This window comes from Streptomyces sp. NBC_01476 (assembly GCF_036227265.1).
GTDB lineage: Bacteria > Actinomycetota > Actinomycetes > Streptomycetales > Streptomycetaceae > Actinacidiphila.
This window is the reverse complement of sequence record NZ_CP109446.1, coordinates 2,203,374-2,260,559: the sequence shown is the minus strand read 5'-3', so window position 1 is coordinate 2,260,559 and position 57,186 is coordinate 2,203,374. Positions and strand designations below refer to the sequence as shown.

The following is a 57,186-nucleotide window of genomic DNA, read 5'->3' as shown; positions in this document are numbered from 1 at the left end:
GGGGCGGCCAGGCGGTGCAACGCCCGTTGCACTCTGTGCAACGGGGGCGGGGAGGCGGGTGGGTGCCGGGGCCGCCGACCGGGTGCCGCGTCGGGCGCTCGGCGGGCTAGTGGATGTCCTGGACCAGGACGTCGAGCCGTCCGCCGGGGGCCTCTTCCACGGTGAAGCCGAGGTCGCGGAGCACTTCGGCCAGGGCGACGGTCGACCGGGGCCGGGCTCCCGAGGTGAGCAGCGCCCGTACCAGCCGCCCCTTCGTCGCCTTGTTGAAGTGGCTCACCACGGCGCGCCGCTCCACGCCCTCCACCACCGTGACCTGGAGCACCCGGACCGTGGCCGTACGCCCGGCGACCTCCCCGCGCGGCTTCCAGGCCGCGCCGTACGCCGACGAGCGCAGGTCGAGGACGAGCCCGCCGTCCGCCACCTCCGGCAGCACCCGTTCCATGTGCGGCTTCCAGTACGCGGCGAGCCCGCCGAGCCCCGGCATGCGTACCGCCATCGAGCAGCGGTACGCCGGAATGCGGTCGGTGAGCCGCACCGCTCCCCACAGCCCGGAGAAGACCAGCACCGACTGCCGTGCCCGCCGCCGGGCCGCCGCGTCCAGGGTGGAGAGCCCAAGGGCGTCGTAGAGCACCCCCGTGTACAGCTCGCCCGCGGGCAGTGTGGCCGCTTCCCGCAGTCCGGCGTTCTTGGCGACCTCGCCCCGCAGGCCCGCACTGAGCCCCAGCACCGCCGCGGCCTTCTCCTCGTCGGCGCGGCACAACTCCACCAGCTCGTCCAGTACGGCCGACCGGGCGTCGTTCAGCCCGGGCAGCGACAAGGTGTCCAGCGCGACGGGGCGGCCCCGTACCGCGGTAGCTTTGCCCTCGGACGGCGGCAACAGGACGAGCACGGCATCTCCCTCACAGCTCACTGCCGCGGCGGCCCCCGACCCGCGGCGGACCTTCGACGGCCCCGTCGCAGCCTACGGCCCGCCGCGGCCAGGCCGTACGCGCCTCCGGCCGCGGGTCGGTGCCCCCGGGGCGGACCGTAGGCTGCGACGAGGAGTCTCCGGGGAGGCCGCTGTTCGCGCCCGCCCGAGACGGCCGTCTAAGATGGGCGGCACGGCAGACGAGCCGGGCGGACGGCCGCGTCGGGACCTTCTGGGTCCTGCCGAGGAACGTCCGGGCTCCACAGGGCATGGTGGTGGGTAACGCCCACCCGGGGTGACCCGCGGGACAGTGCCACAGAAAACAGACCGCCGGCGGCCTCGGCCGCCGGTAAGGGTGAAACGGTGGTGTAAGAGACCACCAGTGCCCAGGGTGACCTGGGCAGCTCGGTAAACCCCACCTGGAGCAAGGTCAAGAGGGGCCGTAGGAATACGACCCCGCGCGGACGCTTGAGGGCTGCCCGCCCGAGTCCGCGGGTAGACCGCACGAGGCTGTCGGCAACGGCAGCCCTAGATGGATGGCCGTCGCCCCGACGACCGCGAGGTCCCGGGGCACAGAACCCGGCGTACAGCCCGACTCGTCTGCCGCTCCCTGCGGCTTTGCCTCAGAAAGGGCCTCTGACCTGCGTCGGAGGCCCTTTCTGATCTTTCAGCCGCTTGCCGTCTTAGGCGGCGAAAAGTCCCTTGGAAGTCCCTCGGACAGCGCTGAAAGTCCCTGAAAAGTCCCAGGCGCCGAGAGGCCAGAGGAACCGCCACACCGCTCCAAGAGACCGCGCGCGTTACTCACGGCACGAAGAACCAGCCCCTCATCCTGGAAGCCCTCCGGACGAGCGCCGACCGAGCCCCGCATCGCCTCGGAGCCCACCCCCAAGCTCCGCGCGGCCCGCACCTGACTCAGCCCGACGCCGAGCGGTGTCGAAGCCTGTCTCCACTTCCTCGAGGGCCCGGCGCCGCTGCTGCTCCGCCGGGTGCGCGTCCGGCTCCCGGCCGCGCCGTCGCTCGTGTCTCCGCCCCGCTTGGCACGGCCGGCGCCGCGCGCGCCCACGAGGGGGAAGTCGGCGGCATCAGGCGAGACGTACAGCTGTGGGTCAACGTGCCTCCGGCGGGGGCGCTCGGGCTCCGAGATGGACCAGGCCCGGTCGGCGACCGCGGGTCCATTGTCGGCGCGGATGCCAGACTCCCACCCCGGATTGCCATCAACCCGGGTAGGGCGAGCAGTCGTGGCCCAGGGCGTCAAGGTCCTTTGTACAGTGGCGTGCTCCACCTTGACGCCCTGAATCACGCAAGCTCCACACGAGTGCGGGCCGACGGCAGACGGGACATCAAGCAGAGTGGTAGAAGTGCCCTCGACAGTCGCACCTTAGTTAGGGGGCAAGCACGTGAAAGAAGCCTTGATCGGCCTTGCTGGCGTCGTACTCGGGCTAGCCGCAAGCGCCTGGACTACGGTCTGGACCGATAGGCAGCGGCGACGGGACATCGAATATGACCGTCTCAACGCACGACAAGAGGAAGCCAGCAAGGAAATTAGGAAAGCCCTGATTTCTATTCATCACCTCAAGCACACTCTGGAAGAAGAGAGGGGCCACAGCGGCCCCGAGGCACTCCTGCAACTAGTGCACACTATCGATACGTACACGCTCGTACTGGCTTCAGAAGAACTGAGAGGCAGACTGACGGGAGCTACTCAAATAATGTGGTACTGGCATACTCTCAGTACTCGGCAGGGCCACCCTGTTTGGGTAGCCGTGGACGATGCCACGGAGTGTATTGGAACGTACCTCCGGGCTGAGCCCCTTCCGGAAGAGCCTTCGGCCGTGACTGCCTTGCGTCTAGAGGCCGAGCAGCGTGACTACATCACAGGGTTCGAACGCGGAGAAATCCTGTAAGTGGCCGAACCAGATTCGGAGTCGCCAATATCGCACAGTTGGTTCGATGATACTCATTCGTCCCTGATTGGGAAAATCAATTTCCGGACCTCGGGCGACCTTAGGTAGTTCTTGAGACCGTGGAACGCAAATTTCCCAATATTTGTCTCGTGATCTATCCGGATGCCCGCATAACTCTCTGAAAGAAACCGAGGAACTGCCACAATGTCGCCACAGTCGGCAACATTAAGCCATTCGTTCACTCCGATTGGCCTTTTTCCGAGGCCGTTCACAGGGTTAGGGATAACTCGGTCGAAGATGCCCCCCTTCAGAGCTAGCGGAGAGCCGACCGTAATCAATTTTTCGACTGGGCAGCCAGAACTCCAAAGTGTTTCGTAAGCGATCACCGATCCCAGAGAGTGCGCCAGGATCAAGTCCGGCTTCTGAGACCGGATCTCGCTCTCAATTAGAGCCTGCACCCGACTCCGATTCACTTCCGAAGTGAAATATGAGTTCACTTCCCGGATGAAGCGCAAGATCAGTGATGTCACGGCCTCGGTGCTGGCACCGCCCCGGTTCGCCACCCAACTTGCGATTTGCCGGATCGGCTTGGTAAGAATTCCTTGGGCCTGATCGCTAGGGATTCCATACGCCGCAGCCCACGACAGAAATAGTTGAGATTCTTCAAGGCTCAGACGCTGATCCGAGACGGGTCCTTGAGCCTCGCTGTCTCGCAAGACATGCGCGTAGTATGCGACTGAAATCCCAACTTTTTTCTCACCGGCCATCGACCCCGCCCCAATCAAGTCCTTTAACCACGAATCCTGCAACAGCTTCGCAGCATCTTCGGGGGTAATCGAGGGTCGATAGTTTCCTATCCCGTGGATAATGAGAATCTTCACCATTCTTCATCCAGTTCTATAAAGGCGATCTGCCGAGAGAAGCAAACTGCCATAAGGCCACTGTGGGTGATATCAACAGCGTTGACGCCGAAAGGGAAGGTGATTGGATCGGTGACGGCGACGCCCGAAGCAGGGTCAAGGAAATCGAGCTTTCCATCCTCGTACCCAACGACCAGCACACTTACCCGCTTCGTGAAAAACGAGGCCACGCACGTGGGTCGAGCTCCTGTTAGTTGAAATCTTCCCGTCGGCTTCATGGCGCGCGCGTCCCACACCCGCACGGCACCATCTTCGGAGATAGAAGCAACATGCATGCTTTCGGGATCGCCAACATTCACAATATCGATGATTCGATCTTTATGGGCACGAACCTTCGTTCCTAGGGCCTCCTCTCTGTTTATATCCCAGAACCTAATAGAGCCGCCTTGATGGCCAGTTATGCACATGATGGTCTGCCCGAATTCAGCAACCGCCACAGCGGCAACCGAATTGTCGAATCGGTTGAAAGTATGGATAGGTTCCGCAGGATCAGCACCGTCCCAGACCGCAAGGGAATCATGGCCGGCAACGATGCGAACCTGCTCGCCCAGTGTGCTCACTGCGAAAGCTCTAACTCGGCCAAGAGGACTTTCGGCACGGCCTAGTTCGGTAATCGGTGCCCCTGTAGCTAGATCGCATATCGCTATGAATCCATTAGCGCTACCACTGATCAGAATGTCGCCAGACAGATGTTCAACAGCTTTGATTTGCACAATCTGCTCACTATGCCCGTAAACCACTACATCCGATTCGGACGATTTACCGATTATCCACCGAGAGATTGTGCCAGCATTATCACCCGTGTAAACAATAGGATTGCCATCAATAAAGCCGATGGTGACGGTGTAGAACACCCCCTCTCTTTCATCGTCGAACATCCATGCATCATCGTCTTTATCCACCTGCCTGACCCAGGGATCTCCCAGGTCCTCATCAGAGCTCAAGTTCAGGCTTAGGACCCTGCCGTCTTTAGCCCCAATCAGAGCAATCGGCTTTCCGTCAATGGATGACGTCGACAGTGCGTAAGGATGGAATCCCCTGAATGCGAACGGGAAGGGGAACGGCGTAGCCTGCCTAGTCCACATAGTAAGAACGCCATCGGATGCACAGGAGACGGCCATCGCCTCACCGTTGACGACGACTGGATCCAAGGCCCGGATCGAATTGGCAGACGACACCGAGGATCTAGTCTTTTCCTCAAGACCAGATAGATCCCAAATACTAATACGGCCTGCTTCGCTCGCGAGCAAAGCCTCTCTGTGACCTTCCGAGATTGCAATCGCTCGGATCCAGTCATCAGAAAAGGGAGCGAAGCGCCGCAGGATATTTCGCGTTGACAGGTCCCACACTATGACCTCGCCGTCGCGCGACGAAGAAACCAGGATGCTATTACCCCCGATGCGCGCGATCGCAAGCCCATAAACGCAATCTCTGTGGCCCTGCAGTGGATCACCGATCATCTCGCAAGCCGCGAGGTCCCAAACTCGGATTTCACGGTCATCGCCGCCTGAAACCACGATCGCCCTTCCGTCCATTTCGTGGACGGCCAGAACTCGAACCCAGTCAGCATGCTGACCGACGGTAAAATTGTTTTCTTCGGCTGATGAGAAATCCCAGCCAACTACGGTGCAATCAACGCCCGCCGAGACAACGATAGAAGCTCCGTCGACGTCGATAGCCTTGAGTGAAAGAATCCAGTCCGTGTGAGATGTCTGCTTATGAGCCAAAGTCCAGCCGGCTCGAGCATCATAAACTCGCAGAGACCCGTCTTCACTGGCGCTTACGATAGCCATATTGCCACGGAAAGACGCACTCGTGAGATCGGTAACCGCCGCGGTGTGGCCATCAAACTCATGGTCGAGTGTGTCGCGAAGTTGGCCTCCTGTCGTCCATAGGAATCGAATGGCCAAGCCAGTATTTATCTCTTCCGTGAGCTGGAGTGATCTCAAGAGGTCGCGTGCGCCATACCGGCTTGCGTCGAGCGCCAGAATTCGACGACGGACGCCAGAGCCAGCTGTGATGTGCCTCATTGCTGAAGTCCGGTAGACTGCAGCCGCTATACGAGCCTGAACCCCTCTGGCGTATCCCGACAGCGGCAGAAGAGTATTCGGGTCAGCGTGGACCAAAAATTCGGTGTCGGTGAGCAGGCGATCGACTTCGCCGCCATCTAGCGCATGCTGTATCACATGCCGCAATAGGTAAGTCGGCGCGGACTTCCAGAAGTCGCGCGAAAACGCCTGTACCGACCTAACTCTAGGATTTTCGACCAACGTCTTCATCGAATTCAAGAGACCCCGAGCATCGGCTGCCTTGTCCTGTGATCGACGATTGGGATCTAGCGGGTGGCTGAGTAGGTGGTCAGCCAACGCTTGGTGGAAGAATCTGTATAGGGTGCGGCCATCCGAATCCACGGAATATCGCAGATAGAATGAAGTAGCAGTCAAAACCTCCGCTACCTCATCGTCGGTTGGGCCGAGTGTTGACGAATCCGCCGGGTGTGGTTGGGCGACGAACGCGGAGGATGCGGCCTGAAGGACCACCGCCGGAATGCCCTCACCCTTCGCGTGTGCTAGCGCTGCCATTATAGGACGCATCCAGCGATTGTTGGTGCCGCCAAGCTGCGCAAGGTGTAGTTCCAGCATCTGAGGCAAGGAACGCGGAACGAGCTCGCTGATCTTTTCGGTTGCGCTGAGGTCGATTCCGATGCCGATTTGGTGTACGAAAAGACCGGAAATCAGAAACGCGCCCACCACCTCTTTGCGAGAAAGAACGTCAGCAATGGACTTCGCGATCAGTAGCGCCGTCGGCTTTTGGTCTGGCGCACGAAAACGCGGCTGACTCCTCAAGAGCTCCAGAGCGTACTGCTCTAGATCTTTCTTGACCGTATCGGCTGCGACATTGTCAAGGTTGATGAGTCCTCCACCTCGCGCAGCAGCTTTCAGCAGCACGGAGAACTGGCTCCAAGGGCGAGTACCGACGAGAACGCGGCATGCCGGCTCGCCTCGTGTATTCCTTGCGATGCTCAGTGGCATGAGAAGGTTGGACATCACATCGACCGGGTGAACTGCCTCGTCCAGGGCGTCCACAATCACGATCGGGATTTCGGAACTGTTCAGGATTGCTTCGATAAGATGCGCGGGCGTCAAGTTCCCATCATTCGGTTCCTGAATGTGCAACTGCCGCGCGAGCGAGCTCAGTATCTGGTGTATATCTCGAGATCTTGCGTGGACTGCAGCAACGCTCTCGTTGTAGGAAGGCTGGAGGTGTGAGGGGATCTTACTAGCAACTGAGGGTGTTGCTTCGTGCAAATCAGGGTGTGAAAGACAGACAAGTACCCCGAGGAGTGCAGATTTTCCTGCGCCCGGACTACCCGTCACCACTCGAAGTGAACTGCCACGTCCTGTATCCATCCACTCGGAAAGATCCTGCAACTGCTCCTCCCGACCAGCGAAGAAGCAACGGCCCGTTATCCTTGTTTGGTGTGGGACGCCAGTCGCTCTTGTCGCGAAGTGAAATGCATCGATCCCTTCGTCTAGCTGCTCTGCAAATTCTCGGACCTCGGCCTCGGCCCTCATGAGGAGCCGAGCTTGCGGGGTTATCCCATAGTTGGGGTTCTTGAAGAAGGGTGGAGAACCCTCGTTAAGGTCGGTCCTTGGGGTAACTGTTAGCGATTGCGGCAGAGCAGAGTGGTCATCGGTGCAGATCCTGGTGAGCGACATGTCAATCTCTGATGCGATCGTTTCGACAGGTACGTACTCAAGAGATGGGTGGATGTCGAGCCATCCGTCTTCGAGTCGCTTAAGCGTCTGCACTACGGCATCGGAGAATCGGCCCTTGAATGCACTCTCATCACGGGTTGATGCGCCGATCACCCATGCTCTTCTGCGGCTGGAGCGCAGCAAATTAAGGGCCTGGAACCGGGTCGCCTCTCCTGCATTGCAAACATCGAGAAGCAATAGAACCTGCGGGCCAACCTGGTTGGCCTCGACCGAATTAATAAGTGCGCCCAGATCAATGCTCGTTTCTCCGAGTAGCGCGAGGTCAGTATCCCTCGCAGGGAGATGCAGCGTTCCGAGGTCGCTATCGGCGATCCCATGGCCGATGTAATGTATAACGACGCCATCGCAGTTTCGATCGATACGGGCTTCGCGTAGGACCGCTCGCAAGTCTTCATGGCGCGGATCGAGGATCGGACTGCCGTTGGTGGGAACTAATCCGAGGGCAGTAAGAGCAGTGGCGACTTGAGTTGCCTTGATGCTCGCAAAGCGAAGTGGCGCAATTTCGTTTATTGCTAGAGTGTCTTCTCCGTCGAGGGCCCCCTCGTCTCCCCCGTCGAATCTTCCAACGCCGATGGCAAGAAATTTGTGCATTGCGACCCCACGCCTCCAACCGAACCTTGGCCCAGTATGGGGCTCTCGGCGGCAGTTGTCTGCCGGTCCGTTTGCTTGCCCTCGTGGGGATCACGGCGCCCCGAAACCTCGGCTGCACCAGGAAGCCACCCTCCCCCGAGAACGCGTGGCACTTCACCGCGCTGCATCTCCCCAAGCGGTGCAGGAAGTTTTGCCAGTACGTGCGTGCGATCTATCGCCTGGGCCGTGGTTAGCGGGATGGGCCTGAAGGAGCCTGTGCTTGAGAGGAGGTGCTGGCATCCCTACAGATGATCTTTGGGTGATGTCGCGCGCTGGCACGCCACGAGCGGAGGTCAGTGACCTGCTATCGGCGACATCACGCACGGAACCTCAGTAACTCCCTGGAGCACGTTCGACGGAGCGTGGTTCCCAGGGGGTCGTTGATGATCACCATCAGCGCTCTACAGCGGGGCGCGGAGGAGAGCGAGGATGGTTCATCGGCGAGGTGCGCGCACATCCGGTGCCGCGGGCTGGTTGATCGTGAAGAGACGACGTTCGGCGAACTGCCAGGGGGTTCTCATGGCGGTGGTGAATGCCATGGGTCCCTCCGTGAGTCGGGTGAGGACGCCGAGGAGGAGGGTGTGGGCGACGGCCAAGAGGGGGCCGTTGCGCCCAGCATTGTGGTGGAGGAAGGCGGCGCAGTGGCGGGCTCGGGTGTGGAGGTCGGTGAGGCTCTCGCCGTCTTCGCAGCGTAGGGAGGGGTTGGCGAGACGGTGGGCTCGCCAGGCGCGGTAGGCCGGCGGGTAGGTCTCGGCGGTGCGGCCGATGATGATGCTCGGTGCACGCCACTCGGCGAGGAGGCCGGAGGTCGCGACGATGGGCAGGCCCGTGAGGTGCGAGATCAGGGTTGCGGTCTGGCGGGCGCGGGGGATCGGGCTGGTGACGATGGCGGTGACGCCCTCGGGGAGGGGCAGGGAGCGTCGAACCTGGTCGTGGCCTTCCACGGTGAGGGCGGCCTCGTGCGGGGCGTGATAGCCGGGGCGGTGGCCTTCGTAGGCGCCGTGGCGCATGAGCCAGATGTCAGCCAAGGATCCAGCCCCCGTCGACGCGCAGGGTCTGCCCAGTGATGAAGCCGGCGTCGTCGGTGGCGAGGAAGGCGACGGCTGCGGCGATGTCGTCCGGGCGGCCCCGGCGTTGGACGCACTGGCGGCCGAGCTGCCGGGCGGCCATGGCCTCCGGGTCGTCGACGACCGTGTCCTCGGCGGGGACGCGGATGGAACCAGCCGCGACGCAGTTGGCGGTGATGCCGGCGGGGCCGAGTTCGCGGGCGAGGGCGCGGGTGAGTCCTTCGAGGCCGGCTTTCGCGCTGATGTAGCCAACGAGGTCGTGGCGGCCCGCCGTGGCGAGGACGGAGCCGATCGTGATGATCCGGCCCCAACCGGCAGCCGACATAGCAGGGGTGAGCTCGTGCGCGAGGAGGTAGTGGCTCGTCAGGTTGGTGGCCAGGGCGTCTTCCCAATGGGCGGGCGTTGTTTCCGTCCACGCTCGGCGCGGGTAGGCGCCGGCGTTGCTGACCAGGATGTCGAGTGGGCCGAGTCGGTCGTGGGCTTGGTGGCAGAGGGTGCGCACGGCGTCGGCTTCGCGGAGGTCGGCCGTCAGCGGGATGGCGGTGCCGTCGCTGCGGGTGACCTGGGTGGCGAGTTCCGCTGCGGCATGGTCGTCGTCGAGGTGAGCGAGGGCGACGGTGGCGCCGTCGGTGGCGAGGCGGCGAGCGATGGCCGAACCGATGCCGCCGGTGGCTCCGGTGACCAGGGCGGTGCGGCCGTTCAGGGGGCCGGGCATGGTGACTCCACTGGGAAGAAGTAGGTGTTGGGGTCGAAGGTGGGGCTCATGGCTTCGGCGAGCCGGGCGAGCAGCAGGAGCCGGTCCTCGGGGGCAAGGTCGGCCAGGTTGTAGACGCCGAGGATGCGCATGGCGAGGTAAGGACGAAGCAGGTTTGCCAGGTCCTCGCCGGGCCAGAGGCGGTCGGCGATCGGCTGTACGAGCCGGTTCCAGTACGTGGTCACAGCGATTCGCCTGGGCGCCGACAAGCGGGGCGCGTAGTCGATGGTGATGGTGCCCGTGACGTGGTCGACGTCTGCTCGCCGGAGGGCGGGGGTGTTCGCCGGGAGATGGGCGAAGGTAGCGGGGTGGTCGGCGAAGGCGGTCGGGTTGTACGTGGGGACGAGCCAGCCGCCGAGGGTGGAGGCGTACCAGAGGAAGTTCGCGAACTCGCCGGGGATGCTGTTCATCCCGCCGGTGTCGTAGTCGAACCAGGCGAGCGGGTGGGCGAGGTTGACGTCGGTGGGGTCTCCCTGGGTGAGGGCCGCCCAGACCGGTTCGTCTGTGGCGAAGTGGGCACGGAGCCGGCGGAGGGTTGCGGCCCAGTCCAGGCGGTGCTGACGGCCGTTGATGCTCAGGGTGTATGTGCCGAGGCTGGAGATTGGGAGGTCGATGAGGCCGTCGGCGACCAGGAAATCTTTCCCGGCGTAGTACGTGTCGAGCCGCCCGCCGGGCGCCGCGCGGTCCCAGTACAGCTTGCGGACGACGAGGGCCGGATCGGCGAGCCATGCCGTCGTGAGGATGGCCTCCCGGTACGCGGTCGTGAGTTGGTCCATGTAGGCGCGGAGCTCACCGCTCGGCTCGTCCGCGTTGAGGAGGTCGAGCAGGAGACCCTGATCGGTACCGCCGAAGAGGCGTTCGTAGGCGAGGAGGTGCCCGCCTGGCACGCGTAGGTGGGTGTGCAGGGCGGGTACGCGGTAGTGCCGGGCCAGGCGGGCGTGGCCGCGGATCTCCTCGCGGGCTTCGGCTGGGTCGCGGGTGTACTTCAGCAGCAGTGGGCGGCCGAGGATGTCGACGGGGCAGAGCAGGTTGCGGGTGAAGCGGCGTACCGGACCGAGCCGAAGGGGACTTCGAATGGTCATGGCCTCACCCCGTTGAGCAGTTCGAGGCAGACCTGGGCTAGTGCGGCTGGTGGGAAGGCATCCATGTGGATGTCCGTGTCCGTGGCGATGGCGTCGCGGACGGGGCAGAGGTCGCCCTGGTGCATGCGGTCGGACAGGTCGGTGGCGACGGCGTGGTGGTGCGGCAGGCCGGTGCGCCACTTGCTGTGGCTGTGGCGCGCGTACAGGCCGACGACCGGCGGGCTGCTGCCGTTCCGGCCGCGCGCCATAGCGGCGAGGTGTGTGAGGCCGGTGTCGTTGCCGACGATGAGGTGGTAGTGCGGGAAGAGGTCGGTGAGGTGGTCGGCCGGCATCCCGTCGAGGCGGAGGACCTGCACGTGGCGCCGGGGAGCCTCTGCGGTGATGCGGAGCCCGTCGGTCGGGTTGCCGCCGATGAGCAGCAGGCGGGCCTGCGTCTGTTGTGCCTCGGCGATGTGCTCGGCAAGGGCGATGTAGCGCTGGGCGGTGTAGTCCTTACGCTCCGGCCAACTGGTGGCGGTGATGGCGGCGAGGTTCAGGTTGCCCAGCCAGCCCGTCGAACGCAGTTCCTCCACGAGGTGGTTCGGCCTGGTGGCGAGAGTGGGAGCGAAGGGAGTCGTGTCGGGGAGGCGGATGCCGAGGCGGCGCTCCAGGGCCAGGTAGTGGCGGGCGGGCAAGTCCGGGTGGGCGCGGCCGTCGCTCGACCAGCAGGGCGGGGCCGCCGGGTCGAGCACCAGGCTTACCGCAGCCTCGGCGCCGTGTGCCTCGATGCCGGGACGGTCGCCGATCACGGCGCGCCAGCCGTTGGGCGTGGTGGCCTGGGGCTGCGTGATCAGCTCGGTGCGGGCGATCAGCTCGGCGTACGGACCCACCGCCTGGACGGTCACGCGCACCGAGCGCAGTCGTAGCCAGTCGAGGACCGCGCGGATGCCCGAGAGCGCGAGGAGGGTGTCGCCGAGCTTCCCCTCGAAGGCCACCTGGATCTCGCCGCACCTGCTCAAGCGGCGGACGAGCTCCGCCGCAGCGGCAACCGGGAGCGGCGCGCCGACGGGAACGCTGTCACGGGCGTACCCGAGCGGAGTGGTGTGGACGGCCCCGGCGGGGACGACCAGGGAACCGTGGTGGAACCGGATCCCTGCCGGGGCGACCGCTGTCATGCCGCGCCTTCGATCGTGGTGAGCGAGACCAGGGGCAGCCCGAGGCCGGTGAGCAGGTCGCGGGCCCCGCGGGTGGTGTCCTCCACCAGGCAGGCCGCCGCCAGTGGCACGGCGCCGGCCTCGCGGAGACGTCGGGTGAGGTCGGCCAGGGTCCGTCCGGTGGTGATCTCGTCATCCACGATGACGATGCGCTGTCCGGGGGTGATGCCGTACGCGAAGACGTCGGTGCGCATCGCGTGGGGCTCGCTGAAGCGGACCGCGCCGTCGAGCGGGAGGTGCAGCTTCCAGGCGATCTTGTAGGGCAGGCGGGCGGCGCCGGCGAGGGAGACGGTCGGCAGGATGCCGCCGGCGTCCAGACCGAGGAGGAAGTCCACGGGGGCGAGTCCGTCCGGCACCTGTTCCTGGAGCAGGTGCCACAGGTGGGCCCCGGTGTTGGCGAGGGTGTCGGGCCGGACCGGTTCCTCCAGGCCGTCCAGGGAGTGGATGACGCGCTCGCGGCGGCTCGTGGCTCCGACGCTGAGGCGTTCGACGATCCTTGCGGAGAAGGGCGGCACGAGGACGGTTTCGGGCATGGCGGAGCTCCTGTCGGCTGCGGAAGGGGGAAGGCGAGGGAGGTTGTTCAGGCGGCGAGCTGGTGGGCGTACCAGGTGAGGAGCTGGTCGACAGCCGCGGCGACGGGCGTGAGGACGGGCTCGGTGTCGCCGTCGCGCCAGGCGTCGGCGATCTCGGCCAGGGAGGGCACCGAGAGGGTGGGCAGGCCCGGCATGCGGGAGGCCGCGGCGAGGATCCGGTCGGGGCCGGACTCCCACTGGTTGTGCTCGCGGAGAAGGAGGCGGCAGGCGAGCACGAGGTGCTTGTAGAGCTGCCGCAGTGTCGTCGGCCCCGCCTCAGCGCGCAGGCGGCGGATGGTCAGGATGACCTGGGGGAGTTCGCGGACGGCAGCGAGCGCGAGCTCGTCTCGGTTGATCGCCGGCAGTTCGAGGTCGGGTGCAGCGTGCAGGACGGGGCCGCCCTGCTGGATCTGGTGGAGGACGAACGCCAGGCGTGGGGTGAGGCGCCGGGCGGTTAGTTCGCCGGCGGTGACGACGGTGGGACTGAGGGAGGCTGCACCGTCGAGGGCGGTCCGGTACTGCTCCAGGGCCTCGTGGACCCGGCCGGTGGTCTCGTGTTCGGCGATCACGAGGAGGTCCAGATCGGACCAGCCGGCGATCCAGGTGCCCTCGCTGGGGCTGCCGGTCAGGGCAGCGAGCCGTATGCCGGGGCCGTATGCCCTTATCGCGTCGGTGAAGTCGGCCGTCGCCGAGGCGATGGCGGCAGGCAGGCCGAGTCCGTACGGGGTGGCCACGCGCAGCGCCGTGGCGGAGGGCGGGGCGGCTATGCGCCGGAGCCGCGCGCGAAGAGCGGCGACGCTGCCGCTGTTGTCGATCACGTGGTCGGCGAGCGCGGCGACCTGGTGGGCGCCACGGCTCATCTTGATCTCGTCCTTTGCGGCGACAGCCTGGGCCGGAGTACCGGAGCGGTCGACGCGTACGGCGAAGGAGGCGTCCAGGTAGACGATCTGGAGGGTGTCGCCCATGAGCTGCTTGAGCTCGGCGATCGAGGCGTCGTCGTGGACGGACTCGATGGTGAACAGCGAGGTGTCGACGTGGGCGTCCGCGAAGCGGTTCAGCTCGGCGAGCAGTAGCTCGGCCTGTCGGCGGGCCGAAAGCGCGTAGGGGTCCGCGAGGCCATTGCGGTGGGCGGCCTGCCGGAGAAGGAAGCCGATCTTGAGGCGCTGGGCGCCGCATGTGCGCTGGACGAACTCAGCGCTGGTGCTTTTGCCGCACTCGCTCAGCCCACCAAGGGCGAGGACCCGGCGGAGGTGCCGACTGGGCTTGATCTCTGCGGGTGCGGTGTCGTCCCGCCCGTACAGCTTGAAGCGGGCGGGTAACGGCAGTCGGCGTCGGCCGGCGACGACATCGGAGACCAGTGCGTCGAGGGCGGCGCACAGTTCTTCGCGTTGGCCGTGGAGTGCGGGGACGCGTCGGCGGGCCAGTGAGTCCCGGGCTGCCGCTCGCTCGCTGTGCCAGATTCGCAGGGTCAGCACCGACAGACGGTCGACGACTGAGGCGAGGGTCTCGGTGTGCAGCGGCGCATCGGCGCGGCCCGCGTCCGCCAGCGAGCCGAGGACCTCGTCGGCCCGCTCGGCGAGCGCGTTGCGCTCGGCGTTGAGCTGGTCGATCTCCCGCTTGCAGTCGGTGACCTGGGCGGCGGAGAGTAAGGCGCTACGGACCCTGTCCTCGGTGTCCCACAGGAGTCCGTTGACGGTGTGGAGCCGTGTGACGGTGTCGTCGAGGCGGTGCCGATCCTTGTTCTGGAGGGTCTCGATGGCGCGAGCCAGGCCCGGTGGCATGGCCAAGGGCGGGGAGTTCTGGGTCATTGGGGACTCCCGTTGGTGAGTGGGTCGAGGCCAAGGTGATCGAGTACGTCGCTCTGTACCGCGTCCAGGGACCGTTCCTCGCAGTCCACGACCGCGGTGTACGAGCCGTGATCCGCCTGCTGGAGCAGTACCGCGTGCAGCGTTTTCTGATACGCCGGGTAGATCCCGGTCCACGGACGGCCCTCGCGGACGCTCGTGATGGCGTAGCTGCGTTCGGCGTCGAGGGACGGGAGCAGGAGGATCGAGGTCTCCGGCGAGGCGGCTCGCGAACCGGCGATACCCGATACGGTCTTGAACGCCTCGCTGACCGTCAGCCCGTCCTTGACGACGCAGGTGGCGGTGGCCACCGCAAGCAGCATGGGCAGGCCCCGGTCGAGCAGCCCCGTACGTCCCGTCTCGCGGGAGGCGGCCCGCTTGGCGTGGCCGGCGAGCAGCATCTCGGTCAGCTCGACGGTCGTGGACGTCTCGAACCACCACCGGGCGTAGTCGCCGGCCGCCACCCGCGCCCACGGCTCAGGGTCGTGCTCGTGGACGGCACCCAGCGGCTGGAAGCTGTTCCACCGCTCGGCCAGCCGCCCCAGATGGGTCGTCTTAGTTGCTGTTGTCGTTCCGGCCTTGGGGAGTGGGCTTCGAACCGGGGTTCCCGTTTGGGTGGTGACGGCATGGTCGGTGCATAAGGGTGGGGCCTTCTGAACAGTTCGATGGTGTCGAATCAACGAACAACGTCAGGAGGCCCCGGTGTTGGAGTGTTCCGTGTCGATGGCTGGGCCGTCCAGTTCGGTCACTCCGGGGTGTGACTGCCTGGCACACCGGTTCGGAAACGCCGCCGACAACGGGGCCCGGCAGCCGCGTTATCCGTCGGACATGACGGACGAGGAGTGGAAGGTGGTCCGGCCGTTGCTGCCGGTGCCGGGCTGGATGCGGGGCCGCGGCGGGCAGCCGGAGGCGTATTGCCACCGGGCCATACTGGACGCGGTCCGGTATCTGGTCGACAACGGAATCAAGTGGCGCGCGATGCCGGCCGATTTCCCGCCGTGGGACCGGGTCTACGCGTTCTTCCGCCGCTGGCGCGACCGCGGCCTGATCGGGGAGTTCCACGACCGGCTGCGCGACCGGGTCCGCACCCGTGCCGGGCGGGACATCGAGCCGACGGCCGCCGTGATCGACTCCCAGTCGGTCAAGGCCGACGCCGTGGTGGGCTCGGACAGCCGCGGCTTCGACGGCGGGAAGCTGATCAACGGCCGCAAAAGGCACCTGGTGGTCGACAGTCTCGGGCTGCTGCTGGGCGTGATGGTCACCGCTGCGGACGTCGGAGACCGCACCGCCGCGAAGGTCCTGCTCCAGCGGGTGGCCGAGGCGCATCACCGTCTGGTCCTGGTCTGGGCAGACGGCGGATACACCGGCAGCCTCGTCGAGCACTGCCTGGCCGTCCTCGCGCTGGTCCTGCAGGTCGTCAAACGCAGCGACGACCAGAAGGGTTTCGTGGTCCTGCCCAAGCGGTGGATCGTTGAGCGCACCAACGCCTGGCTGATGCGCACCCGCCGGCTGGCACGCGACTACGAACGCCGCACCACCAGCGCGGAGGCGATCGTCTACTGGTCGATGACCCTGCTCATGACCCGCCGACTGGCCCGGCCACACCCTTCGCCAGCGTGAACTGGCCCGGTGAGGGCTCGGTCAGCCATCCCCGCGCGACCAGGCGTTTCGCCTTCGCCCGCAAGGCCTCCACCCGCGCCGGCACCACGTCCATCCCGAACACCGCGGCCATCTCCTGGCAAGTCAAGGGCCCTTGATGAAGCCGGGACCGGTCGGCGAGTGCCTGCACGATCCGCTGGTAGTCCACCGACAGGACCGAACAGGCAAGCCCTTCGCGCCACACAGGCACCTGTGACCTCGATTGCACCGCATCCCGCGAGCTTTGGGAGGCTTCCGCCTGGTCATCGCCGCCGGAAGCCAGCACCGCGTCGACTCGCCTGCGGGCGACCGACCACTCCTGCCATTCCTGCTCGGCCTCGGCCAGCTCGGCCTGGATCCGATCAGCCTCCTCCCGCAGCCCGTCGACCCGACGACGAGCAGCAACCTCGTGCTGTTCCAGCAGTCCGACAACCGACGGCATCCCGGCCTCCCCAGCGAGCGACAACCCGACAGGCCACACCTCCCACCGAACTACCCAACCCATGCCTGACCAGTGAAAACGCCGCCCTCAAATTCGGAACGACAACAGCGACTTACCGACGTTGTCGGGCCCGTTGAGGCTGACGAAGTCCAGGACCGGTGCCATGTTCACGCCTCGCGGATCGGCGCGTCGAGGACGGAGACGATCGCGTCCTTGTTCGCGACGACGAACTCGGCCAGCTCCGGAGGCATCAGGTTCAGCATTCGGACGGCCTCGGCGGTGAACGGCACCCGGACCACCTCGTATCCGCCCCGCTCCGGCTTGGCGAACTCCGTACCCGTACGAGCGTCCAGGTCCATCGACTCCAGGCGCGCGGCGAAGATGTGCTGGACACTGACGCCGCCCTCCAGTTCGTCGGTGATCAGGTGGACGAGCTCAGCGCGCTCCAGCTTGCCGCCGAGCTCCTCGAACACTTCGCGGTGCAGGGCCGCCTCGATGCTTGCGTCGTCCTCCTCGACCCCTCCGCCGACGGAAACCCAGTACGGCTCCCTGCCCGACTTGGTGCGCTTGATGAGGACGAGCTCGTCGCCGTCGAGGAGGATGGCGCGGGCGTTGCGCTTGACGATGTCGGTCATGCCGTTTGCTCCTTCTGATCGCGGTACAAGGCAGAACGGACGGAGGGCCTCCTGGCGGCGGGCCCCTCCGAGGCCCTGCGGACACAGCATGGTGCAGTCCGATGGCTGGGAGTGACGTACAGGTGCTGCAGCAATGCCGCAGCGCTGCCGAACTGGGCTGGCTACGCTGGGCGTTTCGGCGTTCCACACCGGGTGACGGACAGGGGTACGACGGTGGTCACGGTGCAGCGATGGTCCGGCCGGGAGGCCCGGCTCTTACGCGACGCTCTGCGCATGAGCCTGCGGGACTTCGCCGCGTACTTGGGTGTCAGCGACCGGACCGTGTCGAACTGGGAGGGCGGTGGGGCGGGTTACCAGCCCCGCGCCGAGTCTCAGGCCGTCCTCGACACCGCGCTCGGCCGCGCTTCGGAGGACGTAAAGGATCGGTTCGCGGCAGCGCTCGGGAAGAGCAGCGCCGTTCAGCCCGTTGCCGGCCGAATCGGAGTCGACTCGCACAAGTTCCTGCCGGTCTTCATCGGCGTCGAGCGGGCCCGACAGCTCCGCGCGCACATGACGCTGAGCGTGGACGACAAGTGGCTCGACTCCTCCTCGGCCCGAGTGGACCACCCCGAAGCTCGGGACTGCGTCCTGCACGTCTTCGCATGCGGGGTAGCTGTCTTCCACCTCGTTCAGCCCCACGAGCCCGCCGCGCTCACCGAACTCGCTGTATGGCGCTACCGCTCGTACGCCGCCGACCTGCCCTGGGCACGGGACAAGCTCCGCGACCTCCTGGACGAGGAGCACATCCGCGTCCCCAACCCCGAGTACGTCCTTTCGGCCTACTGGGTCACCTCCAGTCCCTGGAGCGGAGATTCCTACGACACTGCCCTGCGCTTGCTGTCCACGCCGTCGGTCCTGGTCGACCGCGGCGCCCCGGGCGGGCCCGCTCCCCTTGACGGCTCGGTGGAGCAATCGCTCCTCGCCACCGGATTCGAGCATCCGGACATCGTCTCCTTCGGCGTACGAGGAGTCTCCACCGGCTACGCCGGCTGGTCCGGCGTCGCCTACGCCTCCCACTCCCGCGAGCGCGGCCTCACCATTGACGAGCTGGTCACCTGCGAACTGACCGTCCAGGCCCTGTGGTGCTTCACCCGCCAGATCCAGCAGCTGATCGAGGACGGCCAGGACCCCTCCATGCCTGAGGAGTACGGCTGGCGCTTCCTACGCGCCGCCTCCTCCCGGCTCACCACGGCCCGCGCCCAGGAGACCGCGCAGCACGTCCTGATGCGGGAGGCCATCATTAAGACCAGCGGGCTGGTCGAACGGCTGCGTTCCGCTCAGGACGCTCTTCGCGAGGGCGTCAGCTGAGAACATGGGGCAGGAGTGACATCGGATGGACATCGGCAGCGCGGTGCTGGTCGTGATCGACATGCAGAACGGCTTTGTGAACCGTCACAGCCGCCACGTCGTCCCTGCGGTTGCCGACCTGGTTGCCCAGTGGTCCGCCGCCGGACGACCTCTCGTATTCACCCGTTACTTCAACTATCCCAACAGTCCCTACGAGCGCTTCTTCCAGTGGCACCGGCTTCAGGAGCCGCCTGAGACCGACCTGGTTCCCGAACTCGCCGAAGCAGCCGCAGAATCTCACGCCGTCGTCGACAAGACCGGCTACACACTGCTCACCCCAGATGCTGCTGAACTGATCCGCCAGGCGGGCTGGACCGATCTCGTCTTCTGCGGGATCGCCACAGAAAGCTGCGTTCTCAAGTCAGCCGCGGACGCCTTCGAACACGGCTACGCGCCGTGGATCGTCACCGACGCCTGCGCCAGCGACGCCGGCCCGGACGTCCACGATGCTGGCCTCCTCGTCGCCCGTCGCCTGATCGGGAACCGTCAACTCGTCACCAGCGAATACGTGATGGGACAACTCACTGCGCACGCCGGAGCCCCGATGCTGGAATAGCCCCATGGCCGACACACCGCCCTGCAATCTTTCGCCCGCCGCCCACGACGCCGACCTGATCATCGTCGGCGGCGGCCCCGCGGGATGCGCCGCAGCACGTATGGCTGCCAGCGTCGGTATGCGCTCGATCCTGATCGAGCCGGACACGCTATGCCGCAGTCTCTATCGCATCCCGGTCCTGAACAACGTCTTGGGCGGTTACACCAGCGGCCCGGAGCTGGCCGACTCCATCACCACGGAACTGAAGAGCACGGAGCTGTGCCGCATCGAACTCGGCAGACGGGTCACCGAGCTCCGCGCCGACGACGTCACATTGACCGTTACGGTCGACACCGGCGCTCGTCTTACCGCCCCGTTCGCCGTCGTCGCCACTGGTGTCGGCCCCCTCCAACTCCGCGACGTTGCCTGGATCACCGCCCCTGACGGACCGGCTCTGCCCCCGCTCTGGCAGGCCGAGGCGGACGAGGTCCGGGGCCGTACCCTCCTCGTCCTTGGCGGCGACCGTCCGATCGGCACCTTCCTGCGCGCCAACCCGGCCACCGACACCCGATTGCTCGTGGCCTACCCAACGGCCGACGAGTACAAGATCGAGGAGATCCGCGAGGACCCCCGAGTCACACTCTTCCCGGTCGAGCACCTGACGCTGGCTCCCGCAGAGGGCACAGCGGTGTCAGCGCTAGCGGTGGGCCGGGACGGCGAACGACGGACGGTCGCAGCGGACGCTGCCTATCTCAGCCTCGGGAACGCGCCGACTGCACCGTCCGGCGACCTGACCAGAGGCCATGACGGATACTGCCCGCCTACCGACCAACACCCCCGCGTCATCGTCGCCGGAGACCTCCGCTCCGCCCGCTACCAGCGGATCATGACCGCCTTGGGCTCCGGCGGCGAGGCCGCGCTGCACGCCTACTACGCGGCCAGGGAAGTTCTCACCACGGGCTGAGATGCGTCTGCGCGATGCGGTGACGATTGCTCACTTCAACCGGTGAGCTTCGCGTGAAGACGTCCGTTCTCCTCTTCCAGTGCCTTAACACGTCGTTCGAGCTCGGCTCGTGAGGGCTACGCAGCACGGGAGTTGATGGCCGAAGACCTGGTTTCCAGCTCCGCCAACGAACCGCAGGTCGAACTCTGTCCGGACCTGATCCACGCCTGCGGCTTCGACACGGGCCACCTCCCCCCAGACTATGCTGCCGCGCTCGCCGCTGGCCTGGGCCCAAGCGAGGCGGCGATCGGGCGGTAGTTGACAGTAACCACATCGTAGGTAGCTTCAACCGCCAGGCCCTCGGCCAGCACGCGGACGCCCGTCTCCTCCTCCAGTTCGCGTGCGGCTGCGGCGACTGGCGCCTCGCCCCTCTCATTCGCGAATGGAGTGGACGTCACCGCGGTGCGGGCGTTTCCGATCGCCCGCCATCGGACCGCACCAGGGAGGGGTCGCCGCCGCACCCCCTCTTACCTGCGGAAACGCCCTGGACACCGGAAGCCCGTTTCGCCTACGGTACTGATCGTCCGGGTTCGGACGCCCCTGGACGATCTCCACGAAAGCAGTCCGTGCCATGAAGTGCGCCAACTGCGGAACTCCGACGCCGTGGTCATCCACCGGACGGTGTGCGGGATGCTCCTGGTACACGCCCTACGCGATCACCGACAAGCGGCCGGAGTACCGCGACCCGGGCCGCCTCGCGACATTCGCGGTGGCGATGCTCGCCGTGGCCCTGCTTGCCGATGCTTTTTACGTGGTCGCCTCGGCACGGATGGTCTCCATGGCGGGCGACCTGCTCGTCGGCTCCCCCGATGTCACCAACACCCGCATCGAGTCCGTGTTCAACATGCGGACACTGGCCCTCCGGGTGCACTACGGCTCGTTGATCGCCGCCGCGGTGCCGTTCGTCGTCTGGTTCCGCCGGGCACGGCTCAATGCGGAGGTGTTCGCTCCCACTGCGATGCGCACCAACTCCGGCATGGCGATCGGCGCCTGGATCATCCCGATAGCGAACCTGTGGATGGGCCGGAAGATCGCGAACGACATCGACCGAGCCGTCCTCGTGCCCGTGCCGGAGGGCCCACAGGTGGGCCGACGCGCTGCCGGACGCACTGGCCCCGCACGTGCGCTGCTGAACATCTGGTGGGCGCTGTGGATCGGCTCGATCTGGGGCGGGTTGGGCTACTCGCTCGTCGGCGAGCCCATCGCCATCATGACCGCCGACGACGCGGACAGCTTTTCCCTGGACCAGCTCCATGGGGAGGCGCTCGGCGACGTCGTCAGCAACAGCATCGGCGTGTTGGCGGCCGTGGCCGCAATACTCGTCGTCCGCCGTATCACCGCCCTCCAGCGCGCACGCGCAACGACTTTCCTCGTCTTTCCGGCCCGCGAAGGGCAGCCAGTGGTATAGCCGTCGACGAGGTCGACGAGCAGTCGGAGGTATGGCGCCGGTCACAAGGGGAACGGCATCCACAACGGGATCAACCGAGGTCTTCAGGTAAGGCGCCCGCTACCGGGTCGGATGCGTCCCCGCATCCGACGGCACACCCGTCGCTGGCTCCGCGATCTGCTGGCTGCCCAGCGAGACTGACTTGGGCCGAAGGTGCCACCAGCCGACCTGCACTGTGCGTCCGTGCGGGTGTCCTGTTGGAGGGCACCCGCACGGTGTATGTCTCGTTACCGGGAGCTCGACAAAGTTACGCCCCCGTCGAGCTGTTGATCGTGATGTTAGGGCGCGCCCGGACCCTCATCCTTCCCGCTGGCACTTATGAGCTGCGTGATGAGGAGTTCGACGAGTACGCGGGCCTTGTTGTTCAGGCTGGTGAGGACGTCGCGGGTGTAGGTGCTGTCGGGGCGGTGTGCGAGGTCGTGGAGGACGTCCCAGGCTTGGGCGAGGGGTTCCAGAGCCTGGTGGGCGTGGTGGAGTTTGTCCTTTCGTGTGGCGGTGTAGTGGTCGGCTTGGTCGTGGGCTTGCTGCCAGGTGATGGTTCCGCTGTCGGCGAGGCTGGTGATCGGGGGTTCGGTGAGGCCGTCGGCGCGGCGGAGGGCGTCCACGTTCTGGACGTGCTGGCGGAGGTGTTCTTGCGCCTGCTGGCGGTCGAGTTCGGCGAGGGCTTCGGGCAGGGTGGTTTCCCCGAGGGTGACTTTCTCGGCGAGGTCGGGGGCGTGTTCGCGAAGCAGTTGGAAGCTGGCGTCGCGTGCTTTGTTGTCGGCCTTGGCTTTGCGGACGGTGTCGTAGGCGGCGTCGAGGCCGGGGGCGCCGATGCGGACTTGCTCGGCGAGGTGGGGGGCGTGCTGGACGACGCTGGTGGCGACGGACAGGCGGGTGATGCTGATGCCGTAGGTCGCGGCGTCGGCGCGAAGCGAGCGTTCCGAAAGTGAACGCGCCAGGGCGACGATGATCGCCTGCTGGCCACGGCTGACGTGCCGGCGGCGGAAGTTGTAGCTCAGGATCACGCCGACCGGGTCGTCGCCGTTGTAGGTGGTGAAGCGGGGCTCGATTCCGGCTAGTTTGCAGGCGGCGAGGCGGTTGCGGCCGTCGAGGAGGACGCCGTCGCGGTCGAGCACGATGGGGTGGATCTGACCGCGGGCGGCGATACCGTCGGCGAGGTCGCGCAGTTCCTCGTTGGTGAGCATCGGGAACATCTCGGCGATGGGGTGGACCTTCAGAAGGGCTCCTTAATCGGGTGGGTTCCTGGTGCGCCGGGGTGGCGTACCAGAGGGTGAGGTCCCCGGGCGGCGGGGAGGGTGGCCAGCGGTCAGCGCCTACGGTGCTGCGCGTCGGCTGCCGGGTTCGGGCTGGCTGGGCTGGGCTGGGGTGTGCGGGGGTGGGGGAGGTTGCCTGCCGCGTGGGAGCGCATGCGGGCCGCTTCGGCGCGGCGGTTGGGTGCGGGGTTGCGGCTGGTGTGTTGGATGCGGCCGACGAGGACCTTGGCGGGCAGGCGTGCTGTGGCGAGTTCTCGTCGGGCGGCTGCTTCGGCAAGGAGGGTGCGGGGGCGGTGGCCGCCGGCCTGGGCGTCGGCGAGGACGGTGGCAAGGGCTGGCCAGTTGGGGTCGGCGAGGATGCGGTCGGCGTGCTCGGGGACGGCGGAGCGGACTTCGCCGGCGAGGGTGTGGGTGATGTCCCTGCTTGGTTGGCGGTGGGTGAGGGCGGCGATCTGCTGCGCTGCGGCCTGGTCGTAGGCGGTTTGCAGGTGGGCGGCGGTGGCGCGGGCTGCTTCGGCCTGCTGGCGGTGGCCGTGGGCCTGGTGCCAGCGGCCGGCGAGGATCGCGGCCCAGACCAGGGCGGTGATCAGGGCGGCGATGCCGCTGCCGTCGCGTCCGTCGTCGGCGTCCACGATGTCGCGGGCGGCTTGCCGCAGACCGGCTGCGGCATGGTGGTCGGCGCGGATGCGGGACCGCTGGGCGCGGGCGAACGCCACCGTTGCTGCTCGCAGTTCAGCCCGCAGTTCCGCTGGGCCGACTTGTGCGGTGGCTTCGATGATCTCTCCGAGAGCGGCGATCTGCGCCTGCGCCTGATTGTCCGCTGTGCTCCGGATGCCGCCATCACTGCCACCGCTGGTGTCGGGATCCGGGTTGGTGAGGTTGTCGTGGAGGGTGTCGAGGGCGTCGGTTGCGCGGTGCCAGGTGGTGGTGGGCTGGGTGCGGCGGGCGGTGGGGTGCTCTTCGGGGGTGCCGGTGGCGAGGCGGGCTTGGAGTTGGGGCAGGGACAGGTCGGGGGCGATCTTGCTGCCGGATATATAGACCTGTTCACCGTCGGCCTTGCGGTCGCCGGGGCGGCCGACGGAGTAGCCGGTCAGGTCTCCGGAGGGGAAGCGGCGGATCTTGATCTCGACGCCGTCCGCTTCCAGGTAGGCGAGGAGTTCCTCGACGCTGTGGGCGTGGGGGATGGCGGCGCGGATGCGCTGCTGGAGCCATTCGCGACTGGTCTGCTCCCAGCCCAGGCGTTCGGCTTTGTGCATCTCGGCCTGGCTGGGGCGGCGTTCTGCGGTGCGGTCGCCGGGGGTGATCTGGCGCAGGCCGAGTTCACGCTCGATGGCGCGGGCCTCGTTCTGGGCGCGCATGCCGCAGTTGTGGATCTTGGGGCGACGGCCGTCTTCGCGGACGGTGGTGGCCAGGATGTGGATGTGGTCGTCGGCGTGCCGGACGGCGATCCAGCGGCAGGCCAGGGGATCGCCGTCGGGGGCGATGCCGGCGGCGTGGACGATGCGGCGGGCGATCTCGCCCCACTCGGCGTCGGACAGGTAGCGGTCTTCAGGTGCGGCGCGGACGGGGCAGTGCCAGACGTGGCCGGTGACCTTCTTGCCGAAGCCGCTGTTGCGCACGTGGACGGGCTCGTCGAGGATCCGGCCGAGTTGGGTGAGGGTGGCGTCTTCTTCGCGGCCGGGGTCGGGCAGGCCGCGGGGGCTGAAGGAGGCAACGATGTGCGGGTCGTGGTGCTCGTCGTGGGCGCCGGGCCCGTAGAGGTAGGCGAGCAGTCCGCGGGTATTGCCGCCGGGCGCCTTCACCGAGGGGATCACGGTGCCACCTCGTCGGCGGCGTCGGTGGGGAGGACCAGCGCGCGGGCGATGTGGGTGAGGAGTCGGTCCAGGCGTTCGAGCCGTTCGCGGATGTCGGGTTCGATCCGGTCGTCGCGGTGCAGGACGTAGACCATCTGGTTGATGTTGACGCCGATGCGGTTGATCTCCCAGCGGATCTTCGCGCGGAACTCCTGCAGCTCCTGGCGGTCGGTGTGCAGGGGCAGGTCGACGGTGAACGCGCCGCGGATGAACGCGAGCGCGACATCCGCCAAGTACCCAGAGAGGGTGTCGCCGTAGCCGTGGCGCTCTGCGGCGGCCAGGAGTTCGGCGTGCTCGGGTTCGGTGAATCCGACAGGCCCGACGCGCAGCCGGCGGCGGCTGCCGTTGAACCGGCGGATCCTGCCCTGCGGCACCGCCAGTTCGGTGGGAGGGGCTGCGAGCGGCGGCACGTCGAGCGCGGGGACCCGGTCGTGGACGAAGGCAGCGGCCATCTCGCGGACGCCGCCATGGCCGGCGGGCGTGGTTGCCTCGGCGGGGGTATCGCTGCTGGTCGGCGCGGCGTCGACGCGTACGCGGGCGAGGACGGCGCGCTGGGCGGCGTCGAGCAGGTCCCCTTCAGGCTGGCCGTCGGCCAGCCCCTCCCCGCCTGGCGCGCCCTCGCGCCGGGGCTCCTCCGCCACCCCCGGGGCGGAGACCCCCAGACTCCGGCCGAGTGTCGGAGACTGGGTACAACTGGCTCCGCCGGTGGCATGGCTTTCCGGGGAACTCGCTCCGCCGGGCGGGCGGATGGAGCCGGGGGCGGTCACGTTGCGAGCCGCGTCGGCTGACATCGGGGCGGCGGAGTGGTCGTGGTTCTGGAGGATCAGGCTACTCACTTCCAGGAAGCGGTCCGAAGAGAGGATTGGGCCGTTGTCGGTCGAGCTGGTGATGCGGCGGGATGGTCCGTTCACTCGCGTGCCACGGCCGTTGCTCACCTGGCGAACGGCCGGGGTGTCGACAGAGGGAACGGGGTGCTGTCGAAGGGCGGGATCGTGAGGTCTGCGAGTTTTGGTCCGCGGGATTTCGTGGGGTGGACCGATTCGGCTTCGGGGTTGTCCGGTTCGGCGGACCAGGTGGGGCTGGTCCGCCGGTTGAGCTGGGGAGACTTTCGGTCAGGTCCGGTCGGGGTCCCCGCGTAGTGCGGTCATGAGCTGGGTGAGGCGGTCCTCGCTGACGGTGTGGCCGGCGGCGCGGACGTGTTCGCGGACCAGGGCTCGGGTCGGGGTTTCGTGCAGGCGGAGGACCGGGCGGGCCAGGTTGAGGAGTTCGTCGAGTTCCGCGCTGGGTGGGCGGCCGATGCGGCGGACCGGTCCGGCTGGTCCTGTTCTCTGGTCTGCGGCCGGGAGTTCCGGGCGGGTGTGCTGGATGTCGTGCTCCTGGTGGTCGGGTATCTGGCGCGGGTTCGGCTGGTCCTCGGCGGTGACGTCGGGGATGCCGGGCGTGGGCGACGAGGTGCTGGTGCGGGTGATGAGGATGTGGAGGTGGACGGCTCCGGCGAGAGCGAGTGGGGCGATGGTGGAGAGGATGCCGACGGTGGTGTCGCCGAGGTGTAGGCCGGTGGTGTGGGTTTGCTGGTTGAGGCGGATGGCGTGGAGGGCGTTGGCCCAGACGCTTGCGGTGGTGGCGGTGGCGAAGAGGGTCCAGACGTAGAGGCGGGAGCGGAAGGGGGGCGTTGCGTAGGACGAGGAGGGCGCGGACCCCGTAGGCGATGAAGCCGTCGATGACCAGGGGGAAGAGGTAGGTCAGGGCGGGGCGTACGTGGATGGCGACGGCCGTCTGCCGTAGCGCGTCGTAGGACAGGGCGCCGCCGGCCAGGCCGAGCACGACGAGGGCGAGCGAGTCCCACCAGGAGATCCGCCGGGGGGCCGGCGAGGTCTCCAGGGCATGGGGTGGTGTCGCTGTTGTGGGCATGGAGGCTCCACTCGAGGGGTGGGATGAGGGTCTGGCGCCGATGCCGTGCGGGTACGTCGGTGGTCGGCGTGTGAGGTGTGGGCGCAGGTGGGCAGGTCGAGGCCGGGCTGGGGGCCTGTGGCTACCTGGGTGCTGGGTCGGTCCGAGGCGGGCACGTCGGCGTGCGGCGGCCTACGGGCCGGGATCCCGCGAGGGGCGGGACGGTGTGGATCAGGCTCTGGCGAGGTCGAGTTGACCGCGGCCGACCAGGGCTGCGCGGACCTTGGCCCTTCCGCGCGCGGCCGTCCGGACCTGTTCCCCCGTGCCGGGCGGACTGTCTCCGAGGCCTGCGCAGGTTCGGCAGATGCCTTCGTGCGGGATGGGGCGGGCGCATTCCCCGCACTCGCTCCACGGCGGCGCAGCGGGACCCACTGGTTCAGGGGCAGGGGGGAGCTTGCGGGTCAGGCGGTCTCGCAGGAGCGCTGGCGCGCTGTGGACGGGGGTGGGTAGTCCACCGAGGAGGGCTTCGGCGAGGTCGCGCTGGCCGTAGCCGCGCTCCAGCCATGTGGCGACCAGTGGCGCCAGGGCGAGGGCCTCGGCCGTGCCCAGCCGTAGCCGCGGTTCGGGGCGGATCACCCGGTACAGCAGCGCGACCGCCTCGCTGACCTGACCGTCCGGGGGAGTCGAAGGGCTGCTTGTGTCGGTCCTGATCGAGACCTTGTTCCCCCGTCCGCCCTTCCTCGCAGGTGGGCGGTCGTCGGTCGCCTCGGGGAGGCTCGGCGGCTGGGCGGGGAGGGTGGGTCCTTTCCACCGGCTCTTTACGGGGTTGGCGCCACGGCGATCGGTTCTCGCTGCACCGGATCCCGGATGGGTGAGATCCGGAGGCTGCTGCGGGAGGTCGTAGACGTGGGTCTCGGAGAGGAACGTCCCGTCGGCGCGGCGGACCTTGTCCACGCGGTAGTAGCCGAAGGCGGCCAGCTCGCGCAGGGCCTTGGCGACGGTGAGGCGGCCTTGCGGGCTGCTGTCGGCCATGCGCCGGCCGTCCTCGGACCAGCCGTGGGGGCGCGAGAGAAGATCCACGAGCAGGCCCCGGGCGGTGTAGGACAGCCGCCGATCCTGCAGCAGGGCGTTGGGTAGGACCGTGAAGCCGCGCGCCTGGCGGCTACGATGAATCTGCATGGGGAGTGGTAGCTCCTTGTGCCGGACCCCGGAGCGTTGGCGCGCTGCCGGGGTCACCTTATTGAGTTCGTCGATCACAGAACGTACCACGCAAAGCACGCCCAACCGCCCGGTCCGCGACAGAGATTGATTCTGCATCAGAGGCTGATGGGCGCCCGGATTCTGCGTATATGAGGCTCTGGTCCGGTTATGCTGTCCACGAGAGCGGCTGCGAGCCCGAGGACAGCTCGGGGCGGGGGAGTCCGAGCGATTGGGTACTGGCTCGATCACGGGTTGGGAGGGCTGCCAGAGCGGCCTTGAATCTGTGGAGTCGGAGCTTGGCTCCGGTCCGGCATGGCGAGAGTCGTCCTCGCTTTGGCGCACATGTCTCCTTACTCGGCGCCCTGCCGGCTGGCAGGTCACGGCACCGGGGTAAATCTACTTCGGCCGGAGGCTGGCAATTTCCTGCGGTGTGTGTGGACTTCGGGCGGGCAGTCTGACGCCCGGAATCAGGTGTCGATATCAATTATCCCCGGGAACGCCGGTTTGCCTAACGGTGATTTCCGTGTTATCGGGGGCAGTTGGTCGCCCAGCGAGGGTTTCTTCCCCGCGTTGCTGAGGGCCGATGCGACTCCCCGAAGCAACGGACCGCACCTTTGTGGTCGATGCGAGGTTGGGTCTTGAAATCGAGCGGTTAGGGACTGTCAGGAAGGTGCCGTAGGAGGGCTTACACAAGGGCCCGACCGCATTTTTCCCGCTTCCTGGGGGCTCCCGGCCAACCACCTCTTGGCGGGCCCTCACACGCCCGCTCACTCCCTCGTCGAGCTGGCTCTGAACTGGCGTTTTCCCGAGTATCGCCCTAGCTTGGGAGGCTCTGCTGCACACGGTCGGAGGGGTATCTGGTGAATGCGGACGCCAAGAATAATTACGACGCTACCCACATCACGGTGCTGCACGGCTGGGAGGCCATTCGGAAACGTCCTGGGATGTACGTCGGCTCGACCGGCGAACGCGGACTTCACCATTCGGTGTTCGAAGTCGTGGGCTGGGCGGTGAACGAGGTCCTGGCCGGCCGCGCCAAGTCCGTCGATGTGACGCTCAGGCCCGACGGCGGCGTGAGCGTGGCCGAAGACGGGCCCGGAGCCACGGTGGAGCCCGCCGGGGACAATGATGGTCCCTCTCTCGAAGCACTGCTGACCCGCATCCACGACTGGACGAGGCCCATCGGCCGCGATGTCGCGGCCGTGAACTCGGCAGTACTCGGACCCAGCGTCACCAACGCCCTGTCGAAGTGCCTGACCGCCGAGGTGCGGCGCGATGGGACGAGCAGGCTTCAGGAATATCGGCGGGGCGTCGCGGTCGCCCCACCTGCCGTGCTGGGGCCGGCGGCCGGCAACGGGACCACCATCACCTTCTGGTCCGACCCCGACATCTTCGAGACCGTGGAGTGCTCGTTCGCTGTCTTGGAGGATCGCCTCAGAGAACTGGCCTTCTTGAACCGGAGCCTGGATATCTCACTGACCGATGCGCGTCCTGCGGGCGAGCTCCGATCGCGACGGTTCCGGTTCCCAGATGGGGCGCGGGATTTCGTTGCCATTCTCGACGCCTCGGCCGGGGAGCCGGTTCACCCGGACGTCATCGGCTTTGAGCACGAAGTTCCGCAGATGGAAGGGACGGTTGAGGTGGCCCTGAGGTGGAGTACTTCCCGCGATGAGCGGATCCGCGGCTTCGTCAACAGCTGGCCCACTCCGTGTGGCGGTACGCACGTAGCGGGCTTTCGAGAAGGGGCTTCGTTCGCGGTCAATGCCTACGCGCGGGCGCGGCGACTGCTGACGGCCTCGGAGCCCGACCTCAGCTTCGATCAGATCAGCGAGGGCCTGACAGCAGTGGTGTCGGTGAAGCTGGACCGTCCAGAACTCGAGGGCGCCACCCGCCGCATGCTGGGCAACGCCGCAGTTCGCACCCACGTCGCAGAAGCCGTCAGCGAACGCCTCGGCAGGTGGCTGGAGGAGCAGCCGGATCAGGCCGCAGCCGTCGTCGGCCGGATGATTCGGAACGCACGCAGGATCTGAGTCGCTGTTGTCGTTCCGAATTTGAGGGCGGCGTTTTCACTGGTCAGGCATGGGTTGGGTAGTTCGGTGGGAGGTGTGGCCTGTCGGGTTGTCGCTCGCTGGGGAGGCCGGGATGCCGTCGGTTGTCGGACTGCTGGAACAGCACGAGGTTGCTGCTCGTCGTCGGGTCGACGGGCTGCGGGAGGAGGCTGATCGGATCCAGGCCGAGCTGGCCGAGGCCGAGCAGGAATGGCAGGAGTGGTCGGTCGCCCGCAGGCGAGTCGACGCGGTGCTGGCTTCCGGCGGCGATGACCAGGCGGAAGCCTCCCAAAGCTCGCGGGATGCGGTGCAATCGAGGTCACAGGTGCCTGTGTGGCGCGAAGGGCTTGCCTGTTCGGTCCTGTCGGTGGACTACCAGCGGATCGTGCAGGCACTCGCCGACCGGTCCCGGCTTCATCAAGGGCCCTTGACTTGCCAGGAGATGGCCGCGGTGTTCGGGATGGACGTGGTGCCGGCGCGGGTGGAGGCCTTGCGGGCGAAGGCGAAACGCCTGGTCGCGCGGGGATGGCTGACCGAGCCCTCACCGGGCCAGTTCACGCTGGCGAAGGGTGTGGCCGGGCCAGTCGGCGGGTCATGAGCAGGGTCATCGACCAGTAGACGATCGCCTCCGCGCTGGTGGTGCGGCGTTCGTAGTCGCGTGCCAGCCGGCGGGTGCGCATCAGCCAGGCGTTGGTGCGCTCAACGATCCACCGCTTGGGCAGGACCACGAAACCCTTCTGGTCGTCGCTGCGTTTGACGACCTGCAGGACCAGCGCGAGGACGGCCAGGCAGTGCTCGACGAGGCTGCCGGTGTATCCGCCGTCTGCCCAGACCAGGACCAGACGGTGATGCGCCTCGGCCACCCGCTGGAGCAGGACCTTCGCGGCGGTGCGGTCTCCGACGTCCGCAGCGGTGACCATCACGCCCAGCAGCAGCCCGAGACTGTCGACCACCAGGTGCCTTTTGCGGCCGTTGATCAGCTTCCCGCCGTCGAAGCCGCGGCTGTCCGAGCCCACCACGGCGTCGGCCTTGACCGACTGGGAGTCGATCACGGCGGCCGTCGGCTCGATGTCCCGCCCGGCACGGGTGCGGACCCGGTCGCGCAGCCGGTCGTGGAACTCCCCGATCAGGCCGCGGTCGCGCCAGCGGCGGAAGAACGCGTAGACCCGGTCCCACGGCGGGAAATCGGCCGGCATCGCGCGCCACTTGATTCCGTTGTCGACCAGATACCGGACCGCGTCCAGTATGGCCCGGTGGCAATACGCCTCCGGCTGCCCGCCGCGGCCCCGCATCCAGCCCGGCACCGGCAGCAACGGCCGGACCACCTTCCACTCCTCGTCCGTCATGTCCGACGGATAACGCGGCTGCCGGGCCCCGTTGTCGGCGGCGTTTCCGAACCGGTGTGCCAGGCAGTCACACCCCGGAGTGACCGAACTGGACGGCCCAGCCATCGACACGGAACACTCCAACACCGGGGCCTCCTGACGTTGTTCGTTGATTCGACACCATCGAACTGTTCAGAAGGCCCCACCCTTATGCACCGACCATGCCGTCACCACCCAAACGGGAACCCCGGTTCGAAGCCCACTCCCCAAGGCCGGAACGACAACAGCAACTGAGCGGCAACGAGCCGCCCCGCAGACGCCGGTGAAATGGGTCGGCAGGCGCGGTCGTCATGTAGATCGGCAGGTCAACCGGGCGCGCGCTCGCCCACCTGCCTTGCTGCTGACTCAACTTCCGTTGTCTCAGCAGTGGTCCTCGACGTAGAGCATGCGGCGCCCTGTCTCGTCGCGGAATTCATGCGCAAGGTAACGGCCCGTCGACCAGGCGCCACCGGGGCCTTTGTACGTGCGTTTGACTCGATCCCAGAGCACAGGCTGCTCGTCTTCCGACGTCACTCGCGGAAGGATGCCACCCATGTCCCCCCACACCAGTGGCGTAGTGGAGTCCCTGATGAGGCGACGGACCCCGCGTAGATCTAGGCGCTTGCGGTGGAGCAGCCAGCGTGTCCCATCATCGTCGAGCAGTGCCACAGGACCGTTAAGGCTGTCGGGGTTCGCGGGGAAGCGCTCCATGCGCCCACTCTCCCAGCAGCACCGTCGAGTGTCACGCGGAGCAGGACCACAGAAGTTGGGCCAGAGCCCGTTCTCGTGAACAGAGCCAGCACCAAGTGGGGCGAAGAGCGACCCGGGCCCATTGCGGAGATTCTCATCAGGGTCCGGGAGACAGCGAAGGTCCCTGCCAGCGTGTCTCCCCCGCTACCTTTTTGCTCGTCTGCCTCGCCCGACGCCGCGTCGACGTCCTGTTCACGATGCTCTGCGACGGCATGTTCTACCAGCCACGGCCCGATGGGCGTCAGCTGACCTGCGGGTCCGCCAGCAGCACCACCCGGTCAGCCTCGACATCGAACCCGAGCACTGGATACCCGGGGTCGGTCTCCGGATCCATCAGCACCGGCTTGCCCAGGCAGCGACCGATCGCCCGGAGGAAACCGCAGAACACATCAAGCCGCTCCTGGCCCTGCAACTCCCGCAGGGCGACATCGAAATCGATCTCCGCTGGGCCATAGAAACGGAAGACCGCGCTGACCTCGGCGGCCGGCCAGACCGACAGACAGGCAAGCTCCGCATCCGCTGGACGGGACAGCACTGCCTCAGCCCGGGGCAGCGGCAGCACGTCCTCGCCCACGGCGTACTGAAACCGCCAGCCACTCGCGCTCACCAGGTCCAGCAACGCTTGCCAGTCCTCCACCGACGTATCAGGCACACGCAGGTCCGGCAACGACCCCATCAGATCCGGATCGAAGAAGTTCCTGACGTCGTCCCACAGCAGATCAGACACCCCGCCATACTGCCCGCCATCCCCTCACATCGCAGCCGGATTTATTTGACGAAACTCATCGGGGTATCCCCCGGGGGCTGCGCCGGATGCAGAGTTTCGCGGCTCGTGACCAACGGCCCGAAGGGAGTGGGTCGCCTCGATAACACGGAAATCACCGTTAGGCAAACCGGCGTTTGTCGCCATGATGGCATTTGTCAGCGCCGACTGTTCGGCAGCAGAACGGTGCAATTTGGCGAAGGTGACCAGTTGCCCCGTCGGAGCCGTCTAGGAGCGGCTGGGTGCTCCATTTTGATGGACCGTCGAGGAGGAATGTCGTGGGTGGCCAGTCGGAGCCGGAAGTTGAACCTGCGTACCTGAACATCCGCAGTGCTGCCAGATATATGGGTATCTCCGAGAACACCCTCTATGTCTGGCGTCACCGACGGCAAGGGCCGCCCAGTTTTCGAATGGGCCCCGGAGGTCGGGTCATGTATCGAAGGGACTTGCTTGAGGCGTGGCTGGCTGAGCAACAGGATGCCGACTCGCGATCAAACCCCGCTCTCAATCCCCTGCGAAATCGGGTGCGACGACGAGCGTAGCGCCCGGTCTCGCGACCTACGAAAACAACAGGCCGGGTCCAGGAATTGTTTCCATTCAATGTTTTCTCCGGTTCGAAGGCGGGGACGTGACCTGTGTTTGTGGCATCTGGTTGCTGCGAACTGAAAAGTACCCGGTCGATGAGGAGTTGGGTGTGGCGGGCTACATAGAGGATCGTTGGCTGAAGAAACGTCCGAACAAGGAAACCGGAAAGCGTGAACGCACCGCGCTCTGGGGAAAGTCCACCCGTTACCGGGTGAAGGGGATACCGGGGGTCCGGGACCGCTCGTTCGACACAGTTGCGGACGCGAAGGCATGGCTCGCCGAGACCCAGACTGATGCCCGTCGCGGGGAGTTCATTGATGTGCGGGACGGTGTCATCAGCCTCCGTGAGTACGTCGAGAAGCACTGGTGGCCGTCGCAGGTGCATCCTGCCCAGACATTGGAGAGCATGAGGTACCGGATCTGGGGCCAGGTGCTACCGCATCTCGGAGACCTGGCGCTCAGAGACATCGGCGTTGCGGAACTGCGCAAGTGGTCGGCCGACGTCCAGAGGACGGTGGCTTCGAACACGGCGTACGTGGCCTGGGTGTACCTCAAGGCGGTCATGCAGGCGGCAGTTGAGGACAAGCGTCTCTACCGCAACCCGTGCAAGGGCAACACTTCGATCAGGCCGCCGAAGAAGCCGGAGCGCAAAGCCCGCTCGTGGGGACAGGATCGTGTCGACGGGGCGCGGGTGGCGCTGTCCGAGCGTTACCGGATCGCCCTGGACCTCGGAGTTGGATGTGGACTGCGCCAGGGTGAGGTGTTCGGCTTCAGTCCACGTGACGTGCATGGCGACTACCTGCACGTAGAGCGGCAGATCCTTACGTACAAGTCGCGCCTGTACTTCGGCCCGCCCAAGGGAGGTAAAGAACGAGACGTGCCGCTGCCGACGGCGGTCGCCAAGCGACTGCTCACCCACCAGGAACGGTTCAAGCCAATCGACGTCACCCTGCCGTGGCTGGACCCCGAAGAGCCCGACCTTCTGCGCGAGAACCGCCGAACGGTCACCATCCCCTTGCTCGTGTACACCGGGCGGGGCGGCGCGATCAACCGCACCACCTGGAACACGAAGGCGTGGAAGCCGGCCCTCGCCGCGGTGGGCGTCATCCAGCCGCTGCCGAAGCGCCAGCCGGGCGAGAAGCCGTCTCGTGTGTGGGAGCCGAGCCGGGAGCATGGGTTTCACATCCTGCGTCACATTGTCTCCGCTTAGTTTGCGTGTAGCGATTCTCTCCAAGTAGGCCGGTGGCCTTGCCGTTTGGGCTTTGCTTCGCGCTGTGTGCTGTTCGTAGGGTCAGCGCTCATGATCCTGACGTTCTTCTCGTCCCGGGGCTGGCAGTCCTGGGATGTCGAGCATCGACCGTTGATCCCCGAGGGGATGCCGGTCCTGATCGACGACGACCTGCGCTTCGAGGACGGCCCGGCAGCGCCGCGTCCGACAGCGGTGGTGAACCGGTGGTTACGTGAGCTCCCGGCAAGCGGGGCGCCCGCGCCGAGCTCGTGGGGGAACTACGCCCGTGCGGTCAAGGAGTGGATGGAGTTCCTGGCCGAGCACGGGGTGGGGCTGTTCGACGCGCGGGAGCGGTTGAAGGCGGGGCTGAGCCGGTACGCCGAGCATCGGGCGGCGGGGCCATTGAAGGCCCGATTCGCGGCGACGACCTGGGGCCAGCACATGAGCATCCTGTCGCTGTTCTACCGGTGGGCGATCAACGAGGAGTACGCGACAGCCGAGCCGTTCACCTACCGGTCCGCGCGGGCCCTGTTCGCAGGAACCGGACGGGAGGTGAAGGTCAACCTGGCGGTCCGCCGCACTCCGAAGCCGCACGTGACGATCAAGTACCTGGAGCCGGACTTCACCGAGCTGTTCCGCAAGGGGCTGCGGGGACTGGCACCGGACGGTTCGCAGGACACCGGGTTCCATGGGCGGGAGCTGACCCGCAACTCGGCGGTCGGGGATCACGCGCTGGCCACCGGGATGAGGCTGCAGGAGTTCACCTACCTGCTGCCTTGGGAGATCCCCGCGCTGCCGCCGGAGCCGACCGCTGTCCCTATCCCGTTCCCGGTGCCGGCCGGGATCACCAAGGGCAGGAAGTTCCGCACCACGTGGACCTCCTACGAGGCACTGGCCGGGCTGCACGACTACCTGGAGCTGGACCGGGCCGCCACGACGGAGGGCTCGGACTGGCGGCCGCCAAGGCGGTGGGGCGAGCCGTTGATGGTGACCGAGCCGGACGCCCGGGGAGGGCTGATCAACGGAGTCCGCCGTTCCTGGGAGTCGCTGACCCCGGCCGAGCGCCGTCGCCTGATCGCCCCGGAAGGCGGGTCGTGCCTGCTGGCGGTGAAGAACGGAGGCGGCCCGTTCACCGCCTGGGCCACGGTCTTCGAGCGCACATCCGACCGGATCCGGGCCCGCTTCGAGCCCCGGTTCCCGCACGTCTGGCCCCACCGATGTCGCCACACCTTCTCGATGAGGACCTTGGAATACCTGGTCACCGGGCACTACCGGCAGGCCGCGAAGCTCGTGCGGGACACCGATGCCGACGCCGCTCTGGTCTTCTACCTGAGCAAGGCGGACCCGCTGCTGGTGCTTCGTGATCTTCTTGGCCACTCCACGGTCCTGACCACGGGAAAGTACCTCCGCCGCCTGGACACGACCCGCATCTACCGGGAGGCATACGAGGGGGCCAGGGCCGTGGCCGGGCTGACCGAGGATGCGGCCGCCGAGCGGGAGGCTGCTGCCGAGTTCGACGACGAGACCGAGGACGGTGGCCTCTGATGCCCACCATGCTGATCGACGAGCCCCTCGGCCTGACCTGCGTGTTCAGCGACGGCAGCCGCTCGGACTACAGCCTGCACGGACTTCCCAATCCCCAATTGGCCCGGGATCTGGCCCTCGGTCTTGTGGGCCTGATCCATCCGCACGGCACCGTGGACGCGGAGGGCACCGTCAACTTCTACATCCAGTCGCTGCGGAGCATGGTCCGCACCCTGGCCGCTCAGGGCTTCGCCGGCGGTGCCGGTCAGCTGCGGCGGGGGCAGCTGGCCGGGTTCTGGATGTCCAGCCCGTCGAGGTTGGAGGCCATGACCCGCAGCCTGCTGGAGGGCTACGCGCAGAGCGGCGGCACGCTCGGAGACGGAGTGCTGGACCTCGCTGCCGGGCGCCACTTCAACATCCAGCCCAACCGGCAGCCGTTGCCGCCCTATCCGGAGGAGGAGTGGCAGCGCCTGACCAGGATCTGCCGCACTCTGGTCGACGATTCGTACGACGCCCACCGCCGGGCGCTGGCGGATGCCGCCAGCGGACAGCACCCCCTTGAAGGCGGCTGGAAGTCGGGCAATCTGCGCTGGCTGCTGGCCCGGGTCGGGCCCGTCAGCATCAGCGAGTTCGGCCGGCACCTGGGGGTCTCGGCGGCGTTGGTGCACAAGCGCGGCGGCTTCCACGACGCGACCTGGGCCGTCTTCCCTCACCTGGACGTGCTGATCGCCTACAGGCTGCTGTTCGGGATCTACTCCGGCATCGTCCCCGACGGCATTGCCGACCTGGTGGTCGGGGACATCGACTGGGCCGGTGACTCGACGGTCCTCCTCTCCTACATCAAGCGCCGCACCGCGGCCGAGAGCCTGAACCTGCCCCGCCGGGCGGTCTGGCTGCTGGAGCAGTGGCTCGCCCACTCCGCGCTGCTGCGGACCTTCGTGCCACCGGAGGAACGCCGCAGACTCTGGGTGGGAGTCAGCCGGGCCGGCGGATCTGGCCGCGTCCGCCGGATCGACCGGGTCGCCGTCCAGCGGTGGGCGCTTCGCCATGCGGTCGTCGGGAACGACGGGAAGCCGCTCAAGATCCACCGTTCACGGATCCGCACCACCCACGAGGCCATGCGGGACAAGACGTCCTGGACGGGCAGCGGGCGGGCGACGATCGACCCGAACCACAGCCCGGATGTCGAGGGCGATCACTACCTCACCGCGACCACTCCGGCCCAGCGGCACGCTGTCGAGACGGTCATCGAGGACGCCCAGCACGACATGCTCCGCCGGGCCCACCCACCGACCGTGATCACCGAGGAGGACGCGGCCGCTTTGGCGGACGGCTACCCACAGCTGGTGGCCGAGCTGGACCTGGATGATGCGGTGATCGCCGAGCTCGTCGGCGGACAGCGCGACGTGTTCACCGCCGCCTGCGGGGACCAGCTGTCCGGGCTGCACGGCCCGAAAGGGAAGCCCTGCCCGGCCCGGCCCTGGGTCTGCCTGCTCTGCCCGCTGGCCGTCTTCGCGCCCCGGCACGCGGGCAACCTGCTGCGGCTCAAGGCGTTCTTCTCTCGGCAGTGGCAGCAGATGCCCGCCGCCCACTTCATGGCCGTCTTCGGCCCCTACACCACCCGCGTCCAACAGGTCCTGGACCGCTTCGACCCCGCCGTCCTGGCTGCAGCGGCCCACCAGGTCGAGGACCAGGACAACGAACTTCCCCTGCGGCCCGAGGAGATGACTGCATGACCACCGCCCTCGCCACTGCCCCCGCCTTCGACGGCCGGTCCGCGGTCTTCGCTGGCACCGACGTCTGCCTCGAAGCCGGGCTCACGCTCCCCGATGGCACTGTCCGTCCGATGTTCGAGGACGACGTCTGGGACTTCACCGACGTCGTCGGCCTGCCCGTCCAGCTCGCCCTCTGCACGCGCCGCTTCGACTTCGCCGAGATCACCGACGAGCGGTGGCGGCTGGTCGGCAAGGAACTGGTCCTGGCCATGCTCGCCCCGCGGCACCCGGCTGTCGCTCCGCTGCCCCGGGCCCATCGCACTGCCCTGCACCTGACCAGTTGCGCGGGCCGCCTGGACGAGCTCACCCGGTTCTGCCGGTGGCTGTCCGAGGCCGGGGTGTCAAGCCTCGCGCAGATCGACACCCGTGTCTGCGACGCCTACATGGCTCACCGGCGCTATGTCCTCGACGAAGACGGCGCGGTCGTCGGCGAACAGAGCCCGGGAACCCGGCGAGCGGCCGCGCAGGTCGTCGTCGACCTGGTCAACTACCGCGAACTGTTCACCGCGGACAGTGTCCCGGCCGATCTGCGGCCCTGGGGCGGGGCCACCGCCTCCGCGATCGCCGAGATGCCCAGCGGCCGGACCGAGAACAAGACCCAGCCCGTCGACGACACGGTCCTGCAGCCGATGCTCGCCGCCGCCCTGTTCCTGGTCTCCTCCCTGGGGCCGCACGCGGTTGAACTCGTCCAGCAGATCCGGGAAGCCGACAAGCTCTCCGCCCGCAAAGCGCGAGGGCTCCGTGCGGTCCACGTCGCCCCGGCGGCCGAGTTCACCGAGCTGCTGAACGAGTACACGGATACGTGCACACCCCTGCCGATGCTCGCCGACCACCACGTCGCCGACCGGCTCGCTGGTGGCTGGGCGGCTGACGACCCTCTCCTGACATTGGCCACGGGCGTTCTGGCCCGCCAGGCCGGGGTCACCCAGTTCGAGGCCAAATGGATGGACCGCCTGCGCGGGTCGCTGGAGGCCGCGGTCACCTCGGTGGGGATCAAGGAGGTCTTCGCCCGCGACGCCGCCGAGATCACTGCGGCGGACACCTCGTCGGTATTGCCCTGGACCTTGCCTCTGCACCGCCTCCAGGCCGTCGCACTGGTCGGCGTCGTCCGCACCGCCGCGATGATCGTGCTGGCCACCGCCTCCGGCATGCGCGCGAGCGAGCTGATGGAGCTTCGCATCGGCTGCCGACTGCCGGTCGAGGAACCCGTCCCCGGGCTCACCCGCTACCGGCTCGCCAGCAAGGTCATCAAGGGGCAGCCGCTGGGCGGCACCGACGACGAATGGGTCGTCATCGAGCCCGTCTATCGCGCCGTCGAACTCGCCGAAGACCTCCACGACGACCGCCACGAGGGCGCACTTCTCTTCGGGCGGTTCGCCTTCTCCGTTCGCTACAAGTGGTTCCGCAACTGGGTCAACTCCCCGGCAGGGCACCGTCTCGGGCTCGCCCCGATCCCGGAAGGGCAAGTCAATCCGAGGCGACTGCGTCGCACACTGGCCCTGGAAATGGCCTACCGGCCGGGCGGCGTGCTGGCCACCAAAATCCACCTGAAACACATCGCAGTGGCCACGACAGAAGGGTATGCCTCCCGTCCAGGCGGGGCTCAGGCCGAGCTGCTGTCCGAGGTCAACAAGCACGAGAGCGACCGAGACCTGGACCTGGTCCTGCAAGAGTTCCGGAACTACCAGCAGGGCATCCTGCCCGCCGGCCCCGGCGCACGGAGCCTCACCGAGTTCTTCGCCAGCATCGACGGGAAACTCGACCCAGAGGCAGCAACCGCGCCCAAGACGCAACGCGGTGACCGCGACGTGCTCAACCTGCTGACCAAACGGGCCAAGGTCCTTCACCTCGGACCCGCGAACTACTGCTGGTTCACCGACCCCTCCCGAGCGCTCTGCCTCAAGCTGGCCGGCACCCCGACAGCCGACCGTCCACTGGTCGGGATGTGTGACTCCGCCCGCTGCCCGCAGGCCACCCATCACCCCTGCCACCGGCCCGTCTGGGCCGAGCACGCCGGACGCACCGAGACCTTCCTCGGCCAGCTCGGCACCACCCGAAAGACCGAACGCGCCCGGCTCCAAGCCGACTACGACCGCGCTCTCCGGGTCGTCACCGAGATCGACAGCGCCAACATCGTGAACAGGGAATCCGCATGAGAATCTCCGCAGCCCAGCGGGCCGAGAACGAGAACCGCATCCGGGCCGCCATGGACCGGCTCCTACGCGGAGAGATCCCGCCCGGCGGAAAATGCGACGTCAAGACCCTCGCCCGCGAAGCGGCCGTCGACCGCACCGCGTTCTACGGAAGCCGCCCCTACGCTCACCTCCGCGTCGAGCTCGAACGCCGCCTGCAGGCCCTTCAGCAGGCGGGGGAGATCCCCGATCCGCGCGAGGCTCAGATCGCCCGGCTCAAAGCTGAGGTCTCCGCGCTCAAGACGCGGCTGGCCACTGCGGAAGAGACCAACGAAGAGTTCGGCGAGTTCCGCACTCAGGCCCTGGCCCGGCTCGCCGCCCAGCACGACGAGATCCTCCACCTCCGCAGGTCGGCGGCGACGATCAGCGGCGTGACACGCCTCCCAGCAGCCCGAACCACGACGATCGGATCCTGCAGTTAGGCAACCGTCCCGACCTGCGGCGCCGTCAGCAGCGGATGCGATGATCTGCCCATGGGCGTTCTCTACGGCTACTTCGCCGCCGCTGATGACGACGACGCTGTTCGAGCCGTCGTCCGAGACGACGGTGAGCCCAGCGGGACCGGCTATGACCAACTGGTGATCAAGGGCATCGATCCAGTGGCGGAGCTGACCCCCGCCGAGGCCCTCATGACAGGACGATCCGCCGCCGATGTCCAGTCCGACCCCCGACACGGCAGCCTCATCGGGATGCTGGGGGACGGCGAACTGGTGGTCGTGTCGCTGACGGACGCCTTCCGGGACGCGCTCGCGACCTGCGAAGCCACGTCCTCGCGCTCAATCGCCTCCAGCTGGTCGAGCACCGAGGGCGTCTTCTACTACCCGGCTGATCCAGAGAATCTCGCCAGCTTCCTGGAACAGCTGTCCGAACTCGCCGGCCGAGCGGTCGCCCGAAATGCCCGTCTCTACTGCTGGATCTGTCCCTGACCCCGTCGCCGCCCCAACAGGTCCGCGAGACCGCGACCCCGATCCGCGAGAGAACGGACTCATGACCAGTCTGATCGAAATGAGCGAACGCGAGTACTTCTCCAACGTCGGCAAGCGGCCCGGGATGTTCGTCGGCCGACCTTCCTTCCACGCGCTGACCGCGTTCCTCACCGGATACGACCAGAACGCGGCCCGGCACCGGTCTCCAGGGCTGACGGGATGGCGCGAGTGGCTTGTTGCCCGGCGAGGACAGGGCTGCAACCACGCATGGCCCGGTCAGGTCCTGCACATCGCCCTTCCCGACGGCTGGGACAACCCCTGGGACCTGCCGCCCGAGGACGAAGCCAGCGCGATCGAGGTTCTCTTCCAACTACTCGACGAGTTCCTTGCGGAGCGCGAGAACAACGAAGAAACCCAGGTCACCTGAGCATCGAAGCAGCAGTATCCAGGAGGGATCGATCCCATGTTCGACGACGTTCACGGCCTCACCCCTGACCGAGCCGCCCGCCTCACCTCTCTGGTCGAGCAGAGCCTTCCACTGTTCGGACAGGAGCGCGGAATGGAGGCCGTCCAACGCTTTCTGCACAGTCAGGGGGCCAGCGTCATCGACTCCATCGTCGTCACCCGCGAACTGCTCGGCGCAGGCCAAGGATCCCTCGGGACGGCGAAGGAGATCGTACTCACGAGTGCAGCCCGGACCACCGAGCTGAGGGAACATCAGCGACTCGTCCAGGGCATCGAGGAAGCGTGATCAGCACGGTCCAGGGGCGCCACCCACAAGTGTGGCCTGCCTCACATCTGGGTGGCCGCAATGCAACACGGCCCGGGAGAAACGCGGCGAATGCCGCCTCCGAGTCCCGCCAGCTCAAAAGCAACACGGGCTGATCCGCACACGGCCTCTGCGGACACAAGGCACACGTACGCGTCGGTGATGCTCGAGGCCGGCGAGTCGATTGTGTCGCTCGCGAAGTGGCTGGGCCACTCGGATCCGGCGTTCACCCTCCGGACGTACACCCACTTCATGCCGCAGGCCGGCGCCCGTGGACTGTCCGCCATCGAGGCGTGGTTCTCGGATCTCGGCTGAAAGTCCCTGAGAAGTCCCAGAGAGCCGGATCGGCCGCTGAGTACCCGTAAACACGCAGGTCAGGGCTGGACCGGTCACTGAGTCGCACAGAACCCGGCGTACAGCCCGACTCGTCTGCCGCCACCTGCGGCTTCGCCCCGGTGCGTTCCTGCGAGCGGGACTCCTGTGAGGGGGCCGCCCCCGTACCCGGCCAGGGGCGGCGGCCGTACGCCAATGGGCGCGGGGATGTCCGCGGGCGCCCCGTCCTGCGGCGGGCCGGCCAGGTCATGCGCGGGGCGAGCGCCGATCCCGCCGACCCCTGGGGGATGCCCTCGCGTGGTGTGGGCGACAAGACGGACTCAATGGTGAAAACTCTCCCGAAAAGAGGGCTTCCTCCCTCCCGTCGCGGCTTGCGTGAGGTGTCTTCCGTGCAGGATGTGCCGTTCTGGCTGTGGGCGGTCTTCGCGGTCACCGTGGTCGTGGCACTGGCCGTGGACCTGCTCGCCCACCGAGAGGCGCACGTCATCGGTTTCAGGGAAGCCGCCACCTGGAGTGCGGCGTGGGTGGGCCTCGCGTGTGTCTTCGGCGCGGTTGTCTTCCTGGTGCTGGGTACGACGCCGGGGGTGGAGTACACCACCGCGTGGCTGCTGGAGAAGAGCCTGTCGGTCGACAACCTGTTCGTCTTCGCGTTGATCTTCTCGTACTTCAAGGTGCCGCGTGCCTACCAGCACCGTGTGCTGTTCTTCGGTGTCGTGGGCGCGCTGGTCTTCCGGGGCCTGTTCCTGGCCGCCGGTGTGGCGGTGGTCAGCCGGTTCACCGCGGTGCTGTTCGTCTTCGCGGCCGTCCTCTTCTACAGCACTTACAAGATCCTCACCGGGCAGGAGGACGGCTTCGACCCGGGCAGGAGCGTTGCCGTGCGGCTGCTGCGGAAGTTCGTGCCGGTCCGGGACGAGTACGCCGGGATGAAGTTCTTCGTCATGGAGGCAGGCAAGCGTGTCGCCACCCCGCTGCTCGCGGTCGTCGCCGCGATCGAGGCGGCCGACCTGGTCTTCGCCGTGGACAGTGTGCCCGCCGTGCTGGCGGTCAGCGACGACGCCTTCATCGTCTACACCAGCAACGCGTTCGCCATTCTTGGTCTTCGCGCCCTGTACTTCCTGCTCGCCGGGCTGCTGGATCGGTTCCACTACCTGGGCAAAGGCCTTGCGCTGATCTTGTCGTTCATCGGCGTGAAGCTGATCCTCCAGGCGTGCCACAAGATGTTCAGCACGAGCATCCCGGAGATCCCCTCACTGGTCAGCCTGGCAGTCATCGTCGTCGTTCTGGCGGCGTCCGTCGCGCTGAGCATCCGCTACCCGCAGCCAACCCCCCTCGACATCCCCGAAGGAGCCGCCCCGGCCGAGCGGGACAACAGCGGCGCTGCCCCCGGCCTGGTTGGCGACCAGCCCCCGGAACCCGAGAGCCGGAACGCAGACCGCTCACCACCGGACGACTGACCGACTGCCCGGCATCGTCGTGCGCACGCTGATCCGCGGGGACGGCGTCGTATCCGTGGTATGACGCCCGATGAGCTGCTACTTGGCGGTTGTGGGGGTGGGTTGTGTTGGCAGGAAGAGGGTGCCGCGGGTGGATCCGAGGGTGGTGCGGACGGCGACGGTCAGCCAGGCGACGACCAGCAGGGTGTACAGCGCGGCGGCGGCGGCCTTGAGCGGGGTTGAGCCGAGGTGGACGGCCAGTGCGCTGGTGCCGGTGACGCAGGTGCCGACGGGGAAGGTGAAGCTCCACCAGGTGAGCGAGAACGGCAGGTGGCGGCGGGTGGTGCGTGCCGTGATGGAGGCGGCCAGGGCGAGCCACATCATGGCGAAGCCCCAGGTGGGTACGCCGTAGAGGAAGCCGAAGGCCACGGCGGCGCCGGCGTAGGGGCGGGGGAGGGCCAGATGGGCGACACCGCCGAGCAGGTTGGCGGCGGTCACCGACTGTCCGAGGGGACCGAGGACGATCCACAGGGTGGGGACCATGGCGGCAGGTCCGGTCTTGTGGTGGACCAGCCGGGTCCAGATCTGCGTGATGATCACCAGGCTGGCGAACAGGCTGATGCCGAACATGGCGTAGCAGCCGAGGAGCAGGGTGAGCCTGCCCTGTCCGGGAGGGAGATGCGGGATGAGCAGAGCTCCTGTGGCCGCTGAGACCATGGGCGGGACGACGGGCATAAGCCAGCCGCCGAAGGCGGCGTCGTCGGCCACGTCGTGGCTTGTCATGACGCGGTGCGGGATCCAGACCGCCGTGACCAGTCCGAGCGCGGTGCCCATGGACCACAGGACGGTGTCCGCGTCGACGGCGGCGTGCGGCCCGATCCAGTCCTTCCCCAGCAGCAGGGTTCCCGCGCCCACCGTGAGCAGCGCCATGGCGGGCGCGCCCCAGAAGTGGGCCATGACCGGATGGGCGGCATGGGCGGTGGCCTGATCGCGGTGACGGGTCCAGTGCACGGCCCACGCCGCGGTGAGAGCCACGAGCACGAAGGCCGCCAGTGCCCAGACGACGGTCGCGGCGGTGCGCAGGCCCGTGACATGGATCGGGAGGGTGGCCGCCGCGTTTGCCACGATGCCGGTGCCCATCACGGAGGCGTACCAGTTGGGTCCCAGGTGGCGGAACATGTCGCCGGGGTGTTCGAGGTCCCGCAGGAGTCCGCCGGGAAGCCGGTGTCCGGTCTGCGGTGCCGTGTGATGCGGTGGTACGGCGAGCGAGGTCATGGTTCCACCCTCGCCGCGGTGGGATGGGGTCGGTAGGGACCAGTCCGGCATGGCGCCATAGACTCGGCTTATGCCCCTGTCCAGCCGGGTGACCGACCTCGGCCCCTTCGAGCTTCTGCTGTCTGTCGCGCGGCTGGGCAGTCTCGGTGCCGCCGCGCGGGAGCACGGCATCAGTCAGCCGGCCGCCAGTTCCCGTATCAAGTATCTGGAACGGCGTCTGGGTGTGACCTTGCTGGAGCGCTCGCCGCAAGGGTCCCGGCTCACCGGGCAGGGCGCCCTGGTGGCCGACTGGGCGCGTACCGCTCTGGACGGGGCGGCTGCCCTGGAGGCGGGCATCGCCTCCCTGCACAACTCCGCCGAGGCCCGGCTGCCGGTGGCCGCGAGTCTCACGATCGCGGAGTATCTGCTGCCGCACTGGCTTGTCCGCTTCCACCGGGCCCGGTCCGGAACGGCGGTCTCCTTGACGACGGGAAACTCCGAGGAGGTGGCGGTGGCTGTGCTGGACGGAACCGTGGCGATCGGTTTCGTGGAGGGTCCCACGGTCCCGCCGGGCCTCGCCGCTCAGTGCGTCGGGCATGACGAGCTCACGGTGATCGTCTTCCCAGGCCACCCGTGGACACGTCCCGGCCGCAGGCGCGTCTCGGCGGAGGAACTGGCCGGCACCCCCCTTGTCAGCCGTGAGGCCGGCTCCGGCACCCGGCTTTTTCTCGAACGGGCTCTGCGGGCCGGTACTGATGCTCCACTGGCCGCGCCCGTGGTGGAGGTCTCCTCGACCACGGCCATCAAGACAGCGGTGGCCGAGGGGGTCGCACCGGCCGTGCTCAGTTCTCTCGCCGTATCGCGGGACGTTGCTGCCGGCATCGTCGTTGCCGTACCGGTCGAGGGCCTGGACCTGTCACGCACACTCCGGATGATCCACCGAGCGGGCCACAGTCTCAGCGGTCCCGCCCGCACGCTCGCCGACATCGCGTCCAACGCGGGCAAGACTCGTTGAGGTCAGGCTTCGGCGACGCCACGCAGACCGTTTTCAAGGGCCTCGTCCTGGCCGACGGCCGCAGCGTCACCACAGCCGCCGGCCGCACACCGGTCTGCGACGGGACCGCTCGACCTGGTGCCTCATCCCGAACTCACTCCCTGGCACCGGGAGATGGCCGGGCACTTGGCCGACGTGGCCTCAGACTTGGATTGAACCGTACGCCGACCGGGAACAGGACTGTGTTCCGATCGCTTGGGTTCGGTGAATGGTCCATTGCGGATTGTCCCGAGAGCAGGGGGGGTGCTGATGGATCCGGTGTCACTGGGGTTACTGGCCGCGCTCGCCGGCGGAGCCGGTGGGGAACTCGGACGCGACGTGTGGGCCGGGCTGGCGGCGCTCGTGAGGCGTCCGTTCCGGCGTAGCGAGGATGCCGGGGCCGCACCGGCGGTCAGTACGGGGGAAGAGGAGCTGGCGCGGCTCGCGCGGGATCCCGACGACCAGCACAGCGCGCAGGCGCTGAGCACGGCGTTGGCAGTGCGGGCCGCACTGGACTCGGACTTTCACACAGCCCTCATGGCCTGGCTCCGGCGAGCGGAGGCGGTGCGCACCGACGAGAGAGCAGTGAACAACACGATCAGCGGTGGCACTCAGTACGGGCCGGTACTGCAGGGGCGGGACTTCTCAGGTCTGACCTTCACCACCGCGCCCGCGAGGCCGCCTCGTCCGGCCGGGGATGCGGGCGGTCGGGGCGACGCTTCTCAGTGATCGTCGGTGAGCTGCCGTACCTGGTCGACGAGCCGGTTCCGCAGTCTCTCGAACAACTCCTCCCTCGTGTACGGGGGCGAGGCCGCCGCGTGGACCAGCAGCGCGAGGGTGCCCCAGACGTGGATCCAGCTGGTCGACGGTAGCTGTGCCCAGGCCCGGGGAATGACTAGGCCGAACGGGTGACGCGTCGGCGTGGCCCTTGTCACTTTACGTAGTCGATGCGTTACTGGGAGTACCAACCGGTGGGTCGCCCACCCCGCCCCGGGAGTTCGGCAGTCGACCTACACGTCCCGCTCTTTCTGCAGGCAGAGCGGCGTTGGGGGCTGCCTCGCGGCGAGCATCTGCGACATGCGGAGGCCCCTCTGGTCTCTTCCGGCATCGGCCGGCGCCGACTCCCCTCCGTGACCGGGCGATCCGTACGCACCTGTTGGCCGCGCCACGGCCGGCAGGAGGCACCCCGCAGCACAAGGGTGATGCCCACTCCCTACGGCCGGTACCACCCGGCCGGACGCGAACCGGGGACAGCTTCAGTCCACCACCAACGCGTAGGAGACACACCATGTCCACACCCACGTTCCCCTTCCCGCCGTTCCCGACGCAGTCCCAGGCGGGTCCGGTGCTCATCGTTGCGGTGCCCGGCTTCGGGCCGGCCGCGGGCGGCAATCTGGTCCTGCTGGTGGGCCTCGGCCTCAGCGGTGTCACGAGCGTCACCTTCGGTGGCGTACCGGCCACCATCGTCTCGCAGGACCCCGCGGGCCTGACCCTCCTGGTCCTCGCCCCGCCGCACGTCGCGGGTTCGGTACCGGTCCTGGCGACCGGACCGTCCGGGACCAGCAACGCCGCCAACTACACCTACGTGGGCACGGTGGTGCCGCCGACCGCCACGGCCATCACCCCGGCCACCGGCCCGGTCGCCGGCGGCACCCCGTTCACCATCACCGGCACCAACCTCACCGGGGCCACCGTGCTCTTCGGTGCCCTTCCCGCCACGGGTGTGACGGTCAACCCGGCCGGCACCTCGCTGACCGGAATCACACCCGCCGGCGCGGCCGGTAACGTCCCGGTCACCGTCGTCACCCCCACCGGCAGCACCGTGGTGCCCGGCGGGTTCACCTACGGTGCCGGAGCGGCTCCCACCGTCACCGCGCTGGTTCCGGCCACGGGTCCGGTGACCGGTGGTACGCCGATCGTCATCACGGGGACGAACCTGACCGGGGCGACGGTCACCGTCGGCGGCGTCGCAGCGACCGGCGTGACCGTCAACGCGGGCGGGACCGTGCTGTTCGCGGTGACTCCCGCCGGCACGGCCGGCAACCAGCCGGTTGTCGTCACGACTCCGGCGGGCAGTGTCACCGTGCCCGGCGGGTTCACCTACGGCGCGGCAGCGGCTCCGACCGTCACCGCGCTGGTTCCGGCCACGGGTCCGGTGCTCGGCGGTACGCCGATCGTCATCACGGGGACGAACCTGACCGGGGCGACGGTCACCGTCGGCGGCGTCGCGGCCACCGGTGTCACCGTCAACGCGGGCGGGACGGTGCTGACGGCCGTGACCCCGGCCGGTGTGCTCGGCAACCAGCCGGTCGTCGTCACGACTCCGGCCGGCAGTGTCACCGTGCCCGGCGGATTCACCTACGCCGCGGCAGCGGCTCCGACCGTGAGCGTAGTGGTTCCGGCCACGGGTCCGGTGCTCGGCGGCACAGCGATCGTCATCACGGGGACGAACCTGATCGGAGCGACGGTCACCGTCGGCGGCGTCCTGGCGACCGGCATCACGGTCGATCCGACCGGGACCGTGCTGTTCGCGGTGACTCCGGCCGGGTTGCTCGGCAACCAGGCGGTGGTCGTCACGACTGCGGGCGGAAGCGCCACCGTGCCCGGCGGGTTCATCTACGTCTGACCGATCCCGTCAGTACCTGCCGGCCCGGGGGCTTCCCCCGGGCCGGCAGGCCGCGCCGCGGTACGTCGGCGGGGGCTCACCATGTGCGAGGCCGGTGGTCACCTCCGGCCTCGGCCGCGCCGTCCCCGGCAAGTCGCCGCGGCGGCGCGGCAGATGCCGGAGGAGACCACCTGGTGGCAGGCGTCCCGCGCGCCACCGGGCTAGCGGGTGCCGGCCTCGGCGCGCGCGTAGAAGGCGGCGAGTTCGTGGGGGTTCTTGGTGTAGACGTCGATCTTCCGTACCGTGCCGGACTCCACCTGGTGGATCTCGACCATGGTCAGCGGGTACTGCTCGCCGGTGGTGTGGGCGGTGAGCGTTCCGGTGAGTGTTCCGACGACGCCGGCCGGGCCCTCGAAGACCTCGGCGGCGGTGATGGCGACGTCGGCGTACCCCATCATTGCGCCCAGGACCGACCGCACGAACACCTCGCGGCCCTGGTGCACGCCGCCGTACGGAAGGTGGACCGGCTCGTCGACGATCACCTCGGGGTCGAGCCGGGCCAGGACACCCGGTACGTCGCCCGTGCTCAGTGCCGCGTACAGCCCGCGCACCACATCGGCGGGGGTCCGCGCCGCCGTCTCGTTGTAGTTCGCGCCGTCGTTGTCGTTCTGGTTGCTCATGGTCTGGGTCCCTTCCCCTGCGGGCCCCGGAGGATCGGGGCACGCACCATGCAACGGCAGACGGCGGGGACGGGGGAGTCTTTGCTGTGAGGGGTAACGGCAGAGTCCCCCACCCGCGGCGCGGCCTGTCTACGCTGGGCCCATGGACAACCGGGACGCAGTGAGCGCATTTCTCCGCTCCCGACGGGAGAGGATCGCTCCCGGGCAGGCGGGGCTGCCGGTGTACGGTCAGCGCCGGGTGCCGGGACTGCGCAGGGGTGAGGTCGCGGTGCTCGCCGGGGTGAGCGTCGAGTACTACACGCGCCTGGAACGCGGCAACCTCAGGGGTGTCTCGGACAGCGTGCTGGACGCCCTCGCCCAGGCCCTGCGGCTGGACGAGACCGAGCGCATGTACCTCTACGACCTCGCCCGCGCCGCCGGACCGGCGCCCGGGGCGGCGCGGGCCCGGCCGCGGGCGGCCCGGCCGGCGGTGCGGCCGAGCGTGGCGCGGATCGTCGAAGGGATGCCGGGCTTGCCGGCGTACGTGATGAACAACCGCCTCGACACGCTTGCCGCCAACTCCCTCGGCCGGGCGCTGTACGCGGAGATGTACGCCGACCCGACCTGCGGGGGGAACGTCGCCCGGTTCGCGTTCCTCAACCCCGCGGCCGGGCGGTTCTACACCGACTGGGACCGTATGGCCCGCTTCGCCGTGGGCGCGCTGCGCGTCGAGGCGGGGAGGAGCCCCTACGACCGGGAACTGTCCAACCTGATCGGGGAGTTGTCCACCCGCAGCGACGCCTTCCGGGTGATGTGGGGAGCCCAGGACGTGCATGTCTTCCGTGACAGCACCAAACGCCTCAACCATCCGCTCGTCGGCGACCTGGAACTCGATCAGGAGACCATGAGCCTGCCGGACGAGAGCGGGCTGAGCGTGGTCGTCTACAGCGCGCCACCCGGAACCGCCACCGAGGACGCCCTGAAGCTGCTGGCCGGCCGGCCCACGACCCCCGGACAGGACCGCCGGCCCGCCACCCCCGGACAGGACCGGGCCCCCGCCTCCCCGGCCGGACCCTCAGCCCCGCAACCCTGACGGCCCGGGTCGGGGCGCGGCTGCCGGCCGGGTGGCCGCCGGCCTGGTGGCCGCCGGACGGGTCACCCGGCAGGCGCGCGGCGGACCGAAGCGTGACAATCGGGGCATGACCGCCGCACCCGGTTCCCCCAGCGCCCAGCGCCGGCCCGCTCTCGCCGATCAGACGGTCGTGGTGATCGGTGCCAGCGCGGGTATCGGACTCGAGACCGCCCGCCAGGTACGTGCGGACGGCGGCCGGGTGATCCTGGTCGCCCGCAACCCCGAGCGGCTCCAGCAGGCCGCGCTCGAACTCGACCCGGTGAGCACAGCGGCGTTCGACGCCACCGACACCGACCGCCTGGAGCGGTTCTTCCAGGAGCTGCCCGGCCCGGTCGACCATGTGATGGTCACCGCCGGCAGCCCCTCGTACATGCCGCTGGCGGACATGGACATCGATGCCGCCCGCCGTGACTTCGGGCGGCGCATCGCCATGACCCTCGCGGTCGGTCTCTACAGCCGTGACACGGTCCGGCCCGGCGGCACACTGCTCTTCATCGGCGGCACCGGCGGCCGGCGCCCCGGCATCGGCCTGTCCGTCATGGCCTCGCTCACCGCGGCGCTGCCCGCCCTCACCGCCAACCTGGCGCTCGAACTGGCCCCGGTCCGGGTGAACCTCATCGCCGCCGGATTCGTCGACACACCCCTGTCGGCCTCGCTCCTCGGCGACGGGCTCGAAGCCCGGCGTGAGGAGCTGCGCACCACGCTCCCCATCCGACGGGTCGTCGGGCCGGCCGACGTCGCCGCGCTGGCCCTGCACATCATGGCCAACGACGCGCTCACCGGCGCGACGTACGACATCGACGGCGGCCAGCAGCTCCTCTCCCACTGACGGGCGCGAAGGGTTCCGGCCCCGGACAGGCCCCGCCCCGGCTAGACCGTGTCGAGCCAGATGACGATCCCGGTCAGGTCGTTGAGGACCGCCGCCACGCCCGCCCTGATGGAGGCGGCCGAGCGCACGGGGGTGAAAGAGGCCGGGTCGTACGTGGAGGACGCGCCGAGTCCTTCGCCGCGGAAGGACGCACCGGACCAGTCGACCGCCGTGACGTTGTGGGTCGGCTCGGCCAACTCCGCGCCCACGACGAGGAACTGCTGTGACAGGTGGCTCGGCGTGACCGTCGCCAGCGGGTCGATCAGGTCGTTGCCCGCGCTGACGATGAGGTCCGGGCCCATCTCCAGCGCCTTGGTGATGCTGGGCAGCAGGTCGGACGGGCCGTCGGCGACCACCTTCCTGAGGTCGACGTGCTCTGCCCCGGCCCACTCCTCGACCGCCTTCACCAGGGTCCTGGTCGGGCGGTCGCTCCCCGCGGTGAGCAGCGCCACGCGGTAGCCCTTCGACGGGTGGACCCCGTCCCAGGAGCCCGGCCGCGGTGTGGCGGTCGCCTCCGGGGCGGGCGGGGCGGCGGGGTCGATGAACCCCGGGCCGAGGTTGCCGACGGCGCTGGGCTTGGGGTGCGGCTGTGACCAGTCGTCGCCGGAGCCGCATCCGGTGACCAGCGCGGCGGCCGCGGCCAGGGTGGCGGCGACCCGTAGCGAGGGGCGCAAGGTGATCGTCCTCCGAGGAGTGGCGGATAGTGCGCCCACATCCTCCTATCCCCGTGCCTGCCGTCTTTGTCCGCGGGCGCCGTTCTCGCGTTTGTTTTTCCACGGTTCGCCGACCGGCCGGTATCCGTTCACCCGTGACCTGCAACGTGCAGCTTCAACCATAAGGAGTCAAAGGAGTCACATGTCGCAACGGGTCCGCCGCACCATCGTCGCTGTCGCCGCGGTGGTGATCGCCCTCCTCAGCGCCGGGCAGCAGCCGGCGGCTGCCCACGGCTTCTCGTCGGTCGTCTACGTCCATGTCTCCGACGGTGACGAGGGGCACCTGCGCACAAAGCTGGAGCTGGAGTACGACCTCTTCGTGGTGTCCGCCGCCGACTTCGAGCACGACGACCCCCTCTTCAAGACGGGCAACGCCGCCTTCGACGCGGGTGACACCACGGCGCAGGCCGCGGCGCTCAACGCCCATGCCACGTCGGCCGTCGGCTACGTCACCCGGCGCTTCTCGGTCACCCTGGACGGCAGGGTCTGCACGCCCACCCGGGTCGGCGGCTTCACCATGGGCCGGCAGGAAGGCGTGCCGTACGCCGATCTGCTGCTCGACTGGAGCTGTGCCGGGCGGGGCGACGACCACCAGGTGACGAGCAAGCTCTTCCCCGACGCCGAGAAGTACGTCTCCGGTACCAAGACGATCGTCACCTACGACGTCGACGGCCGGTCGGGCAGCGCCGCGCTCGACGCCGCTCATCCGTCCTTCTCGATGAGTCAGGCGTGGTACGAGCGGTTCTGGGAGTTCTTCCGGCTGGGCGCCGAGCACCTGCTGACCGGGATCGACCACATCCTCTTCCTGCTGGCGCTCATCGCCGGCTCGCGGCGCCTGCGCGAGATCGTGCTCGCCGCCACGAGCTTCACCCTCGCGCACTCGGTGACGTTCATGCTCGCCGCCCTCGGGCTGGTCGACGTGCCGTCGCGGGTGGTGGAGCCGGTCATCGCGCTGTCGATCGCGGTGGTCGCCGGCTGGTACCTGTGGCGGATCTGGCGGCGCGGCGGCGACGCCACCGAGCTGGAGCTCGCGGGGCACGGCCACTTCAGCCTGGACCGCGCGGGCTGGACCCGTCTCGCGGTGGTGTTCTGCTTCGGTCTCGTGCACGGCCTCGGCTTCGCGGGCGCGCTGGGGATCGACAAGGCGTTCTCGTGGACGCTGCTGTGGTCCCTGCTGGTCTTCAACGTCGGTATCGAAGGCGTGCAGTTGACGATCATCGCGCTGGTCTTCCCGCTTCTGACGGTGCTTCGGCACCGGGCACCGACCGCGGGCCTCTGGGCGACCGGCGCCATCTCCGCGGGAGTGGCCGCCATGGGACTCCTGTGGTTCGTGCAACGGGTGTTCATTTTGTGATTCCCGGCAAATTTTTTTCGCACGGGGAAAGTTTAGATATCACCAAGACCGTGTTTAGCGTTGGTTAACCGGCTGCTGAGAGCTTGACGATCTCCATTCCATGCACCTCTGTGGGCAGAAGGAACAGAAACTGATGAAATTGAGACCCCCGACGCAGGCCCCCGGGCCTGTGCGGCGCCGCGTGGCAACCGGGGCCACCGCAGCGCTCCTGGGCTTGGCCGTGGCACTCGGCAGCGGCCTGGCGACCCCCGCCGGGGCCGCCGAACCGACCACGATCACCGGCATCATCCTCGGTGTGGGCGCCAACGAGTCGCAGCGCACCGTGACCTGGTACTCATCGGCGGACACCGCGCAGCAGCTCCAGGTCGCCCCGACCGCGGAGCTGGCGGGCGGCGAGTTCCCGGCCGGCGCCGCCACCTTCGACGCCGCGGGCGCCGCGAACATAGCCACCAGTGGCGGCTTCAACCGCCACGCCACGGCCACCAACCTCAAGGAGCACACGCAGTACTCCTACCGGGTCGGCAGCGAGGGCAACTGGTCCTCGACGTACTCCTTCAAGACGCAGGATTTCGAAGGCAACTACGACTTCCTGTTCTTCGGCGACCCGCAGATCGGCTCGTCCGGCGATCTGGCACAGGACCAGGCCGGCTGGCAGGACACCGTGGACGTGGCGCTCGCCGCGAACCCGGACTCCGAACTGCTGGTGTCGGGCGGTGACCAGGTCGAGACGGCCAACACCGAGTCCCAGTGGAACGCCTTCCTGGCGCCCGACAAGCTGCGCCAGTACCCGTGGGCGGCCACCATCGGCAACCACGACGTCGGCGGCAAGGCGTACGAGCAGCACTTCTACACCCCGAACACCGACCGGTCGGCCGCGCTGTACTCCAACGGCGACCCGGCCTCCAACACCTCCGGCGGTGACTACTGGTACATCTACAAGGATGTGCTGTTCATCGACCTCAACAGCAACAGCTACGCCACCTCCCAGGGCGGCGGCGGTGACGCGGCGCACATCGACTACGTCAGCAAGGTCATCAAGGAGCACGGCGCCGAGGCGAAGTGGAAGGTGCTCACGTACCACCACTCGATCTACTCCCCGGCCGACCACGCGAAGGACGGCGACAACAAGGTCCGTCGTGTGGCCTTCCCGACCACCTTCTCCAAGCTCGGTGTCGACCTGGTGCTCCAGGGCCACGACCACAGCTACTCCCGCAGCTACCTGATCAAGAACGGGGAGAAGGCGGACGCGGCCGAGCAGCCCGGTGCCGCCGACGTGTACCCGGGTCCCGGCGGCGTCCTCTACGTGACGGCCAACTCCGCCTCGGGCTCTAAGTACTACGACATCACGGCCCCGGACAACAGCGGTACGAGCGGTGCCGGCAACGGCGCCGACCCGCTGGACCCGAAGAAGTACTGGTACAACTCGGTCCAGAACCAGGAGCACGTCCGCACCTACGTCAAGGTGCAGGTGCGCAACGACAAGCTCGTGGTCGAGAACGTCCGCAGCGGCACCTGCGCGGCGCCGAACTCCTCGGTGCAGCACGGCAACTGGTGCGAGAACACCACGGCCGACCAGCCGGTGGGCTCGCTCGTCGACAAGGTCACCGTGCACCCGTACCACGGCACCGGCCAGGACCTCCAGGTCAACGTGCCGACCGCCGCTCCGGGTGAGTTCGGCTGGACGATCGACGGTTACAACGGTTTGGTCGACCTCGGCACCGCCCAGGAGGTCAACGGTGACCACTTCACCGCGACCGGCAAGATCAACCCGATCGCCGTGTCGGACAGCCGCCGCTCGCTGGCTCCCTGGTCGATCTCGGCCAGTGTGAGCGACTTCCAGGACGCCGGCAAGACGTTCTCCGGCTCCTACCTGGGCTGGAAGCCGCGCGTTCTGCAGGACGGCGCGGGCGCCAAGGCCAGCGACTCGGTGGCCTCCGGCTACGACGACAAGGGCAAGGGTCTGTCCGTCTCGCGCGGTCTGGGTTCGGCCGATCAGGGCCACCCCCGGGGTACCGCCAAGCTCGGCGCCGACCTGGATCTGAAGATCCCGGACAGCGTTGAAAAGGGCGGTTACAGCGCCACTCTCACGATCACCGCGCTCAGCAGCTGATCGGACCTGTTCCACCCGGGCGGGGCAGGCCCCTCGCGTGGCCTGCCCCGCCTCTGTCCCCAGGAGAATCCCCCGATGCACGCGTTCGCAACGCGCCGGAAGACCACCGGCGCCGCCCTGCTCCGTACCGTCGCCCTGGCCCTGCTCGCCGCCTTCGCGATCGCCGGTCTGAACGCCGGCCCCGCGGCGGCCGACGACGGCGACGTCACCTGGACGGTCAGGACGGCCGCGAACGGGTACGGCGCCGACCGGTCCAGCTTCAGCTACTCCGTCAACCCCGGCGCGCAGGTCAAGGACACCATGACCGTCGCCAACCGCGGCGCGGTGCCCGTCACACTCGCCGTCTACGCCGCCGACGGATTCACCACCGGCACCGGCCAGCTCGACCTGCTCCCCAAGGGCAAGAAGTCGGTCGGGATCGGGGCCTGGGTCCACGCGGGCCACGACAGCGTCGTGATCAAGCCCGGGCAGTCCGCCGACGTGCCCTTCACCGTCACCGTGCCGAAGAACGCCACGCCCGGCGACTACGTGGGCGGCATCCTCACCTCGCTGACGCAGCGCGACGACGCCGAGGGCATCAATGTGGACCGGCGGCTCGGGATCCGGGTCAAGCTGCGGGTCAGCGGCGAACTCAAGCCGGGCCTCGCCGTCGAGGACCTGCACGTGGGGTTCGCCGGCACGGCCAATCCGTTCGGCACGGGTGACGCGACCGTCACCTACACGATCCACAACACCGGCAACGCGATCCTGTCGGCGCAGCAGACGGTCTCGGTCTCCGGACCGTTCGGCCGGCTGCGCACCGCGTCGGGCGCCATCGCCGCGCCGCCGCAGCTGCTGCCCGGCGAGAGCTGGAAGGTGAAGGTGCCGGTGCACGGTGTGGCGCCGGGGGTACGGGTGGCGGCGACCGCCACGCTCACGCCGCTGCTCACCGACGCGTCGGGCTCGACCAGTCCCCTGGGGGCGGTCCGGGCCACGGCACACGGCTGGGCGGTGCCGTGGACGCTGCTGGTGCTGGTCATCCTCCTGATCGCGGTGATCGTCGCGGTGATCGTCCTCGCCCGCCGCAGCCGCGTCCAGCGCAAGCTGCGCGAGGACGCGCGCGTACGGGAGGCCGTCGAACAGCGGCTCCGCGAGCGGACCACGCAGGAGCAGCAGCAGACCTGACCCACGGCCCCGCCCCGCGACCACGCCCCTCCCCGCGGCAGAGGCGGGCCGGCCGCGGTGGCGGACGCCCCCTGGCGGAGGACGGAACGGCGGCTGACGCGCGCCCAGTTCGCACGGAAACCACCGGCCCCGCGGAGCCACCGCGTCGCCCGGGCGGGGCAGCCGGGAACGGGCGGCCGGTTCTGCGGGGGTTCGGCCCCGGGGGCGGGTTACGGAGCCGGGTGGGAGTGGGTCAGCCGGATGTGCGGGCTACGGCGCCGTAGAAGCCGATCTCGCGGGACTTGGGCGGGGGCGGGGTGTCGGGGCGCCAGAACGGCACTTGGGCCAGGCCCGGTTCGACGAGGTCGAAGCCGTCGAAGAAGCGCTCGACCTCGGCGCGGGAGCGCAGGTTGAGCGTGGCGGTGGCGTTGTTGTAGACGGCCTGGGCCTCACTGCGGTCGGCGAAGTCACCGGTGGCGTGGGAGAGCACCAGGAAGCTGCCGGCCGGCAGCGCGTCGCGCAGCGTCGCGACGATCCGCTCGGGCTGCTCCGCGTCGGTGAGGAAGTGCAGGATCGCCACCAGGAGCAGCGCGACCGGCCGGTCGAAGTCGATGACCTTCCGGACCTCGGGGTGCTCCACGATGGCCCGCGGGTCACGCAGATCGGCGAGCACGACGCTGGTCGCCCC

The 57,186-nt window shown here is 68.1% G+C and carries 51 protein-coding genes, 1 other RNA gene and 1 pseudogene (1 of these 53 cut by a window edge); 28 read left to right on the top strand and 25 right to left on the bottom strand.

Translation table 11 applies throughout. From position 1 onward, the window contains the following. Positions 1-106 precede the first annotated feature (106 nt). Positions 107-889, bottom strand: a complete 783-nt coding sequence (gene yaaA / locus OG552_RS09855; protein ID WP_329131324.1) for a peroxide stress protein YaaA — start codon at positions 887-889, stop codon at positions 107-109. A 219-nt stretch (positions 890-1,108) separates the two neighbouring features. Between yaaA and rnpB the strand changes: the two genes are divergently transcribed. Next, positions 1,109-1,510: RNase P RNA component class A (rnpB, locus tag OG552_RS09850), an RNA gene on the top strand. A gap of 1,354 nt (positions 1,511-2,864) precedes the next feature. Here rnpB and OG552_RS09845 read toward each other — a convergent pair. From OG552_RS09845 to OG552_RS09805, 9 genes are all read right to left on the bottom strand, one after another. Further along, positions 2,865-3,695 (bottom strand): hypothetical protein, encoded by an 831-nt coding sequence (locus OG552_RS09845; RefSeq protein WP_329131322.1) that lies wholly within the window; start codon positions 3,693-3,695, stop codon positions 2,865-2,867. Further along, on the bottom strand, positions 3,689-8,101 hold the full coding sequence (locus OG552_RS09840; RefSeq protein WP_329131320.1) for a hypothetical protein: 4,413 nt from the start codon (positions 8,099-8,101) through the stop codon (positions 3,689-3,691). Before OG552_RS09840 ends, OG552_RS09845 begins: the two co-directional genes overlap by 7 nt. Before the next feature lie 473 nt (positions 8,102-8,574). Next, positions 8,575-9,168 carry a histidine phosphatase family protein gene (locus tag OG552_RS09835; protein ID WP_329131319.1) on the bottom strand — a complete coding sequence of 198 codons (594 nt, stop codon included), beginning with the start codon at positions 9,166-9,168 and terminating at the stop codon, positions 8,575-8,577. Beyond that, the gene (locus tag OG552_RS09830) at positions 9,161-9,922 is read right to left on the bottom strand and encodes an SDR family NAD(P)-dependent oxidoreductase (protein WP_329131317.1); all 762 of its coding nucleotides are present in this window, start codon (positions 9,920-9,922) and stop codon (positions 9,161-9,163) included. Before OG552_RS09830 ends, OG552_RS09835 begins: the two co-directional genes overlap by 8 nt. Next, a complete protein-coding gene (locus OG552_RS09825; protein WP_329131315.1) occupies positions 9,907-11,043 on the bottom strand; it encodes a hypothetical protein in 1,137 nt (378 codons plus the stop codon). Before OG552_RS09825 ends, OG552_RS09830 begins: the two co-directional genes overlap by 16 nt. Then, on the bottom strand, positions 11,040-12,197 hold the full coding sequence (locus tag OG552_RS09820; RefSeq protein ID WP_329131313.1) for a glycosyltransferase family 9 protein: 1,158 nt from the start codon (positions 12,195-12,197) through the stop codon (positions 11,040-11,042). The genes OG552_RS09825 and OG552_RS09820 overlap by 4 nt, the downstream gene beginning before the upstream one ends. Further along, positions 12,194-12,769, bottom strand: coding sequence for a phosphoribosyltransferase family protein (locus OG552_RS09815; protein ID WP_329131310.1), 576 nt, complete (start codon positions 12,767-12,769; stop codon positions 12,194-12,196). The genes OG552_RS09820 and OG552_RS09815 overlap by 4 nt, the downstream gene beginning before the upstream one ends. Before the next feature lie 47 nt (positions 12,770-12,816). Continuing rightward, on the bottom strand, positions 12,817-14,616 hold the full coding sequence (locus tag OG552_RS09810) for a DUF4254 domain-containing protein (RefSeq protein WP_329131308.1): 1,800 nt from the start codon (positions 14,614-14,616) through the stop codon (positions 12,817-12,819). Continuing rightward, a complete protein-coding gene (locus OG552_RS09805) occupies positions 14,613-15,116 on the bottom strand; it encodes a hypothetical protein (protein ID WP_329131306.1) in 504 nt (167 codons plus the stop codon). Before OG552_RS09805 ends, OG552_RS09810 begins: the two co-directional genes overlap by 4 nt. A 364-nt stretch (positions 15,117-15,480) precedes the next feature. Here OG552_RS09805 and OG552_RS09800 point away from each other — a divergent pair, with 364 nt between their 5' ends. Next, entirely contained in the window at positions 15,481-16,272 is a 792-nt protein-coding gene (locus OG552_RS09800; RefSeq protein ID WP_329131283.1) for an IS5 family transposase, read from the top strand. On the opposite strand, the gene OG552_RS09795 is transcribed toward OG552_RS09800, so the two are convergent. Next, positions 16,229-16,732 carry a hypothetical protein gene (locus tag OG552_RS09795; protein WP_329131284.1) on the bottom strand — a complete coding sequence of 168 codons (504 nt, stop codon included), beginning with the start codon at positions 16,730-16,732 and terminating at the stop codon, positions 16,229-16,231. The genes OG552_RS09800 and OG552_RS09795 overlap by 44 nt on opposite strands. Positions 16,733-16,899: 167 nt before the next feature. Further along, positions 16,900-17,367, bottom strand: a complete 468-nt coding sequence (locus OG552_RS09790) for an NUDIX hydrolase (RefSeq protein WP_329131304.1) — start codon at positions 17,365-17,367, stop codon at positions 16,900-16,902. Positions 17,368-17,640: 273 nt separating this feature from the next. Between OG552_RS09790 and OG552_RS09785 the strand changes: the two genes are divergently transcribed. The 3 genes from OG552_RS09785 to OG552_RS09775 are packed head-to-tail and all read left to right on the top strand — an operon-like array spanning position 17,641 to position 20,252. Further along, positions 17,641-18,714 (top strand): helix-turn-helix domain-containing protein, encoded by a 1,074-nt coding sequence (locus OG552_RS09785; protein WP_329131302.1) that lies wholly within the window; start codon positions 17,641-17,643, stop codon positions 18,712-18,714. Positions 18,715-18,739: 25 nt separating this feature from the next. Beyond that, positions 18,740-19,309, top strand: a complete 570-nt coding sequence (locus OG552_RS09780; RefSeq protein ID WP_329131300.1) for an isochorismatase family cysteine hydrolase — start codon at positions 18,740-18,742, stop codon at positions 19,307-19,309. A gap of 4 nt (positions 19,310-19,313) precedes the next feature. Further along, entirely contained in the window at positions 19,314-20,252 is a 939-nt protein-coding gene (locus OG552_RS09775) for an FAD-dependent oxidoreductase (RefSeq protein WP_329131299.1), read from the top strand. Between the two features lie 239 nt (positions 20,253-20,491). Here OG552_RS09775 and OG552_RS09770 read toward each other — a convergent pair whose 3' ends face one another. Continuing rightward, a complete protein-coding gene (locus tag OG552_RS09770; protein ID WP_329131297.1) occupies positions 20,492-20,689 on the bottom strand; it encodes an NUDIX domain-containing protein in 198 nt (65 codons plus the stop codon). Between the two features lie 173 nt (positions 20,690-20,862). Here OG552_RS09770 and OG552_RS09765 point away from each other — a divergent pair, with 173 nt between their 5' ends. After that, positions 20,863-21,699: a DUF4328 domain-containing protein gene (locus OG552_RS09765; protein WP_329131295.1), complete on the top strand. Its 837-nt coding sequence runs from the start codon at positions 20,863-20,865 to the stop codon at positions 21,697-21,699. 317 nt (positions 21,700-22,016) lie between these two features. Here OG552_RS09765 and OG552_RS09760 read toward each other — a convergent pair whose 3' ends face one another. From OG552_RS09760 to OG552_RS09750, 3 genes are all read right to left on the bottom strand, one after another. Then, the gene (locus OG552_RS09760) at positions 22,017-22,925 is read right to left on the bottom strand and encodes a ParB N-terminal domain-containing protein (RefSeq protein ID WP_329131293.1); all 909 of its coding nucleotides are present in this window, start codon (positions 22,923-22,925) and stop codon (positions 22,017-22,019) included. A gap of 122 nt (positions 22,926-23,047) precedes the next feature. Beyond that, positions 23,048-24,808: a relaxase/mobilization nuclease domain-containing protein gene (locus OG552_RS09755; RefSeq protein ID WP_329131291.1), complete on the bottom strand. Its 1,761-nt coding sequence runs from the start codon at positions 24,806-24,808 to the stop codon at positions 23,048-23,050. Further along, on the bottom strand, positions 24,805-25,488 hold the full coding sequence (locus tag OG552_RS09750; protein ID WP_329131290.1) for a plasmid mobilization relaxosome protein MobC: 684 nt from the start codon (positions 25,486-25,488) through the stop codon (positions 24,805-24,807). Before OG552_RS09750 ends, OG552_RS09755 begins: the two co-directional genes overlap by 4 nt. A gap of 537 nt (positions 25,489-26,025) precedes the next feature. Here OG552_RS09750 and OG552_RS09745 point away from each other — a divergent pair. Further along, positions 26,026-26,400, top strand: a complete 375-nt coding sequence (locus OG552_RS09745) for a hypothetical protein (protein ID WP_329141385.1) — start codon at positions 26,026-26,028, stop codon at positions 26,398-26,400. Here OG552_RS09745 and OG552_RS09740 read toward each other — a convergent pair. Beyond that, positions 26,308-26,758 (bottom strand): annotated as a pseudogene (locus OG552_RS09740) (DUF2637 domain-containing protein); the annotation flags it as partial. The gene OG552_RS09745 and the pseudogene OG552_RS09740 sit on opposite strands and share 93 nt — an antisense overlap. Before the next feature lie 210 nt (positions 26,759-26,968). Then, positions 26,969-27,916: a hypothetical protein gene (locus OG552_RS09735; RefSeq protein ID WP_329131288.1), complete on the bottom strand. Its 948-nt coding sequence runs from the start codon at positions 27,914-27,916 to the stop codon at positions 26,969-26,971. An 881-nt stretch (positions 27,917-28,797) separates the two neighbouring features. Here OG552_RS09735 and OG552_RS09730 point away from each other — a divergent pair. Further along, positions 28,798-29,967 (top strand): DNA gyrase subunit B, encoded by a 1,170-nt coding sequence (locus tag OG552_RS09730; RefSeq protein ID WP_329131286.1) that lies wholly within the window; start codon positions 28,798-28,800, stop codon positions 29,965-29,967. A gap of 112 nt (positions 29,968-30,079) precedes the next feature. Next, the gene (locus OG552_RS09725; RefSeq protein WP_329131284.1) at positions 30,080-30,583 is read left to right on the top strand and encodes a hypothetical protein; all 504 of its coding nucleotides are present in this window, start codon (positions 30,080-30,082) and stop codon (positions 30,581-30,583) included. Here the strand turns inward: OG552_RS09725 and OG552_RS09720 are convergent. Both OG552_RS09720 and OG552_RS09715 read right to left on the bottom strand, forming a co-directional pair. Then, the gene (locus OG552_RS09720) at positions 30,540-31,331 is read right to left on the bottom strand and encodes an IS5 family transposase (protein ID WP_329131283.1); all 792 of its coding nucleotides are present in this window, start codon (positions 31,329-31,331) and stop codon (positions 30,540-30,542) included. The two genes, OG552_RS09725 and OG552_RS09720, sit on opposite strands and share 44 nt — an antisense overlap. A gap of 1,009 nt (positions 31,332-32,340) precedes the next feature. Next, positions 32,341-32,826: a hypothetical protein gene (locus OG552_RS09715; protein ID WP_329131282.1), complete on the bottom strand. Its 486-nt coding sequence runs from the start codon at positions 32,824-32,826 to the stop codon at positions 32,341-32,343. A 278-nt stretch (positions 32,827-33,104) separates the two neighbouring features. On the opposite strand from OG552_RS09715, the gene OG552_RS09710 reads away from it, so the two are divergent. The 11 genes from OG552_RS09710 to OG552_RS09660 all read left to right on the top strand — a co-directional run bounded on the left by OG552_RS09710 (position 33,105) and on the right by OG552_RS09660 (position 43,648). Continuing rightward, entirely contained in the window at positions 33,105-33,404 is a 300-nt protein-coding gene (locus OG552_RS09710; protein ID WP_329131280.1) for a helix-turn-helix transcriptional regulator, read from the top strand. A gap of 152 nt (positions 33,405-33,556) precedes the next feature. Next, positions 33,557-34,657: a tyrosine-type recombinase/integrase gene (locus OG552_RS09705; protein WP_329131279.1), complete on the top strand. Its 1,101-nt coding sequence runs from the start codon at positions 33,557-33,559 to the stop codon at positions 34,655-34,657. Positions 34,658-34,747: 90 nt separating this feature from the next. After that, a complete protein-coding gene (locus OG552_RS09700; RefSeq protein WP_329131277.1) occupies positions 34,748-36,220 on the top strand; it encodes a site-specific integrase in 1,473 nt (490 codons plus the stop codon). Next, positions 36,220-37,935, top strand: coding sequence for a hypothetical protein (locus tag OG552_RS09695; RefSeq protein ID WP_329131275.1), 1,716 nt, complete (start codon positions 36,220-36,222; stop codon positions 37,933-37,935). Before OG552_RS09700 ends, OG552_RS09695 begins: the two co-directional genes overlap by 1 nt. Further along, positions 37,932-40,130, top strand: coding sequence for a site-specific integrase (locus tag OG552_RS09690; protein WP_329131273.1), 2,199 nt, complete (start codon positions 37,932-37,934; stop codon positions 40,128-40,130). The genes OG552_RS09695 and OG552_RS09690 overlap by 4 nt, the downstream gene beginning before the upstream one ends. After that, positions 40,127-40,588, top strand: coding sequence for a hypothetical protein (locus OG552_RS09685; RefSeq protein ID WP_329131271.1), 462 nt, complete (start codon positions 40,127-40,129; stop codon positions 40,586-40,588). The genes OG552_RS09690 and OG552_RS09685 overlap by 4 nt, the downstream gene beginning before the upstream one ends. Positions 40,589-40,639: 51 nt before the next feature. Then, positions 40,640-41,092: a hypothetical protein gene (locus OG552_RS09680; RefSeq protein WP_329131269.1), complete on the top strand. Its 453-nt coding sequence runs from the start codon at positions 40,640-40,642 to the stop codon at positions 41,090-41,092. Between the two features lie 61 nt (positions 41,093-41,153). Beyond that, complete coding sequence (locus tag OG552_RS09675) at positions 41,154-41,519, top strand: hypothetical protein (RefSeq protein ID WP_329131267.1); 366 nt, start codon at positions 41,154-41,156, stop codon at positions 41,517-41,519. 36 nt (positions 41,520-41,555) lie between these two features. Further along, positions 41,556-41,843, top strand: coding sequence for a hypothetical protein (locus tag OG552_RS09670; RefSeq protein WP_329131265.1), 288 nt, complete (start codon positions 41,556-41,558; stop codon positions 41,841-41,843). A 180-nt stretch (positions 41,844-42,023) separates the two neighbouring features. Further along, a complete protein-coding gene (locus OG552_RS09665; RefSeq protein WP_443070901.1) occupies positions 42,024-42,176 on the top strand; it encodes a hypothetical protein in 153 nt (50 codons plus the stop codon). 407 nt (positions 42,177-42,583) lie between these two features. After that, positions 42,584-43,648, top strand: a complete 1,065-nt coding sequence (locus OG552_RS09660; RefSeq protein WP_329131262.1) for a TerC family protein — start codon at positions 42,584-42,586, stop codon at positions 43,646-43,648. 78 nt (positions 43,649-43,726) lie between these two features. On the opposite strand, the gene OG552_RS09655 is transcribed toward OG552_RS09660, so the two are convergent. Then, complete coding sequence (locus tag OG552_RS09655) at positions 43,727-44,902, bottom strand: TDT family transporter (RefSeq protein ID WP_329131259.1); 1,176 nt, start codon at positions 44,900-44,902, stop codon at positions 43,727-43,729. Between the two features lie 70 nt (positions 44,903-44,972). On the opposite strand from OG552_RS09655, the gene OG552_RS09650 reads away from it, so the two are divergent. Together OG552_RS09650 and OG552_RS09645 are read left to right on the top strand one after the other, a co-directional pair. Beyond that, the gene (locus tag OG552_RS09650; RefSeq protein ID WP_329131257.1) at positions 44,973-45,896 is read left to right on the top strand and encodes a LysR family transcriptional regulator; all 924 of its coding nucleotides are present in this window, start codon (positions 44,973-44,975) and stop codon (positions 45,894-45,896) included. A 288-nt stretch (positions 45,897-46,184) separates the two neighbouring features. Further along, entirely contained in the window at positions 46,185-46,643 is a 459-nt protein-coding gene (locus OG552_RS09645) for a hypothetical protein (protein WP_329140708.1), read from the top strand. Here OG552_RS09645 and OG552_RS09640 read toward each other — a convergent pair. Continuing rightward, the gene (locus tag OG552_RS09640) at positions 46,637-46,849 is read right to left on the bottom strand and encodes a hypothetical protein (protein WP_329131255.1); all 213 of its coding nucleotides are present in this window, start codon (positions 46,847-46,849) and stop codon (positions 46,637-46,639) included. The genes OG552_RS09645 and OG552_RS09640 overlap by 7 nt on opposite strands. A 353-nt stretch (positions 46,850-47,202) precedes the next feature. Here OG552_RS09640 and OG552_RS09635 point away from each other — a divergent pair, with 353 nt between their 5' ends. Beyond that, complete coding sequence (locus OG552_RS09635) at positions 47,203-48,540, top strand: beta strand repeat-containing protein (RefSeq protein ID WP_329131253.1); 1,338 nt, start codon at positions 47,203-47,205, stop codon at positions 48,538-48,540. Between the two features lie 200 nt (positions 48,541-48,740). On the opposite strand, the gene OG552_RS09630 is transcribed toward OG552_RS09635, so the two are convergent. Next, entirely contained in the window at positions 48,741-49,199 is a 459-nt protein-coding gene (locus OG552_RS09630) for a nuclear transport factor 2 family protein (RefSeq protein ID WP_329131251.1), read from the bottom strand. Between the two features lie 142 nt (positions 49,200-49,341). Here OG552_RS09630 and OG552_RS09625 point away from each other — a divergent pair, with 142 nt between their 5' ends. Together OG552_RS09625 and OG552_RS09620 are read left to right on the top strand one after the other, a co-directional pair. After that, positions 49,342-50,271: a helix-turn-helix transcriptional regulator gene (locus OG552_RS09625; protein WP_329131249.1), complete on the top strand. Its 930-nt coding sequence runs from the start codon at positions 49,342-49,344 to the stop codon at positions 50,269-50,271. 106 nt (positions 50,272-50,377) lie between these two features. After that, on the top strand, positions 50,378-51,139 hold the full coding sequence (locus tag OG552_RS09620; RefSeq protein ID WP_329131247.1) for an SDR family oxidoreductase: 762 nt from the start codon (positions 50,378-50,380) through the stop codon (positions 51,137-51,139). 41 nt (positions 51,140-51,180) lie between these two features. On the opposite strand, the gene OG552_RS09615 is transcribed toward OG552_RS09620, so the two are convergent. After that, positions 51,181-51,852, bottom strand: coding sequence for a hypothetical protein (locus OG552_RS09615; protein ID WP_329131246.1), 672 nt, complete (start codon positions 51,850-51,852; stop codon positions 51,181-51,183). A 181-nt stretch (positions 51,853-52,033) separates the two neighbouring features. On the opposite strand from OG552_RS09615, the gene OG552_RS09610 reads away from it, so the two are divergent. The 3 genes from OG552_RS09610 to OG552_RS09600 all read left to right on the top strand — a co-directional run bounded on the left by OG552_RS09610 (position 52,034) and on the right by OG552_RS09600 (position 56,519). Continuing rightward, positions 52,034-53,245, top strand: coding sequence for a HupE/UreJ family protein (locus OG552_RS09610; protein WP_329131244.1), 1,212 nt, complete (start codon positions 52,034-52,036; stop codon positions 53,243-53,245). A gap of 133 nt (positions 53,246-53,378) precedes the next feature. Beyond that, positions 53,379-55,355 (top strand): metallophosphoesterase family protein, encoded by a 1,977-nt coding sequence (locus OG552_RS09605; protein WP_329131242.1) that lies wholly within the window; start codon positions 53,379-53,381, stop codon positions 55,353-55,355. A gap of 75 nt (positions 55,356-55,430) precedes the next feature. After that, on the top strand, positions 55,431-56,519 hold the full coding sequence (locus OG552_RS09600; RefSeq protein WP_329131240.1) for a WxL protein peptidoglycan domain-containing protein: 1,089 nt from the start codon (positions 55,431-55,433) through the stop codon (positions 56,517-56,519). 232 nt (positions 56,520-56,751) lie between these two features. Here the strand turns inward: OG552_RS09600 and OG552_RS09595 are convergent, their stop codons facing one another. Next, a protein-coding gene (locus OG552_RS09595) for an SAM-dependent methyltransferase (protein ID WP_329131238.1) crosses the window boundary here: on the bottom strand, positions 56,752-57,186 show its 3' portion. The gene runs 363 nt beyond the window's last position; only the last 435 of its 798 coding nucleotides appear in the window; its start codon lies off the right edge, out of view; the stop codon is at positions 56,752-56,754.

Bases quoted from the DNA above. Each gene is read 5' to 3' on its own strand.
- OG552_RS09845 (WP_329131322.1), bottom strand. From the start codon at position 3,695: ATGGTGAAGATTCTCATTATCCACGGGATAGGAAACTATCGACCCTCG.
- OG552_RS09840 (WP_329131320.1), bottom strand. From the start codon at position 8,101: ATGCACAAATTTCTTGCCATCGGCGTTGGAAGATTCGACGGGGGAGAC.
- OG552_RS09830 (WP_329131317.1), bottom strand. From the start codon at position 9,922: ATGCCCGGCCCCCTGAACGGCCGCACCGCCCTGGTCACCGGAGCCACC.
- OG552_RS09825 (WP_329131315.1), bottom strand. From the start codon at position 11,043: ATGACCATTCGAAGTCCCCTTCGGCTCGGTCCGGTACGCCGCTTCACC.
- OG552_RS09820 (WP_329131313.1), bottom strand. From the start codon at position 12,197: ATGACAGCGGTCGCCCCGGCAGGGATCCGGTTCCACCACGGTTCCCTG.
- OG552_RS09815 (WP_329131310.1), bottom strand. From the start codon at position 12,769: ATGCCCGAAACCGTCCTCGTGCCGCCCTTCTCCGCAAGGATCGTCGAA.
- OG552_RS09810 (WP_329131308.1), bottom strand. From the start codon at position 14,616: ATGACCCAGAACTCCCCGCCCTTGGCCATGCCACCGGGCCTGGCTCGC.
- OG552_RS09800 (WP_329131283.1), top strand. From the start codon at position 15,481: ATGACGGACGAGGAGTGGAAGGTGGTCCGGCCGTTGCTGCCGGTGCCG.
- OG552_RS09795 (WP_329131284.1), bottom strand. From the start codon at position 16,732: ATGCCGTCGGTTGTCGGACTGCTGGAACAGCACGAGGTTGCTGCTCGT.
- OG552_RS09790 (WP_329131304.1), bottom strand. From the start codon at position 17,367: ATGACCGACATCGTCAAGCGCAACGCCCGCGCCATCCTCCTCGACGGC.
- OG552_RS09785 (WP_329131302.1), top strand. From the start codon at position 17,641: ATGAGCCTGCGGGACTTCGCCGCGTACTTGGGTGTCAGCGACCGGACC.
- OG552_RS09780 (WP_329131300.1), top strand. From the start codon at position 18,740: ATGGACATCGGCAGCGCGGTGCTGGTCGTGATCGACATGCAGAACGGC.
- OG552_RS09775 (WP_329131299.1), top strand. From the start codon at position 19,314: ATGGCCGACACACCGCCCTGCAATCTTTCGCCCGCCGCCCACGACGCC.
- OG552_RS09765 (WP_329131295.1), top strand. From the start codon at position 20,863: ATGAAGTGCGCCAACTGCGGAACTCCGACGCCGTGGTCATCCACCGGA.
- OG552_RS09760 (WP_329131293.1), bottom strand. From the start codon at position 22,925: ATGCTCACCAACGAGGAACTGCGCGACCTCGCCGACGGTATCGCCGCC.
- OG552_RS09735 (WP_329131288.1), bottom strand. From the start codon at position 27,916: ATGCAGATTCATCGTAGCCGCCAGGCGCGCGGCTTCACGGTCCTACCC.
- OG552_RS09725 (WP_329131284.1), top strand. From the start codon at position 30,080: ATGCCGTCGGTTGTCGGACTGCTGGAACAGCACGAGGTTGCTGCTCGT.
- OG552_RS09720 (WP_329131283.1), bottom strand. From the start codon at position 31,331: ATGACGGACGAGGAGTGGAAGGTGGTCCGGCCGTTGCTGCCGGTGCCG.
- OG552_RS09700 (WP_329131277.1), top strand. From the start codon at position 34,748: ATGATCCTGACGTTCTTCTCGTCCCGGGGCTGGCAGTCCTGGGATGTC.
- OG552_RS09695 (WP_329131275.1), top strand. From the start codon at position 36,220: ATGCCCACCATGCTGATCGACGAGCCCCTCGGCCTGACCTGCGTGTTC.
- OG552_RS09690 (WP_329131273.1), top strand. From the start codon at position 37,932: ATGACCACCGCCCTCGCCACTGCCCCCGCCTTCGACGGCCGGTCCGCG.
- OG552_RS09685 (WP_329131271.1), top strand. From the start codon at position 40,127: ATGAGAATCTCCGCAGCCCAGCGGGCCGAGAACGAGAACCGCATCCGG.
- OG552_RS09680 (WP_329131269.1), top strand. From the start codon at position 40,640: ATGGGCGTTCTCTACGGCTACTTCGCCGCCGCTGATGACGACGACGCT.
- OG552_RS09675 (WP_329131267.1), top strand. From the start codon at position 41,154: ATGACCAGTCTGATCGAAATGAGCGAACGCGAGTACTTCTCCAACGTC.
- OG552_RS09670 (WP_329131265.1), top strand. From the start codon at position 41,556: ATGTTCGACGACGTTCACGGCCTCACCCCTGACCGAGCCGCCCGCCTC.
- OG552_RS09665 (WP_443070901.1), top strand. From the start codon at position 42,024: ATGCTCGAGGCCGGCGAGTCGATTGTGTCGCTCGCGAAGTGGCTGGGC.
- OG552_RS09655 (WP_329131259.1), bottom strand. From the start codon at position 44,902: ATGACCTCGCTCGCCGTACCACCGCATCACACGGCACCGCAGACCGGA.
- OG552_RS09650 (WP_329131257.1), top strand. From the start codon at position 44,973: ATGCCCCTGTCCAGCCGGGTGACCGACCTCGGCCCCTTCGAGCTTCTG.
- OG552_RS09645 (WP_329140708.1), top strand. From the start codon at position 46,185: ATGGATCCGGTGTCACTGGGGTTACTGGCCGCGCTCGCCGGCGGAGCC.
- OG552_RS09635 (WP_329131253.1), top strand. From the start codon at position 47,203: ATGTCCACACCCACGTTCCCCTTCCCGCCGTTCCCGACGCAGTCCCAG.
- OG552_RS09630 (WP_329131251.1), bottom strand. From the start codon at position 49,199: ATGAGCAACCAGAACGACAACGACGGCGCGAACTACAACGAGACGGCG.
- OG552_RS09625 (WP_329131249.1), top strand. From the start codon at position 49,342: ATGGACAACCGGGACGCAGTGAGCGCATTTCTCCGCTCCCGACGGGAG.
- OG552_RS09620 (WP_329131247.1), top strand. From the start codon at position 50,378: ATGACCGCCGCACCCGGTTCCCCCAGCGCCCAGCGCCGGCCCGCTCTC.
- OG552_RS09610 (WP_329131244.1), top strand. From the start codon at position 52,034: ATGTCGCAACGGGTCCGCCGCACCATCGTCGCTGTCGCCGCGGTGGTG.
- OG552_RS09605 (WP_329131242.1), top strand. From the start codon at position 53,379: ATGAAATTGAGACCCCCGACGCAGGCCCCCGGGCCTGTGCGGCGCCGC.
- OG552_RS09600 (WP_329131240.1), top strand. From the start codon at position 55,431: ATGCACGCGTTCGCAACGCGCCGGAAGACCACCGGCGCCGCCCTGCTC.